Origin of the sequence: Caproicibacterium amylolyticum, assembly GCF_014467055.1 — a bacterium.
Lineage (GTDB): Bacteria > Bacillota > Clostridia > Oscillospirales > Acutalibacteraceae > Caproicibacterium > Caproicibacterium amylolyticum.
In genome coordinates, this window is the sequence record NZ_CP060696.1 from 57,672 (window position 1) to 115,342 (window position 57,671).

Sequence of the window (57,671 nt, forward strand, 5' to 3'; positions counted from 1 at the left end):
GTAGTCGCTGTCAATGATACCGACGCTGTTGCTCAGCGTAATGCCATGCTTTACGCCCAGACCGCTGCGCCCGCACAGCAGGCCAACGGTTCCCTGCGGCAGCGCCGCGGCTACACCGGACGGCACCTGCCGCAGTTCTCCCGGCGCAATGGTTAGCGGCGCTTCCAAGCAGGCGTACAAATCCAGTCCGGCGCTGCCGGCGGTGGCGCGGGTGGGCAGAACTGCGTTTTTCCGCAGTTTTTGAACAGGCAGATTCATAGAACACCTCTGTAGTAAAGGCCGCGTGTCAGTTCTCCGGCAAAGGGCTTGTCCGCAAGCGCCAGCCGTAGCACCTGTGCACGCTGCTCAAAAGTTTCAGTTGTAAAGCGAAGCACGCCAAAATCCTGCCCGCGCAGTTCTTTCAGCCGCCCCAGCAGGGAAAGCGGAACGCTGTTGAGCACTTCGCTGCACCCACCGAAGCACTGCACCGGAAATGCAATCCCCTTGCGGTCAGTAAGCGTGTGTGCGGATTTGCAGCTCTTACAGCCACCGCCGTTTGCAATGGGACAGTTGCGGGTCAGCATCAGCGGCAGCCGCCCATAAATCAGCAGGCCGCGGGGCAGTTTCCCACCCAGTGCGTTTGCCTGCTGCAGGGTCAGTTCAAAGCTTAATTCTGTATCAGTCAGACCAAATTCAGTATACCAACGCAGTGCAGCAGAGTTTGTCACATTCAAAGAAAAGCCGCCGTGCAGGGTAAGATCCAGTTCGCGCGCAAGACCGGCGCTGTTTAATGTGCCAGCCCAGATATCCCGAAAGTCCGCGTCCGCGGCGGTCTGCAGCTTTTCTCGGATGAATGCTTCTGTGCCGAACATTCCGCGCGGAAGTTCCAAAATAATGTGCATGCCCCGCTCCCGCAGAGATTTTAGTTCTGACAGCGGCAGGTTAAAAGGAACGATGACAGCGGCAAGCCGCGCGGCTTCTTCCGGTATATTCCCGTCCGGAAAACGCGCGCGAAGGGAAAGTCCCGCTGTGTGGTGTGGCAATGCCTCAAAATGAACCGGTGTAAACGGAACCGGCTTTCGCTCTGTCCGCTGTTGCTGGAGTTTTTCCAGCACATCACGGCGCAGGTGATTCAATACAGAAATCGGAACGGAAAATCCTTCGCCAAGTTTGCACTGTACCTTTTCCGCTAAGAATGGCGTTCCGCCGGTTTTGGATAAATGCTCTGTGCAGACGTCTTCGGTTAACGGTCGGTTCAGCGCCGCCTGCGGCAATAGGTCGCTCTGGACTTCAGCAGTGTGTCCGTCGTTGTCTGCAGCAGTCAGCTGTACCGGCTTGCCCTCCTGAACGGTCAGCAAAAGCTGTACCGGCACGCGGGAAAGCTCCCGCCGGTAAAGTTCACGCAGACGGCTGCATGCCGGCGCGGCGGCAGTTACATCCTCTTTGCTGCGGGTGCCGAACATCTCGCGTCCTAATTTTCCATCCGGGTAACCGGTGGTAAAGCCGGAGCGGGAAAAAACATCATGCAGGTCGCGCAGCAGTTCCGGCGGAATCGGCTTGCCGTCCGCGTTGAGCCGGCAGGCACGGGTTGCGGCGGCAACGTACTCCGGACGCTTCATGCGTCCCTCAATTTTATAGGAGTATACACCGGCGTTTCTCAGTTCCCCGATTCGTTCAATCATAGAGAGGTCTTTCAGGGATAAATCGTGGCCGGTGCCGCCCTCTGCGGCAAAAGGCAGGCGGCATGGCTGCGCGCACTGTCCGCGGTTTCCGCTGCGGCTGCCCAGCATGGCGCTGAACCAGCACTGACCGGAAACACTCATGCAAAGCGCACCGTGTACAAAGGATTCCAGCTCCACATCCGGAGAATCTTCGTGCACAGCGGCAATTTCCTTTAAACTCATTTCGCGTGAAAGCACTACGCGGGAAAAACCAGCTTTTTTGCACGCGCGTACCCCTGCAGGGGCATGGATGCTCATCTGCGTGCTGGCGTGCAGCGGCAGCTGCGGGCAGGCGCGGCGCAGCAGATACAGCAGCCCTGTATCCTGCACCAAAACGGCATCCACCGGAAGAGAACAGGCAAACTGAATCAGTTCCAGTGCGGCGGGCAGCTCTTCGTCACGCAGCAGCGTGTTGACCGCCAAGTGTACCCGTACGCCGCGCGTGTGGCAGAACCGCACCGCTTCTGCGAGTTCCGCATTGGAAAAGTTCTGGGCGCTGGCTCTGGCGGAAAAAGAGCCGGCACCCAGATAAACTGCGTCCGCACCGGCGCGGACGGCGGCTGTCAGGCTTTCGGGGCCGCCGGCGGGTGCCAGTACCTCCCCGTTATTCATCCTTTGCTTCCTCGTTTTCTTTCTCTTCTTCCTCAAAATAATGCAGGAATTCACCGGATTCCTCCCCGGCTTCCCGCGTAGGACGCGAAAAACTGCCGGTGCAGGCAGTCCGCTGAACAGGAGCGTCGATTGTGGAATCTGCAGGGCCATCGGATTCCGTTTCACCCAGACGCGCGCGCAGGGAGGCGACCTCCTGCTGCAGGCGGGCGGTTTCTTTTCGCGCCTCCTCTGCTTCTAGACGGGCTTTTGTGCTGTCCTCCAAGTAACCTTTGATCTGTTCCCGGAGCGTTTCGGTACTTTTATTAGCTTTATGATAATCATCGCAGAACGAGAGAGCCGCCACGATGGCAATGACGGAACCGGAGGCGGTTTCATTTTGGCGGGAAAGCGCCTGCATACAGTCCTGTACTTCTGCTGCGATGCTGCGGACATAGGCTTCGCTGTCATCCGTACCAACCACACACTCGGTGCCAAATACGGTCAGCCGGACACTGTTTTTGCTCATGTGCAAAAAAGCTCCTTTCTTTTTCTTTGAAAGTCTGCTTTTTATTATACCCTATTTTTACAGCGGAAGGAAGCGTTTTCGGCAAATTTCACACAGCTTGATTTCTGCATGGAAAGATTTTTAAAGAAAAATTGATTTTGTACATTATGCATAAATAATTGGCCTAAAATATGCTTAGAAAGAAACAACCGAAAAAACTGAATAAAGCCCAAAAAATCGCATGATTTGGCGGCTTTCCGCTGCTTTCCGCAGAATCGTGCAAATTTGCCGGCGGTCATTGAAAAGCTGTGCAATTTGGCATATAATATAAAACAGTTATTTCACAAAGAACTGCGGCAAAAATGAACACCCGCCTGAAACGGAGGAATTGAATCATGGAGTATCGGCACTCAGTACAGCAGATTAAAAAGCAGATTCTTGCCAAGCTGGAGCACAACTACGGCGTAGGTCTTGAAAATGCAACCAATGACCAGCTCTACAAATCCGTCGCCCTGATTGCGCGCGAAATGATGGAGCAGGGGCGCAGTGAATTTATAGCAGAAGCAGAAAAAAAAGGCACCAAGCAGGTTTACTACCTCTGCATGGAATTCTTGCTGGGGCGCAGCCTGAAAAATACCCTGTTTAACTTAGGTGTAGAGGAATCTTTCCGAGAAGCACTGCAGCAGATGGATGTCAAGCTGGATGCTTTGTATGAGTGTGAGCCGGATGCGGGTCTTGGCAACGGCGGCCTGGGACGTTTGGCGGCCTGCTTCATGGATGCTCTTGCGACCGGCGGCTATCCGGCAACGGGTTACAGCTTATGCTATGAGTACGGCATCTTCCGCCAGAAACTTGTGGACGGCTGGCAGACGGAACTGCCGGATTTTTGGCTGCCCGGCGGCCGAATCTGGCTGCGTGAGATTCCGGAAAAGGCAGTGGAAGTCCATTTTCGCGGTCATGTGGAGGAAAGCTGGCACGAAAGCTACCATCAGGCGATTCACAAGGACTACACAACCATTTTGGCTGTTCCCTGTGATATGTTTATTGCCGGCATGGACGGCAGCGGCGTTTCCCGCCTGCGCCTTTGGAAAAGTAAAGGGCAGGAGTTCGACATGGGCCTGTTTAACTCCGGCAACTATATGCGTGCCATGGAGCAGAACGCAATGGCGGAATCCATTACCAAAGTGCTGTACCCGGAAGATAACCACTCCGAGGGCAAAAGCCTGCGCCTGACCCAGCAGTATTTTCTGGTTTCCGCTTCCATTCAGGATATTATCCGCACCCACCTGTTCAAATATTCTACACTTGACAACCTGCCGGAGCGCGTGGCAATCCACTTGAACGATACCCATCCGGTGCTGGCAATTCCTGAGCTGATGCGCATTATGCTGGATGAGTGCGGCTATGACTGGGACCGCGCGTGGGATTTGACCACCCGCACCATTGCCTACACCAACCATACAGTTATGAAAGAGGCACTGGAGTGCTGGAACGAGGACCTCTTCCGTATGCAGCTGCCGCGTATCTATCAAATTATCGAGGAAATCAACCGCCGCTTTTGCCAGCAGATGCATGACCTTGGCGTGGACGGCTACAAAGTCGGCCGCATGGCGCCGCTCAACGACGGCTATGTCAAGATGGCGAATTTGGCGGTTGTGGGCAGCCACTGTGTCAACGGCGTTTCGGGTCTGCACAGTGAAATTTTGAAAGAAACCGTGTTTCATGATTTTTACACAGAAATGCCGGATAAATTTACAAACGTAACCAACGGCATTGCACACCGCCGCTGGCTGAACCAGTCCAACCCGCAGCTTGCAGCGCTGCTGACGCAGAAAATCGGCAGCGGCTACATTTATGACGCTTCTCAGCTGAAAAAGTTTGAGGCTTTTAAGGCTGACAAAGCTGTTCTGCAGCAGCTTGCAAAAATCAAACGAAGCAATAAGGAACGTTTGGCAGAGTACATAAAGCGTGAAAACAATCTGGTGCTTGACCCGGATTCCATTTTTGACGTGCAGGTCAAGCGCATGCATGAATACAAGCGTCAGCACCTGAACGCGCTGAATATTCTTGCCACGTATCTGTGGCTGAAAGACAATCCGAATGCGGAGTTTACCCCGCACACTTATATCTTCGGCGCCAAAGCAGCCCCGGGCTATTACTTCGCAAAGCAGATGATTCGCTTTATCTATGATTTGGGCGAGGTAATCAACAACGACCCCGCCGTCAAAGACAAGATGAAAGTTGTTTATGTGGAGGATTACCGTGTCACGCTGGCGGAACTGCTGATTCCGGCAGCGGATATCAGTGAGCAGATTTCTCTGGCGGGCACCGAGGCTTCCGGTACCAGCAACATGAAGTTTATGATCAACGGTGCGGTGACACTGGGCACGTTGGATGGTGCAAATGTGGAAATTCACGATTCCGTTGGGGATGACAATATGCTCCTGTTCGGCATGACCACACCGGAGGTTGAAAACCTCCGCTCCGCGGGCTACCACCCGGACCAGATTTATTACAACAATCCTGCTGTGCACCGTGCAATCGACTTTATGCGCGGCGGAGTCAACGGTGTTGACTTTGGAGATATCGTCAATTCACTTACCGGAAATGACCCTTATATGGTTTTGGCGGACTTTGACAGCTACCAGCGCGCGCAGGCAAAGGCAATGCAGCTGTATGGGGACGAAAAAACCTGGCAGCAGATGTGCCTTGTCAACATTGCAAATTCCGGACGCTTTGCGGCAGACCGCGCAATTCGCGAGTATGCGGAGAACATTTGGCACTGTACCCCCTGTGAAGGGAAAAACAGCAAACTGATGCACTGAAGGGAAGCAACGCAAAAAGTCTGCAAGATTCGAAAAAGGAGCAAGCATGTGCATGTTTAATTCACGCAACCCTGTTTTTCGGTACCCTACAGGAGCAGTGGCGAACTGTCTGCCTGTCCATTTTAAAATCGATATGCCGCGGGATCTGCGCTGCAGCGCAGCGCGCTTGTTAGTGGAAAATGACAGCACTGGGGAAACACAGGTGCTGGATATGTTTTGGTGCGGCATGAACGGCGATAATCATGAGTGGTGGGAGTGCCACTTTGCCGCAAAGACTCCAGGCCTATATTTCTACCACTTTGAGGTTGCTACCTGGCGTGGAGTGCTGAATCTGCACAAAGGTTTTGGCGGCGAGGGAACCGTGATGGGAAACGACTGCGGCGCTTGGCAGCTGACTGTTTACGACCGTTCCTTTCACACGCCGGAGTGGCTGGCAGGCGGCATTATGTATCAGATTCTGCCAGACCGGTTTTTTTCTTCCGGAAAGCCGAAAGCCGATGTTCCGCAGGACAGAAAGCTGCACACAGACTGGAGTGACCAGCCCGAATGGAAGCCAAACGGCAAGGGCGAGGTTACAAACTCCGACTATTTTGGCGGCGACCTTGCCGGTATTACAGAGAAGCTGAATTATTTGAAAAGTCTGGGTGTAACGTGTTTGTACTTGAATCCGGTTTTTGAGGCTCACTCCAACCATAGGTACAACACTGCAAACTATGAGAAAATAGACCCACTGCTTGGCAAGGAAGAAGATTTCAAAACGCTGTGCGCAGAAGCAAAAAAGCGCGGAATGCATATTCTGCTGGATGGCGTTTTCAGCCATACAGGCAGCGACAGCGTCTACTTTAACCGCGAGGGGCGCTACAGCACACAGGGAGCGTACAACAGCCAGCAGTCCCCCTATTATGCATGGTACAATTTCCGGAACTGGCCGGATGACTATGAGTGCTGGTGGAACTTCAATACCCTGCCGAATGTGACGGAAACAAACCCACAGTATAACGCGTACATTAATGGCAAAGGCGGCATTGTACGGCGCTGGATTGCGGACGGTGCTTCCGGCTGGCGGCTGGACGTTGCCGATGAGCTGCCGGATGCCTTTCTGGATAATCTGCGCACAGCGGTGAAGATGGAGAACCCGGAAGCACTGGTGCTCGGTGAAGTCTGGGAGGATGCAAGTACCAAAAACGCTTACGGAAAGCGCCGTAAATACCTGCTGGGAGAGGAACTGGACAGCGTCATGAATTACCCGTTCCGCGATGCGGTACTTGGATTTGTGAAGGGCGCAGATCCGGCGCAGATGATGGAAATCATTCTGGATATTTTGGAAAACTACCCGCCGCAGGTGATTCGCCTGCTGATGAACCATATCGGTACCCATGATACGGAGCGTGCGCTGACCGTGCTGGCTGGTGCGCCAACAGAGCATCACGACCGCAGGTGGCAGTCTGAAACGCATCTTACAGAAAAGCAGCGCCAGCTGGGACTGCAGCGTTTAAAGCTTGCCGCAATGATGCAGTATACGTTACCTGGAATTCCCTGCATTTACTATGGGGATGAAGCTGGCATGGAGGGCTACAAAGACCCATTCAACCGCGGAACGTATCCGTGGGGGCATGAAAACACTGACCTGCTGGCGTGGTACCGAAAGCTTGGCAAGCTGCGCGGAATGCTTTCTTGTTTAAAGGAAGGCTCGTTTGTTCCGCTAAATGCGGATGACCATACGATGGTTTATATCCGGGAGGATTCTGTTGATGCAATTTTGGTTGCAATGAATGCGGGGGGAAATTCGCGTACTCTGTACTTGCCGGATGAGTGGCGCACGGCAGAACCTGTTTTCGGAGAGGCGCCCGACCGCAACTGCGGTTTGACACTGCCGCCGTGCAGCGGAACAATGCTTGTGCGGCAGAAGCATCCCTCCCCCTCTGGCCCGTTTGCGTTGGGGAAACCGGAAACACCGGAAGAAGCAGTAGAATCCATAAAAGATAAAATTATGGAGAATATGGAGCAAGAGCCAAAAATCAAGAACGAACTATTGGATTTTTTAAAAAATATCTAATAAAAGCTTGACTTTTGGCGGATGAATCTTTATAATAAAGAAGCTGTCCTCCTTAAGGACAGCAGATATGCGCTCGTAGCTCAGCTGGATAGAGTGTCTGACTACGAATCAGAAGGTCCTGGGTTCGAATCCCCGCGGGCGCACCAAAGCGAAAGCCGCATAGATAAGCCATTTTTGTAGCTTATCTATGCGGCTTATTTTTATTGCAAAACAGCTAAGTGTCAACTTTGTGTCAATAATATCATGAAACAAACGGGCGAAGTGTGCTGAGTTACGGCACGCTTCGCTTTTTTATGCTTGTTTCTCAGCTGCCAAATTCCCCGTCAAAACTTCTTCCAATGCGTCACACGCAGCCGCCTGACGACTTTTAATGGCGTGGCTGTATGTATTGACCAATGTACTGGCCTGAGCGTGACCAGTCAGGCTTTGCAGGGTACGAATGTCAACACCGTTGGAAATGTTGAGTGTCGCAAAAGTGTGCCGCAGGCTGTGGGGCGTGATGTGCGGAAAGTTGTGCTTCCTTAAAAATTTTTCCAGCCAGTAGTTAATGGTGTCAGGATTGATTGGTGAACCGTTTTCTTGAATAAACAGCCGCTGAAGTTTTCCCTGCCACTCCTTACCGAAGGCAATCTGCTGACTTGTCCACCAGGCATGATATTCTTTCAGTGTCTGTACCACAAAGAGTGGAATTTTAATCGCCCGAACGCTGGACGGATTCTTTGTCGGTCCCTCCAGTTCCCCCATGTGTGGGCGGTACTGTGACGAGCGGTAGATGTGGACTAATTGACTTGATTCATCCAAGTCTGACCAGGAAAGCCCACACAATTCTTCCCTACGCATTCCTGTAAACAAGAGCAGGAGCAGCGCAGACTTAATTCGTATATCCGGCTCTTCCAAAATAAGTGACAGAAACTGTTTTGCCTGTTCGTCATCCAAATAAGCTGCTTCTTTATGAATCACACGCGGTTTTTCCGCTAATCGAGCAACGTTGCGTACCACCAGCTGCTCCTGTTCTGCTTTAGAGAGTATTGCAGAAATCAAACGATGATAGTGCATGATACAGTTTGCTGACAGTGGGTTTTCGTTTTTATGAAGTGTAAACACGGCTTCTACCGGCTTTTTAAGTGCCTTACTGATTTTCTGGGCAGTTTGAAAGCTGACGTGCTTTCCATGTACAGCTGTAGAAACCGTAAAGGAAGAAATGCCGGAAGCAGCGGCCAGTTTGTCATAGGTCAAGTGTTCCGCTTTCAGCAGCAGGGGAAGCTTTTCGGAAATTGCATAGTTTCCCCTTTGGTTAATTCCCTTTTCAGCAAGGTTCTGATAAAAAGCTTCCAAATGATGCGGCTGCAGCTTCGATAGTCGGATATGTCCCAGTGCGGGCTGTATACGCTTCATCAGTTCTTGATAGCCATCCTTCGTTTTTCCGGCGCACTGATGATTCTTTACCCATTGTTCAGCATATTCGCCGAAAGTTGTGTTGCCGTCATACAACGCCATTCCTGTTTTAAGTTTTTCTTCAAACAGTGCTGCCTGTCGATTTGCCTCTTTTTCTGCTTTAGCGGATGTCATACCATCTGGAACGTGCCAGATAGTCGACCGCATAATTTGCTTTTCTCCCACTTTTCCTACCAGTACGCGAATTCGATAACTGATACTGCCATCTTTTGTTGTCCGTTTTTGAATACTCGCCAATTTGAAGCACCCCTTCCTGCAAGAGAGTGAGTAAAGCGGTTATTGTTTTGCTTTCTTATTCAATGCATTAACATGATTAATGATGCTGTTGAGGCTGTCTGCTGCCAGTGCAGAAGAGAGTATATGCATTTTTGAGTGAGAACTCTCTTTATTGGATTTTGCACTCTGCCCACAAGTTGCTTTCTTAACATATTTCAGCATATCACAAAAATAGTCCGCATTTTTGCCTTCAAAAAGCATGTTGAATATATCCAAAAAAGAGCGATTATCTGTTTTATTCTCAATTCCTTGTTCCTGGAAGCTTTTAATTTGCGTAATTGCAGCATCTGACAGCCCCAGTTCTAACACAGTTCCTTCATTTTCCGGGTAACGTGCATCCGTATGTCCAAGAAGATAGTCGGTTGATGTGCGAAAATAATCGGCCAGCATACAAACAGTTTCGTAGTTAGGACAGTTTACACCATTTTCCCACTTGTTGTACTTTGAAGGTTCCACGCCTAATTGGGCGGCAAATTCCTTTTGATTTAAACCGGATTCCTTACGAAGAAGCAAAAGCCTTTCCGAAAAATTCATTATACATCCTCCCAGCTGTTTTTCATAATTATAGTGTTAAATATTCTATTAGTCAATTCCATTTACAAATAAACATAATTGAGAATTTCTCATTTCTCATTTTTGCTAATATTATTGACAATAAAAATAATGTTGCTATAATGTTAAATATATTGATGAGCATTTTAATATTTTAAAATGATTATTGCGAATTTAATGGAGGATTGTATGATGATTATTTCAAGCACAAATTCAAATTTGTATTGTTCGCTAGCATCTATCCACAGCACTGCTCTTCGCTGCAAAAATGAAGGTATTCCGTTGCCTGAAAAGCTACTTCGCTCAGCGTGCGAGTCAGGTACACTTCCTGCAATTAAAACTGGAAAGAAATATTTAATCCTGTGGGATAACGTTCTTGCTTTTGTTCGCAATGGAACAAACCAATCAGCAGCAGAGGAAGCTTCTGCAAATACCAAAGGGGGAGGGATTCGCCGTGTGGTGGAATAAAAGCAATGCCTTCAACTCCTTAAAATTAAAGAAGCATTCGCAACGCGCTTTTTCAATGATTTGTTGGCAGACTTTTTTTCGGCTTTTATGTGGCTTTTGTGCACTTCAAACAAATGGAGATGAAAAAGAATGAGCTGTACTGAAGAATTAAAGGAACATAACATAGATTCAGAAATAGCCAGTCTGCAATCATCCCAAAACTGGGAAGAAGCAGCTCGGCTTTTACAAGAAGGTGACAACATGTCGCTAACTGCTTACAAAAGTACGTTGGCAATATTGTCTGGAACGTTGGGAATTCAGCTTCCGTTAGCGATTACGTCTTCTGTTTCCACAGAAGAATCATTTCCTGTTGAAGCTTTGCCACCTGTTCTATACGATTTCGTTTGTACACAGGCAAAGGAAAAACAAATCAGTCCAAGTATGCTTGCACCACCCTGTTTAGCAGCCATCTCATTAGGTGCAATGAAGAAATTTTGCGTTCATGTTTCCAAAAATTATTTTGAACCGGTTAATCTTTGGACGCTAATTGTTGCTCGTCCATCTGAGCGAAAGTCAGCTGCATTTGAAATAGTATTTGCGCCGATCTTTGCATGGCAGAATTCAGAAAACCAGCGTTTGGAACCATATATCGCAAAGTCGGAAGCACATTTAAATGCACTCGAACACAAGCGCAGTCAAATTGAACGCCAAATGGAGCTGGATGGAAAAGCCCCTAACCTTGAACTTGAACTGGCTGATGTTGAAATGGAATTAAAGACCGCAGAAAAAGACGCCGTCCATCCTGTTAAGTTATGGCTCACCAATGTGAATTCTCAATCTTTTGAAAAAGCCTTGTCGGAAAACAAAGAGAAAATTGCTATTTTGGATTCAGAAGCGACCATTTTTGATATGCTGACCAATATGTGCAGCAGTAAAGCGGGCAGCGCTGCCAGTGATTTATCAACCTTTCTTCACACTTACTCAGGAGAGGGTATGCGGACAGAACGCATTACCCGTCGCAACATTGTATTGCAGAATCCCTATTCTGTTTTTTGTGTTTTCATACAGAACACAGTGCTTGATAAACTTTTGGAGAATTCAAATTTCACAGAACGTGGGTTTACTGCCCGTTTCTTAATCAATCGCCCAAAGTCAATGATAGGCACACGACTTGCGCCGAGCGATGTACCAGCTGCTCCGCAGGAAGTTACAGAGGCATGGAATGCGCTGGTGAAATCCATTCTGGATATTCCATTAGGAGAAACACCAAATGCTTTGGAATTGTCAGCAGCAGCGCAGACTGCTGCACGCGAGTATTACTATCAGATAGAACAAATTCTAAATAATGTAGTGGGAAGCAAGGAATATGTTTTGGGAAAACTATATGGAACAACCATGCGGATCGCAGGTGTTTTACATATTGCACGTTTGGGAAGCATGGCAGGAGCAGAGTGCATTTCACTGCACACGATGGAAAGCGCAATTGCCATTGCAAAATACTATAAAATCCAAGCAGATACACTTTATGGAGAAAGCGAAGATAATCAAGTAGCTAAAAATGCACAGTACATTCTTTCCATGCTGAAAAATCACAGTCTTGCCGGAACCATCATGACACAAAATGAAATTCGACACAGCTGCGCAAAATTAAAAGACCGCGCATGTAAAAAGGATTTTGAAACAGCAATTCAATTGTTAGAAAAACACAATTTTCTGTTTGCGTACAATGAAATCAATGACTACCGATGTGGGAGAAAGCCGAAGATGTGGCGCATATCCCCCTTTGCAGCAATAAAAGATGAAAAATTCTTTTTAGAGGAATAAAGAAGTCCACACAAAAAATGTTGTCATATGCAGGGTTATTGCGGCTTCTTGGTTTAAGGAATAAAAGCGATAGAATTCGCGAAATACATGCGCATATTTATGCGAAAACTGTATGTAAATCTCTTGGTACAAAAACACGGCGGTTTTCATAATCGTGCAGTCACCGTAATTTTAAAAAACGGCAGGCTTTGCCTGCACCGTCACAGTTTGTGACGGCAGTTTCTCCTTATCCTGTTTCCCCGCTAAATACGTTTCAAAATCAGAAAATCGACTGTTTTAGGAGATGATTTTTGAATGAATCCGGATTTTAATAAAATTACAATACGTGGAGTTAGCCCAACTGTTTTAAGCAAACTGGACACGTTGGCCGCCGAAAGACATACCTCGCGTAACCAGCTTTTGTGCAGTCTCCTTGAAAATTGTCTTGCGGATATGCAGTTTTCAGAAAGCGAAAATCACTATGCCGACTTGGTTCATTGTTGCTGTGATACTATTGAACGAAATACACAGGTACTACAAAAATTCTGTTTTCTCGTTGACCGCGAATATGCTGCACTGTGTGAAACGGAAAACATGGATGATGAAACCAGACCGTTTGTGTGAGGTGAATTTATAAATGGAAGACAGAATTACACCCGGCATTGTCTTATGTTCAAAATTTGCTTTGCCAAATCAGAAAGCGTATGGACGTTATGTGGATTATGTTGACCGAAAAAATGCGGTCAAGAAAAGTGAATTTGCACAATATACGGACTATATGGACAACCCACTCAAACAACAAAGTTACTCCCACTGCAACGCTTTATTTACGGCGCAGTCTGACCACTTAACTGCTGCAGAAAAATCACTTTTCAAAAAGCGACTGCACGCTGCCCAACAGAACGGCAGTCCACTTTGGCAGAATGTCATCAGTTTTAAAAATGATTGGCTTGCAAAAAACGGACTTTATAGCACACAAAATCATACGGTTAATGAGGTTGCTGTCCGCAGCGCAGTTCGGCAGGCAATGCGTGTTATGCTCAAAAATGAACAGATGCCCGCTGCTGTATGGGCAGCTGCAATTCATTACAATACCGGCAATCTGCATATACACATTGCAGTTGCCGAGCCCTTTCCCACACGTCCGCTTCAAGAATGGCATGGTAAAATGGTACGTCGTGGCAAGCTGAAAGAATCCACGCTGGACAAAATGAAAAGTGCAGTTGTCAACCGCTTGGTGGACCGTTCTCCCGAGCAGCAGCGGCTAAATGATGTTATGCGCAAAAGCTTGCTCGCTTCTGTTCCGTCTGATTTGTGGACAGTAAACAAGGAACTGCGACAGTCCTTTTTAAGTCTTTACGGAAGATTACCGCCTGACCGGCGACTTTGGAAATACAATATGAACACTTTGCAAAAACTGCGACCTGTAATTGACAGTCTATCGCGAGAGTGCTTTACGCGATACCATTATGTAGAATATCAGAATTTTCAGCACTTGCTGAAACAGGAAGAGCAATTTTTAAAAAGCGCATATGGAGAAAGCCGAAACTTTGCCGCAAACAAAACGCGAGACCTATACACACGCATGGGCAATGTTATTCTTTCTGCTGCACGCAGATATGATTTGCAATGTCATACAGATTACACAAAACGGTATTCAAAACAGACTGTCAGTGGTTCTATAAGCGCCGCCTTTCATGCAGTATGTCGCCGGGCAGCACGAAACGCGTGCCTTGACCGTGCGCTTTCCTCATTGCGCAAAGCAGTCAGTTTTACCCGTGAAACAGAACAAGCGCAGCAGGCGTACAAGCAGCTGCAAACAGCTATCCAACGTGCGGAATTGGAACAGGAACAGCCGTTTGCATATAAAAATAACCTGTACTTTGGGGTGTGAAAGTACAGGCAATTCTAACGTGTTGTAAATATTTAGTGTATTGATAAATTCTATAATTGTCTTTTAACGGTTGTGTTTAAGTCCGTGGTTTCTGGTGCACTTATCGGTTCAGTGTTTTGTCCCAATAATAATTTCCACACAACAAAACATACTATTCTCCAGTAATTCAGGTTACACTATACATCATGACTAGTTTGTTAAACGTTATTGATGTGTTGCTGCAAAAACGTCCGCCTTATATGTATAATACTTGTCTAGCTGTGCTTGCTTTGAGGTATACAGGTCAAAATTCTGTAATTCGTTAAAGTGAATTATTTCTTCTGTGGATTTTAAAATACGTGGTTGCTTTTTGTTAGATAATCGATAGATACCAAATGCAGATTCGCTGACAGGATAATACTGCATAGAGTCCACAGTTTTTGATGCATCTGACGGTACATGCTTGAGCAGTAATAAATATTCAACATCTTTTTGCAATGGAATCATTGCATTTTGCGCCGCGTCATAATAAAATGCTTGCTCATTATTTTCAATTACATTCATCTGCTGCACAACCAAAATTGTTTTTCCTACTAACGAAGCACTCCCTTTATTGACTTTTTCCACGTTTACAGGGGTATAAAGTGCGTCATTGGTTGCTTTCCGCTCGCCTGACCATTTCCCCTGCACAATAATATCAGAACCCGACACAAGATCTGCACCGGTGCGAAAACCCTTTCCCTCTAAAAATGACGTTGTTTCCTCTGCGTTCGCATTGTAAGTATATGTTTGTGCGCGATTCAACAGATTTTTGGGATAGGACACCCGAACAATTGCTGCGAAGATAAAACAGGCAATCACAAAAAAAAGTGGGAGTAAATACCATTTCTTTTTCATATCATGCCACACCTTCCACGATCTGCAGTTTCCCTGCATTCATCTTAAAGAACTGACTGCACAGAGTAGTTAAATCTTCACGATTATGGCTAGCAATTAAAATAGTTGCACCGCGTTCGGCTTCTTCCTGAACTACCTTTCGTATCAATGAAACGCCATCTTCATCCAATGCGTTGGTGGGTTCATCCAGCAAAATTAAATTTGGCTTTTCCATAATAGCCTGCGCAATGGCCAGCCGCTGTTTCATACCCAGAGAGTACTTGTGATAGACCCGCCGGTCATCCGGGTCAAGTCCCACGCGTGTAATGGCATCCCGAATCTCCGGCTCACCAATTTCCCCTTTGATGGAAGCCAGTAATTTAAGATTTTCCAGTCCCGTAAAATAAGGCCAGAAACCAACGTTTTCAATAATCAGTCCCAAACTGTCCGGGAAAGAATTGGAATTATTTAGATCCTTTCCAAACGCAGTCACACAGCCCTCTGTAGGGCAGATTAGTCCTGCAATCGCGCGCATAAGCATAGATTTGCCGCACCCATTATGACCATATAATCCATAGCAAACACCGCTTTCCAACTGCAAAGTCACATTTGAAAGAACAGTTTGCCCTTTAATTGTTTTAGTATAATTTTTTACTTCTACTGTAACACTCATCCTTGTTCCTCCTTCATCAATGAAATCATGTCCTGCTTGCAAAACCACTGGCGATACAGCCAATAACAAACAATACACCACAGGATAATTGCGCAAATACAGCCTCCCGCACTTGCATCAGAAACCGGCACAATTCCAAACGCCTCCTGACCGGAAATTGTAAACGGAAGTGTGTGCCACAGGAGCATCTGGTTGGCACCCGGCAGCAATATGTACAGGGGCACCAGCGATGAAGCATCCTTGTAAAGTGCGCAGCCGATAAAAACGGGCACGAAATAAAAGAGTAAAGTGATGATGAATGCAGCCGCACTTCCTAATTTGAGAGAAAAAACATTTTGCAGGAAAGCGAAAAAGAATACCGTGCCTGTATTGATCACATACAGCACCAACAGTAAAATTGCCATATGCATACCATTTTGTGGTTTTAATCCGTTAAACATACCCAGCAGCAGTGTAACAACGAAAAGCAGGCCAAAAGTGCTGCAGGTTCTTTTTAATAAATGGAGCGACTGCCGAAACAGCCACCTAGATTTTTTCTGTGAACGAGTAAAAACATATACATAACTGATACGGCAGTCCTCTAAAAAAAGATTGGAAAGCATATATATTGACACAACATTGGGAACAATCCATCGTAAATTTGAAATTGACAGAATATCTCGCACATCACAAATTCCACCATAGCAAGCCAAAAAATAAAATTCCAAACTACCATGCATTTGTACAGTACTGCTTAAGTTTGGAATCAGAATCAGCAAAAAAACAGCACCAGTAACAACGTAGCGGTAACTTTGATAAAGCAGTCTTTTAGCATTCATTTCTGCTCCCCTTTCTCCTTGGGGAGACAGTCACGCTTGGGACAAACTAATGTACCAATCACAGTAACCACCACAATGAAAATAACAATACGTATTAAGTAGATTCCATATGTATTCATATGTCCCGGAACAACAGAAATTGCTCCCATAATACCTAATTCACCCCAATTAAGAGTGCCCTGCAAGACGATATAGTCATACAAAATGAGACCATAACTGATAATACAGCCCAAAATACGATTAGAAAACACCTGCGCAAAGAATAGGTAAACACAGGTGAGACATGCATAGGCTACACACTGCGACACAAATGCAAGCAGAAAAAAGGTTCCGTTTTCCGCATAATGAGTCAACTGCCCAAAAATAGCCGCTCGTATTAGTAGCAAAAGATATAGTAGTACAACATAAAGGACTGCACTTGCCATTCCAAGTCCAATCCGAAGCAGCCACAGCTTCCTTTTTGAGAGCAATCTACAAAAAACTGTTTCTTGTTCAAAAAAGTGAATTTGCGGCTGTAGCAAAATAAAATACATGGGAATACAGAAGCAGATGGTACTGAACCAGAAAAAATAGGATGCATAGTTAGCAAGATAAAACTTTGGATGTTGTTCCCACGCAAACTGTGCTAGCATATTGGGGCTGAAAATTCCTAAGACCGTAAATGCAAGCAGGGCAATCAATACCGCGATGGTCGATCGATTGCGAATATAGACTTTTCCTAGTGCGCGCAGCATCATACCTCATCCCGCCTAACATGAATTTTTACAAGCAGAGCTGCTAAATCGAAGAGCAAGAGCACAACCGCTGCGCATACGAGATATTCAAACTTTGTACCTGCTGCCCGGAAAGGCGGTATCATCCAAGCAACAGGCATATATTGTTCGTTCACAAAGCCGCCCAGTAAGCCAGCAACGATATAGCAAATCCCGGGAATAGTTAATACCAAAAAATGATTTAACTTGGTATGAATGGAAAGGGCATAAGAAAGTAATGCAAACAGGCCCCCAAAAAACGCCGTTATAAAATCATACAGAAAGAAATAAAGATAAGGATGATTATAGAACAACGATTTCCAATACGATAGATTTAAAAAAGCAGTGTAAGGATTCAATGGATAGGTGGGAGTTATTTTCATAGAATCTAACGGAATCGCAGTCATTAACACCAGTTTTTCAATTACAAGGGGAATCCAAATAATCAGTGCCCCTGCGATAAAAACGGTTAGCCATTGTGCAGTATAGTAATTACTGCGACCAACCCTCGCAATGACAATGCGGTCGCTCCCATATTGTTTTTCCTCAAAATTGCAGTCAGAATATGCTAAAGAAACTGCAAAAGGAAAAAGCAAAACGAAAAAGATTCCATAATTATCGAAATTATGAACTACACTGATTTGTGCCTGTCCAAAGTAAATATACGCGGCTGACAACGTCGCCTGATCCGCTTTGTACAGCTGTGCCAATTCCACTAAGGTTGGAAACAGCACATAAGCTAGCACAGCGCATAGTACAATATAAAATCGTCGATTTTTAAACAAGACTTCAAGGTTTGTCTTCTGTAAATTCTTTAACATTTTACATCTCCATACATTTAAATCTGCAAGTTATTTTTTATGGGTAATAAAATGCAATCATAAAAACTTTCCAAAGGATTATAGAACAAAAAATCCGGTCACGGATTACTGTGAACCGGATTTTTTAAAGAACTGAGATTTAATGGAAATCAACAGTGCCCGCACAATTTATGTTGGATGTATTGAACTTCGGATTCTTCCCCACAAGTACAAGCTGAACACCCTTTGTTGCATTCGAATCAGTTAACATCAGGGGAACCGTTCCGTTTGAAGCATATACCGTTCTTTCGGCACTTACATTACGATACTGACCACCATAAAATGCTCTTACCAAAAGTGTACAACGATCTGAATATCCTGCGGTTTGCCACACACTGACATTGACTTGTTTATTTGCAGCATATGTAGTTGATTTTGTTCCTGTTTGACAATCAACTTGTCCTTGCCAACTCGGCAGAGATGCAGTCCATTTTGTATATGCAAATGTAGGAACAGCAGCGCATGAAACAGCAAATATGCCAGCACCTAATAATGCGATTATTTTATTTACACTTTTTTTCATGATAAATCCTCCATTTTTTGAGATGTATAAATTTGATTTACACTTATAATTTTGTACATACAATTTGCGCTTTGAGATAACAAGCTCATTTTCGCTACTGCACAGGACTCACCCCTTTCATAAAACATTTATAGTAAATTGAAAATTATTGGAAATTTTTATATGATAGTAATTGTAAATAATTAATTTTATTCCTTAATATGTATTAACAATTATATTATTTTTTTGATAAAATGTCAATATTAAATCAATAAGTGCTGGTAATTTATTTTTTATCAATTATATGTATTTATTCTGGTGACGCGGATTTCCTGTATATCTTGTTCGTAATTTTCTTTTGCAGCCAGTGCATCTGCAAGTTTTTCATTCCGTGCTATCAATGCAATCCAGATTCTCCGCAAAACATACAGATGTACCGAATTGCACTTTGATAGCCAAGCGGCGCATACTGCACGAAACTGGAAATGAAAATTACCAGCGTATCCATACAGCGCGCTTTCATTGCCATTGCGGCTCGCATTCCATCCATGCCCATAAGCTGCACATCCAGCAAGATAATATCATATATCGTTTCGCCTGCAAGCAGTTCTTCACCGTTTGCAAAAACGTCAAGTGTATAAGGCATCTGCCATTCTGCCATAAAAACTTCTGTTTTATCCCGCAGCTGCTGCCGTATGAGTAGTTCATCGTCGCATATCGCTATCCGCATAATTACATCCTTGTCCACTCTATTCACCTCTTGTAAAATTTTAACACATATTGTATATAAACTTCAACTAAAAGCGAAATCAGGAAAATTGAATTTGCCTTCATTTCGTGTCAACTTTGTGTCAACGAATTCCCGAAAAGATAAAAACATATGAGTCAAAACAGAATATGACATGGAAAGCAAGATTGAAAAAAGTCAGTGTTTATACTGGTTTGCGGCATACCACATAATTTTACAACAATAAAATCGAACAACTACGAATCAGAAGGTCCTGGGTTCGAATCCCCGCGGGCGCACCAAAGCGAAAGCCGTACAGTTAAACCATGGTTATGGTTTAACTGTACGGCCCTTTTTCTGTTCAACAGAACTGATAGAATTTTACTTTATTTGTTAATACTTTTATGATACCATATAATAATGGGACAATTTGTATAAAGCAAAAGAGGAAAATTAAAATGCTGATAAACATAGAAAACGTTAGCTACATATACCGCAAAAACAAACTGAAAGCCCTGAAAAATATCGACTTGAAGTTTTCAGGGCATCAAACCCATGCGGTATTAGGACACAATGGTGCAGGAAAGACAACTCTGTTTTTGCTGATGTCAGGATATTTAAAACTGCAAAGTGGGCGTATAACCTATAACAGTAAGTTTATCGACAATAAAAAAGAGATTGCCTATGTTCCCGAATCAGGTGGATTTTTTGGCTCGTTAACGGTATGGGAAAATTTGCGCTTTCGGTATTTGATTTCAGAGCAACCGGAACAGGACATGCACGAAAGAATCAATTTATTAATCGAAACATTTGGGCTGGACGAAAAAATCAATATGCAGGGCAAATCCTTGTCGACAGGCCTAAAGAAAAGATTAGCTTTAGCTTGTGCTTTTGTTCACAAACCCAAAATATTGCTTTTAGATGAACCGACAAATGGGATAGACCCAACCACTTACGATATGCTGGTGAAAATATTAAATAGTCAAAAAAAGAAGGGACATCATATTCTGCTCAATAGTCATGACTTGGTTTTTGTTTCAGAAGTGGCGGATGATATTTGCATTCTTAATCAGGGTAAAGTAGTTTGCCGCAAAGAACTAAATAATCTTGATGAAGAGCAGCTAAAGCAATTGTACTTTGAAAACACGGAGAGTTTTGAGGACAAACACTATGAGGATATTTAAAGTGCTGTTTTTGAATCAACTGATCATAGCCAAACAGCTTTTTAAAAATTTATTGGTTGCGCTTCTCTTTTTTCTTGTAACGATAGTTTTGTTTTGCCGTACGGGCAGCATTAGCTTTATCAATTTATTCATTCTGTGCATCGAAGCGTCCGGAATAAGTTGTCTGCCGCTTGAATTGTTGGTTGAGAAAAAAGAGAATATGTTAAATTATTTGTTTACACAAGGAATCAATAAATATAGTTACATTTTTTCCAAACTCATCATTCCTGTGGTGCTGTCTTTCGGTATTTCAATCATTCCTATGGCAGCAATTTTTCATTTTCAGCCTGTAATGGTTAGTTTAGTCGCAGTTGAAACGACAATTATCCTATCCGCTATTTTATGGTCTTTACTCATATTGATTTTTCATTTACTGCTGAATGGAGAAATCCTGCCGAGGCTTTTGAGCGGTATTTCGCCCCTATTCATTATTTTGGGTACTTACTTAATAGGATGGGTTCAGGATAAGTTCATGTGGATAACAAATGGAATCCTTTTAAGCGAAAGTATCATTTTGCTTTTTACTTGTTACGCCATTATGCAAAGAAAAGAGTGGGAAATACATTTTTTTCATGAGGAGTGATTTTGATGCGAATTTATAAAGCTTTATTACAGAATGAGCTGATTATATTAAAACGATTTGCTTTTTGGCTTCCAATATTCCAATTACTTCCGGTTGGATTCGTGATTGCTCCATATACGAATAGATATGATCCTTCTGGAATACACTATCCTGAGTCAATTGCATCTGTAATTGCGTTTTGTGGCTGTATGATAGGTGTTGCGATGTTTGCTTGTGTAAATGCTTCACAATCAGCTGCATTTGAAAAAACAGAAGGAATGAATTACTTTTTATTTTCACAAAACATCAATAAATTGATTTACATATTAGCAAAGGCTACAGTTCCAATCATACTGTCTTTTATTGGAGAAATTCTTCCGGTATCTATTTTTTATTTATCCGGTCTTTATGCGCCAGATTCAAGGTTGGAAATTGGCCTGTTAATGCTATCTATTTTAGGAGTGTGCTTAATCTGGACACTTATTTCCATTTTGTGTTCCATCTACATTAAAGAAGTGGCAAATATGGGCGTTACCTCCTTTGGCCTTACGGCGGCTGTTTTAGTTGGATTGGGTGCACTGATTCTGAATTGTACGAATATAATCATCCCTATCATGATGCTTTTATCGACGGTTTTGATTCTTTTTTTATTGGCATACTATGCTTTAAAAAGGAAAGAAGAAGTGATTTCATTCGAAAGGATGGATTAGCCCTGCTTTAACGAAGATGATTCATATAATGAAAGTACCGAGAAGGAAACAGTGGTTACACAGCAGGGAAAAATTATAAATAGTTATTATACGTATTATGCGGAAAATTTTCCCGCCTTTGCTTAAAACGCAAACTTTACGAATGACTTCTTGCTGCCTGTTTATTTCTTCACAAATCAGTTGCGAATTTACTCGAAAAGTCCTATAATAGAAACGATCATTGGTTGGGGCGTCTGCTGAATGCAGACCCCTTTTTCTGGAACAAAACCAAGGACTTGAAATCGAAAGGAGTACCGCTATGAACTATTCCGCAAAAGTGGAAAGCATGTGTACAGTCGCAAAAGGCCCCAAGCACGGCCCCGCACCTATTCCTGAAGAGGGCAAATGGGTAAAGGCTTATGACATTAAAGACATCTCCGGCCTGACACACGGTGTCGGCTGGTGCGCTCCGCAGCAGGGCGCCTGCAAACTGACGCTGAACATTAAGGACGGCGTGGTTAAGGAAGCACTGGTCGAAACAATCGGCTGCTCCGGCATGACCCACTCCGCTGCTATGGCAGCAGAAATCCTGCCCGGCAAGACCATTTTGGAATGCCTGAACACGGACCTCGTATGTGACGCTATCAATGTTGCTATGCGTGAGCTGTTCAAGCAGATCGTTTACGGCCGCAGCCAGACTGCATTCTCTGAGGACGGCCTGCCCATCGGTGCTGGTTTGGATGACTTGGGCAAGGGCCTGCGCAGCATGGTAGGTACCATGTACAGCACAGAGGCCAAAGGCGTTCGTTACATGGAGATGACTGAGGGTTATGTTCTGCACATGGCTCTGGACAAGAACGATGAAGTCATCGGCTATGAATTTGTAAATGTCGGCAAAATGATGGACGCTATCCGCAAGGGTACCAACCCGGACAAAGCCTACAAGGCAAACGTTGGTCACTATGGCCGTTACAGCAAAGAAGACGGCGCTGTCAAGTATATTGACCCCCGCAAAGAATAAGAAACAAAAAAGGAGGATTCAAAACAATGGCAAACGATGTCATCTTTGAAGGTAAAGAGAGAAGAATGCCGAAGATTGAGGCATTCCTGAAAGAAAACGGCCTCGGCACCCTGGAAGAAGCACGCGACCTGTGCCTTTCCAAAGGAATCGATGTTGATAAAATCGTTAAGGGCGTACAGCCCATCGCTTTTGACAACGCTACATGGGCTTACACCCTCGGCGTTGCGCTGGGCCTGAAAAAAGGCGTTAAGTCCGCTGCGGAAGCAAGTGAACTGATTGGTGTTGGCCTGCAGGCATTCTGCATCCCCGGCTCCGTTGCAGAGCACCGTAATGTTGGCGTTGGCCACGGCAACTTGGGCGCACGCCTGCTGCACGACGAAACAAAGTGCTTTGCTTTTCTCGCCGGCCACGAAAGCTTTGCTGCTGCTGAGGGTGCTATCGGCATCGCCCGCACAGCAAACCGTGCCCGCAAAGAGCCGCTCCGTGTTATCCTGAACGGCCTGGGCAAGGATGCTGCTTTCATCATTTCCCGTATCAATGGCTTTACATATGTAAAGACCGACTACGACTTCTTCAACGACAAGGTAAACGTTGTGGAAGAAGTAAAGTATTCTGATGGCGAGCGCGCACAGATTAAGTGCTACGGCGCAAACGACGTGCAGGAAGGCGTTGGCATCATGCGTATGGAAGGCGTTGACGTTTCCATTACCGGCAACTCCACCAACCCGACCCGTTTCCAGCATCTGGTTGCTGGCACTTACAAAAAGTGGTGCAACGAGAACGGCAAGCACTACTTCTCCGTTGCTTCCGGCGGCGGCACCGGCCGTACACTGCATCCGGATAACATGGGTGCAGGCCCTGCTTCCTACGGCTTGACCGACTCCATGGGCCGTATGCACAGTGACGCACAGTTTGCCGGCTCCTCCTCCGTGCCTGCGCACGTTGAGATGATGGGTCTGATTGGCATGGGCAACAACCCGATGGTTGGCGCAACTGTTGCATGTGCTGTTGCTGTTTACGAAGCCTGCAAGGGCTGAGTCACGCGCAGCGCGTACGCTGTTTCGGTTTCAGTTAAATAAATAGAGAGGATGCAGAGAATGTTTTTCTGCATCCTCTTTTTTGTGAAATATTATTATATGCTTTAACACTGATTTTGCAGGCGATATGCTGCTTCCTCAATGTTTAACGGCAGCAAAAAAGGGTCCTCGGAGAAGCTGCAGCCTCTCTGAGGACCCTTTCGCACTGAAACGGATTTTTCAAAAATCTTTGTTGCCTGCATTCCTGTAACACTGCGGCTTTATCAAGCACACTGCAGTCAGCCTACCGTTGCAATCAGCAGACGGCCTTCGCCATTGACATAGATACCGGCACGGGTGCCCTTTTTGGCGGTTACTGTAATCTTGAAGTAATAATCGCTGCCGGATTTTTTCACCAGACTGTATTTGAATACATTGGAGGTGCCCAGTGTAAATACAGGTGCTTTGCCGTTTTTACTGGTGATTTTAAAGGTATAGGAGCCTTTGACGGTGATATTGCTCGTGGTATCACTGCTGTAGGTCTTTACTGCGCCCAAGCGCTTCTGAAATTCGGCAACAACAGAGGCATCCGCAATGGATGTATCCAGCTGAGAAATTGCCTTTTTGGCGTAATCGCGAGTTTCTGCGGTCTTCTTCTGCTCTGCTCGGGTCACGGCTGTATCTACCAGAGAATATGCCGCCTGCAGAATGGTTTTGCCGTCATATTTATCTGCATGTGCACGGTACAGTTTCATCTTTTCGCTGACCATTTCAGACACATTTGCGTTGACCGCTGTTTCACTAGCATGGTTTATGGACTGATAAATCAAATCCGGAATTGTGCCCAGTGTAGCGGTTGTAAATTTGTTGCCAACAAAGTCATTTGCGTTGGATTTGTTGTCGATCAGCGGCGAGTTGATTTTGTTGGTCAGCAGCACCATGACCAGATCATTCTTCGGGTCGATCATAGTCAAGGTACCAGTCCAGCCCTGATGCCCGATTGTATCGTCGGAAGATTCCACACCGAAATACCACGGGCGGCCGTAGCTGCCTTCACGCCACCAGCCAAGGCCCCAGGTCGGCAGAGCGTCTTTCCGCTTGGTGAACTCGGCAATGGTATTTTTGTCAAAGAATTTGTTTCCGCCGTAACCGCCGCCGTTGAGCATTACCTGACAGAGTTTTGCAAGGTCGCCTGCATCTGCAAACAGACCGGCATGGCCAGAAACACCATTCATGCAATAGTATGCTTTTTCATCATGCACCTGACCCTGCAGGGTGTTAGTGCGGACATTTTTAAAGCTGACAGCGCCGTCGCGGGTGTTGCCGTTCAATTCTGTTGCGGCGCAATTCTGTACGCCGAAGCCTTTTTGAAGCGGGTTGTACATAATGTGGGTAAGCCCCATTGGTTTATAGATTGTATTCTCAACATACTGGTCAAGATTCTGACCGGTTACTTTTTCGACGATCAGCCCCAGCAGCATGTAGTCTACATCTGAATATTTTGTCTGGGTACCCGGCTGATAGATCAGCGAAGTGTTCATGATTCGCTGTATGGTCGTCTTTTTATCCTGTGAGTACAGGATGTTGTCCACATTTGGGTCACTCTTCTGGGCTGCCTGATCGAAATGATCGTTAAAATACTGCGGATCAGCCGGGAAACCAGCCTGATGTTCCATGATTTCTTTCAGTGTCAGGTCTGCTTTTCCTTTAATCGCGTCATTTGCACCGTCCTGAAACTCCGGAAAATACTTTGTTACCTTATCGTTGATACTGACTTTGCCTTCGCTGACCAGCTTTTGCATGGCGTAGTTGGTTGCGTACATTTTCGTGTTGGAAGCAAGGTCATAAAGGGTATCGGTTGTTACTTTGGCGGAGTCCGTTTTGCGGGTGCCGTTCTGGTTGTAGGCGTTTACGGTGCCGTAAGCTGTGTTTTTAACGAGCACACCGTTTTTGATGATGGCCAGCTGAGCACTTGTGAAACCATATTTCACGTCATTGCTGATAATCGTGTCGATTAAGTTCAGCTCGTCTGTGTCCATGCCGACGCTCTGGGCTGTTCCGGCAATTACCTCCGGATATGGAATCTTAACCTCGATTTTTCCGGTGGCAGGTGCGTAGTCGTTGATTTGCAGTGTGTTGCTGCCATTTACAGTGTATGCGGAAATATCGACCTTGTAGGTTTTTCCGCTGTTTTTGCAGGCTGCGGAAATATCAATCTGCTTTCCGTTTACAAAGAATCTTGTACTGCTCAGGTCTGTACATTTTATGTAGAGTACACCTTGACCCTTGTAGGCTTTGAAGCTGTAGCGGTTGTTCATCAGCAGGGTGTCATCCACATAGCCTGCCCAGTCCGGGAATGTGCAGTCCGCCTGCAGACCGGACGGCACCGATTCAGCCAGTGTAACCGGCGAGGCTGCGTAGACAGCCGCACTGCCGAAGCATACCGGTGCAGCGGAGAATACCATACTGGCCGACAAAACAACTCCCAAAATCTTTTTTGGAATCACTTTCATTGGGCTCTCCTCCCTTCCTTTAGGCTGTGAAATGTCTGGCGAAAGCACGTTCTTTCCATTTTCATGATTGCAACTCCTCTTTTCATTTGTGGCAAAGGTCTGTCCCCAAATTGCAGAACGCTCTGCCAATCTGTTTTTGCAACTACATCATATACATGTTTTTAAACTTTGTCAATAATATTTCATTAAATTTGTAATAATATTAAAAAAATATTTTATTTTTCTTTAAAAATAAAAGCCGCAGCAAAATAGATATTCTGCTGGGGCAAAATCATTTTATGTTTGGCAGTATGGACGTACCAAAAGGGAAACCCCTGATGAATGGGGAAATCCCTGTTTTTATGTAGGGAAATTTTAAGACAGTGCATATTTTTCAATCGCCAGCGCGGCTCCGTCTGCTGTATTTGCCAGCGTTACCGCTTTTGCAATTTTTTGAACGGCAGGGACTGCGTTTCCCATAGCAACGCCCAACCCGCACTGCTGCAGGATTTCCATGTCATTTTCGCTGTCGCCGAGGGCGAGAACGTTTTCCATGCTGATATTTATTTTCTTCTGGTGAAAATAATGGCACAGCCCCCGCACCCCGTCCAGCTTGGAAGTCCCTGACCGCATGACCTCAATTCCGCAGCCGGTATCCACCAGCGAGAAGTCCGGGCAGGCAGAAAGAACTTTCCAAACGTTCTGCTTTTGTTCCGGGGGAATCAGCGGCAAATTGATTTTTTCAATTTCATCCTGCATCCCGGCAAGAAAATCTGCAAAACGGTTTACCGGGCAGCCGATTTCTTCCAGCACATTTACGTGAAACGGATTTAAGGCATAGGCGGACCGCTGCTGCCACTTTTCTGCTTCCAGATATATTTTTCCGTGGTACCAGATTTCTGCCCAAAGTCCTGCCGGCAGGATTTTCAGCAGCGTATTCGCCTGTACGCGGGAGAGGTAATTTGAATAAACCACCTTCTGCGTTTTCAGATGATACACTACGGCGCCGTTTGAAGTAACTGCGTAATTTACACAGGGCAGTGCCGTTACTGCTTCTGGCAGAACAGAGTAGATACGTCCGCTCGACGGCACCACCAGAATGTTTTCTGCCGCCGCTCTGTAAATGGCCTGCCGTGTCCGTTCTGAAATGCTTTTGTGGTCATCCAGCAGGACGGTCCCGTCCATATCCAATGCGAGTAATTTAATTTTCACGTCAATCATCCTATTTTAATCTGTTGATGACATCTTTCGTCTTAACCAAATATTCTTTGGTAAGCTCCATGTTGCTCTTTGCCAGCCCCAGATACAGTAAATCTGTTATAATAAAAGAAGCATTTCTGGACGCGATGGCGCCAATGCGCAGTTCCCGTTCTGTAATGGGGATATAAAGCGGAATATCGACCAGCTTTGTCAGTGGGGTGTTGCGAAACTGTGTGATTGCAATGATTGGCGTTCCAATCTCTTTGGCAAATTTGACAGCGGTATTCACTTCATGTGTTTTGCCGCTGTAACTGACTGCCAGTACAGCGTCCTGTGCAGTCATGTGCGCCGCGGCGGCAAGCTGATCGTGAAAGTCGTTGTGGTAAACAACCGGACGGTTAATGCGGGAAAGCTTCTCCATAAAATCCATGCAGATAATGCCGGAACCGCTGACGCCGAAAAGATAAATGTTCCGGCTCTGCAGCAGCACTGCTACTGCTTTTTCCAAACTTTCCGCATTTAGCAGGCGGTAAGCTTGATTTTGCAGCATAATATTCAGGCTTTCTGCTTTTTTAATGACGACCGCCATGGAATCCTCCTCGGCAATCATGTCATCAAAGTTTGTAATTTCCTCCGCACTGTCCCGTGCAAGGTCCACTTTCAGCGCAGTGAAGCCTTTGTAGCCCAGTTTATGAGAAAAACGGACAATGGCTGCAGCGGAAACTCCAGCGCGCTGACCAAGTATCTGCGCGGAACTTTGTGTAACTTCATTTGGATTTTCCAGCATATAATCGGCCAGCTTTTTTTCGGTGGAAGTGTAGCCGGCCATTCCTTCACGGATTTTATAAATGCAGCTCATAGCGGCTCCTCACAGTAAGTTATTGCAGCGGCAGCTTTTGTTCTTTCAGGCTATGAATAGCCTGCGAAATGTTGCCCTGTGCTTTTGTCAATATTATATCACAATCTTTTTTAGAAAGCTTTGTCAATGCCATACAAATTGCAATTTTTACATGATTCTCGCTCTGCTCCAAGTATTCTGTGGCTTCCTCGTAGCTGCAGGAGCTGCTTGCCATGATAATCCGCTTCGCACGTTCCACCAGTTTCTCGTTCGTCGGCTGCACATCCACCATCAGGTTTCCGTACACTTTTCCATATTGTATCATTAAGGAAGTGGAAATCATATTGAGAATCATTTTCTGCGCGGTGCCGGCCTTCATGCGTGTAGAGCCAGTTACAACCTCCGGGCCGACAATGACTTCGATTTTTGCCTTTGCGTGTTTGGAAATTTCTGCATTGCTGACACAGCTGACCGCACCTGTATAGGCACCGATTTTTGCGGCGTAGTCCAGTCCGCCGATTACATAAGGTGTTCTGCCGCTGGCGGCCAGCCCAATCACGGTGTCCTGACTGGTTAGTCCGGCAGCCTCCAAATCCTTTCCGGCAAGCTGCAAATCATCCTCTGCGCCCTCCTTTGCTTTTAAAAGGGCACTGTAGCCGCCCGCAATGATGCCTTGAATCAGTGTTGAATCTACACCGTAAGTCGGTGGGCATTCGCTGGCATCCAGTACACCCAGCCTGCCGGAAGTGCCGGCACCAATGTAAATTACACGGCCGCCCTTCATCATCCGCGCATGAATGCAGTCAACCATCTGGGCAATCTGCGGCAGCACTTTCTGCACAGCGGCTGCCACAGACTGATCCTCCCGGTTGATTACCTGCAGCATGCCGAGGGTATCCATTTGGTCTATATTGCGGCTGTTGGGATTTACCTGCTCTGTTTCCAAAGCGTTCAGTTTTATTTCCATTTCTAAATTCTCCTCGTTTCCAGCAAAAAGCTCATATTTTCATGTTTAAAAGTAACACTTGCATATATTATAGCCTAACAAAATTTAATTTCAATAAGTTATAAAGAAAATTGACAATTAATTTCAAATAAATTTACATTTGCATTTCAAGTCATTTCGTTAAGAAAATAAGTTTTTTCGTAATAATTCCTTTATTTTTAAAATAACATAATAAAATAGTGTTAATTAGGTCTATAATAGTGACGCAAAAAACAGAAATTGCGGCATCTCATGACTCAAAAGTCAAAATATTATTTTATTAATTTAAAAAATTGCTTGAAATAATATTGACATCTTCAACAAGTTATGTATAATGAGGGTGTTGGGAAAAACAGACATAAATTCAGTACTTAAAGGGGAGAAAGTGTAATGGATTATGCAAAAACCGCACAAGAAGTTCTAACGGCAGTCGGCGGAAAAGAAAACGTCGATGCAAACATGACCTGCATGACCCGCCTGCGCATTAGTCTGGTGGATCACAGCAAGGCTGATTTAGCCGCCCTGAAAAAAATTGACGGGGTTCTCGGCGTGGTGGATTCAGAAACAATTCAGGTTGTTTTTGGTCCGGGGGTTGTCAACAAAGTCGGCAGCGAGTTTGCCACACTGACCGGACTTGCACTCGGAGCGGATGAAGCAGAACTGGATGTGAAGAAGGTCGCAAACGAAAACAAATCCGCAAACAAAGCAAAACACAATGGCCCGGTACAGCAGTTCCTAAAGCATATTGCAAACGTGTTTGTGCCGATTTTGCCCGGCATTATTGCGGCAGGCCTGATCAACGGCATCATTAACGTGATTGATGTTTCCACCGGAAAGATAATGGCCGGTGTTTGGTGGTATCAGGTCATTCATGTAATTGGCTGGGCACTGTTTGCCTATCTGCCCATCTTTGTCGGCATGAATGCCGCAAAGGAATTCAAGGGTTCTCCAATCCTCGGTGCTCTGGCGGGCTGCTTCTTTGTTGTCAACGCTGCAATGCCGCTGCTGGCAAAGGTCGGCGATGCACAGATTATTCTGCCGCTGACAGGCAAGGTATTCAATCCGGGCAACGGCGGTCTGCTGTCTGCTCTGATTGCCGGTATTTTCTTCGCTTATCTGGAAAGATGGATTCGCAAGATCATGCCGAACATTCTGGATACCTTCTTCACGCCGCTGCTCACTGTCATTATCGGCGGTCTGGTAACAGTTATTGTACTGCAGCCAATCGGCGCAGCACTGACAGCCGGCATCTACACTGTTCTTGATTTCCTCTATACCAACCTGGGTGCTCTGGGCGGCTACATCCTTTCCGCAGGCTTCCTGCCGCTGGTTTCCGTTGGTCTGCATCAGGCTTTGACGCCTATCCATGCAATGCTCAATGATCCGAATGGTGTAACCAAAGGCATCAACTATCTGCTGCCAATCCTGATGATGGCAGGCGGCGGACAGGTTGGCGCTGGCCTTGCACTGTACATGAAGACAAAGAACAAGAAGCTCAAGAGAATGACCCGCGATTCCCTGCCTGTTGGTATTCTGGGCGTTGGCGAACCGCTGATGTACGCTGTTACACTGCCGCTTGGCAAACCGTTCATCACAGCCTGCCTTGGCGCCGGTTTCGGCGGCATCCTGGCTTCTTTGTTCCATCTCGGCACGGTTTCTCAGGGCGTTTCCGGTCTGTTTGGCCTGCTGATTGTTGTTCCCGGCACACAGCTGTTCTATGTCATTTCCATTGCTGCAGCATATGTGGGTGGATTTGTTCTGACCTACTTCTTCGGTGTGGATGAAAATCGAATTAACGAAGTATACGGTACAGACGATTAAATGGAGTTGTTGTTATGAATGATTTTGGAATCTCACTTTACCTTGGGACCGGCCTGCAAAAAAATGCGGAAATTGTGGAGAAAGCACACCGCGCGGAAATTCGTTACGCTTTCACCTCCCTGCATATTCCGGAGGAAGACCCAAACTGTGTGAAGGACATTCGCGCGCTGCTGGAACTCTGTAAGGAATATCAGATTTCGCTGATTGCAGACATCGGTCCGCGCACCCTGCAGAAAATGGGATTTCAAAACATTTCTGACCTGAAGCAGACGGCGATTACACATTTACGCGTAGACTATGGCTTTTCCTGCGCCGAAATGATAGAATTTTCAAAGGACTTTCACATTGTTTTTAACGCCAGTACCCTGCAGGACAGCCAGATTTCCGAGCTGCAAAGTCTGCATGCGGATTTCAGCCGATTCAGTGCCTGTCACAACTTTTACCCCAAACCACTTACGGGGCTTTCTTTGGAACGTGTACGAAAAATGAACGAGCGCATTCACCGTTTGGGTATGCGTACCATGGCTTTTGTTGCCGGGGACAGTACTCTGCGCGGCCCGCTGAAAATGGGACTGCCGACGGCAGAGGCACACCGCACCGGCGATGTGCTGCTGAATATGCTGCAGCTTATCAAACTCTGTGAAACGGACACCTGCCTGATTGGTGACATTGATGCCAGCGAGCAGGCGTACCGGCGGATTCGGGAACTTGCTGATGGTTATGTCAGCCTGCAGGCGGAGCTTGCCCCTGCCTATGCGTACATCGCTGACAGTATCCACCACGACCGGCCCGACTCCAGCGATTACGTGATTCGCTCGCAGGAGTCACGGGCCTATGCTTCCGCAGGCCGTCAGTTTTCGGTGGAGCCCTGCCAGCCCAGACCGCGCGGAAGTATCTCTGTCGGCAATGAAAAATATCTGCGGTACTCCGGTGAGCTGGAAATTGCCCGTCAGGACCTGCAGCCGGAAAGCCGTGTAAATATCATTGGTCAAGTAAAACCGGAATCTATGCCGTATTTAGACTACATTACAGATGGACTTGGTTTTAAACTCGTTCTTTAACTGCCGTAAAGCAGAGATTTATGAGTAAAGGGAGCGTACAAAAATTGAAACAATTCACCTACATGATTAAAGCAGCAGAGGGCCTGCATGCCCGCCCAGCCGGACTTTTAGTAAACTGTGCAAAAGCATGCACTTCCACTGTACAAATCTCCGCCGACGGCAGTGAAGCAGACGCAAAGCGTCTGTTTTCTGTGATGAATCTTGGTATTTCGCAGAACGATACGGTTATTATTACTATTACCGGCCCAGATGAAGAAACTGACTGCGAAAAACTCCGCGCTTTTTGTGAATCCAATTTGTAAGCTGGTGAGAAGATGAAAAAATTTCACGGAATCGGTGCTTCCGCGGGTATTGCCATGGGCCGCCTGGTGTGGTACCGAAAAGCGGAAACAGCAGTCAAAAAACAGCCGGCAGGTGATTCGCAGGAAGAACTGTCCCGCTTTCAGGCCGCACAGACACAGGCAGGGTCTGCGCTGGATGCGCTCTACCTGCAGTCCATGAAGCGAATTGGCGAAAAGGACTCTATGATTTTTCAAATCCACAAAATGATGCTGGAGGATGAGGACTTTACGGATGCGGTTGCTGCAAAAATCCAGCAGGAGCACGTAAGCGCCGAATATGCTGTCTGGCAGACCGGTCAGGAGTTTGCACAGCGTTTTGCGTCGATGGACTCGGAATATATGCGCGGCAGAAAAACGGATGTTTTGGATATTGCGCAGCGTTTGGTTCGCTGCCTTTCCCCCAAGGCACCGGCCGCAACTTTTTGCTTGACGGAACCATCTGTGCTGATTGCCAACGATCTTACCCCCAGTGAAACCGTACAGCTCGATAAATCAAATGTGCTGGCGATTGTTACGCTCAACGGTTCCAAAACTTCGCATTCCGCGATTTTGGCCCGCACCATGGGGATTCCTGCGGTGATGGGGCTGAAGGGAACAGCCGGAGAACTGCCGGATACCGCGTTTGTCGTAGTGGACGGAACTTCCGGTGAGTTGATTTTGGAACCGGACGCTCAAACCCGTGGCCTGTACGAAAAGAAGCAGGCAGCCTATGTACAGCATAAACAGCTGCTGCAGCGGCTGCTGAATTCTAAAATTATAACCGCGGATGACCGTATCATGGAGGTCAACGCCAACATCGGTCATCCGGCAGACGCGGACAGCGCGCTGGAAAACGGTGCAGACGGAATCGGCCTGTTTCGCAGTGAGTTTTTGTTCATGGAACGGGACACACTGCCGGATGAAGAAACACAGTTTGAGGCCTACCGGCAGGTCCTTCAGAAGATGGGAAGCAAACCGGTGATTGTCCGCACATTTGACATTGGTGCAGACAAACAAGTCCCTTACCTCAATCTGCCCAAGGAAGAAAATCCGGCCCTTGGCTGCCGCGCGATCCGCATCTGCCTTGACCGCAGGGAGCTTTTTAAAACCCAACTGCGCGCACTGCTGCGGGCATCGGCTTTTGGCAGTCTGAAAATTATGTTTCCAATGATCATTTCATCGGAAGAATTAAATACTGCCAAGGGGATTTTGGAGGAAGCAAAAGCCGAACTTTCGGCAGAATCCGTTGCTTTTTCACCGGACTTGAAAGTCGGAATCATGGTGGAGACCCCCTCCGCCGCCATTATGAGTGATGAACTTGCAAAACACTGTGACTTTTTCAGCGTTGGGACGAATGATTTAACGCAGTACACGCTTGCCGCCGACCGCATGAACAGCAAACTTGCCGGTGTGTATAACCAGCGCAGCCCGGCAGTCCTGCGGCTGATTCACATGGCCGCGGAAAATGCGCACAAAGCCGGTATTCCTATTGGCATCTGCGGGGAATCGGCCGCTGACCGCACACTGACTGACTTCTATCTAAAAATCGGCATAGATGAGCTTTCGGTGGCCCCGTCTTCTGTACTGGAATTAAAAGAAGCACTGCAGCAGTCCATTGACGTCTGCAAGGGAAAGGATTCAACAAAAAATGTCACTGTTTCATAAAACAAAAGCAGCGGGAACTATTTTGGCACCGCAGACGGGAACGATGATTCCGCTCAGTGAGGTGCCAGACGAGGTCTTTGCAAATAAAATTTTGGGTGATGGTGCCGCTGTGGTTCCAACGGATCATCGGGTAACAGCACCTGTTTCCGGCCAAGTTGTACAGATAGCCAAAACTCTGCACGCAGTTTGCCTGCAGAGTGAAGATGGACTGGAAATTTTAATTCATATGGGGCTGGAAACCGTTCAGCTGAAAGGCGAAGGGTTTACCTGCCATGTAAAGCTAGGCCAGCACGTAGAGGCCGGCGACTTGCTGATGGAAATGGATATTCAGCAGATGAAGCAGGCTGGCTATCATGTTGTAACACCCTGTGTTATTACCAACATGGAACAGGTAAAAAGCCTGCACGCGCATACCGGAGAATCTCTGGCCGGCAAAACAACTCTTTTGGAATACACCTTATAATTGACAGGGGCTAACCGAAAACAAAAGCCGACTGAGTGACTGAAAAATCACTTGGTCGGCTTTTTGCGTTTGTATTATGAACAGGAACAAGCAAAAATCGTTTACAGTTCTAATTGAAAAAGATATAATGAATTTAAATAACAAAAAGAATAGAAATCCGGCAATAGACAGACTGTAAGCTATGGCAGATAAATCAATGATGGAGGAAGAACGAATGGGTCCTTATCATGAGGTCTTGCTGTTGGAGCATCCAGCTAAGGGAACGCCGTACTTTTCGGCTGATGCATATTACGCGTGCACCGGCGGCTATCAGCTTTGCGGGACAGACACATTATTTCCGGAAGCAAACGGCAAAACAGCTCAAAGCAGGAAAGAAATTGACCGGTGCAGCTATACGCAGTTTGATGCGGCAGGCGTACAAAAACTAGAAAAGCTGTTGGAAGTTTGGCGGCAGATGTTTGCACTTGCGCCGGAGCAAGTTTCACTTGCAGTGGAAAACATGGAACTTGTGCTGCAGGCTACCGTTTCCCGTGTCACTCTGCTACAGAAGTTGGACGCTTTGAAAGAGTTATGTACGGCATATTTGGCGGCACCCCAAACGCATTATTTTGTGCATTTAGGGATATAGCAACTGGCGGAATTTTATAAAGAAAATATGAAGCAGAGAGAATATGCAGGTAAAAACTGTGTGTGCTGCCTGCTTTTTGTAATTCGCTGTGCCAAATTCACATAAAATCTCTTTCTTTTTACCGGCCTCTATGCTATAATCTAAAAGTATGCAATCATTTTGGAAATCGGTAGCTGGAATTTACCGTTATGAGGTGACACTATGCCAAACAATATCCTGACCAAATTCTTCGGGAACTACAGCAAGCGCGAGCTGAAGCGCGTTCAGCCTATCTGCGATGCTGTGCTTGCGCTCGAGGACAAGTATAAAGAACTTTCCGACGAGGAGCTGAAAGCACAAACCCCAGCCCTCAAAGAAAGACTGGCGTCCGGCGAGAGCCTGGACGACATTCTGCCCGATGCGTTTGCTGTCTGCCGTGAAGCAAGTGCCCGTGTGCTGGAAATGCGCCACTTCCCCGTGCAGATTATCGGCGGCATTGTGCTGCATCAGGGCCGTATTGCTGAGATGAAGACCGGCGAAGGTAAAACACTGGTTGCTACCCTGCCGGCTTACCTGAACGGCCTTGCCGGAAAAGGTGTGCACATTGTTACGGTCAATGACTACCTGGCTCGCCGCGACAGTGAGTGGATGGGCAAAGTCTACAGTTTCCTAGGGTTGTCGGTTGGTTTGATTACCCACGAAAAGGACAACAACGCACGTAAAGAAGCCTATGCTTCCGACATTACCTACGGTACCAACAACGAATTTGGTTTTGACTATTTGCGCGACAACATGGTTATCTATAAAGAGGACAAGGTACAGCGCGGCCACAGCTTCTCCATCGTCGATGAGGTTGACTCCATTTTGATTGATGAGGCGCGTACGCCGCTGATTATTTCCGGCCCGGGCGACAAGTCCACCGAAATGTACACCATTGCCGACCACTTTGCGCAGACATTAAAAGTTGTCAAGGTTGCGGAGCTGAACGAAAAAGAGGACAATGATGCGCTGTACTCTGATGCGGATTATATTGTAGACGAAAAGGCAAAGACTGCCACCCTTACCCCGCCCGGTGTGAAAAAAGCGGAGGCGTTCTTCCATCTGGACAACCTGACGGATGCCGAAAATATCGGTGTTCAGCATTATGTAAACCAGGCAATCAAAGCCCGCGGTGTTATGACCCGCGACGTAGATTACGTTGTAAAAGACGGCGAAGTCATTATCGTTGATGAATTCACCGGCCGTTTGATGTATGGCCGCCGTTACAACGAAGGTCTTCATCAGGCCATCGAAGCTAAGGAAGGCGTTAAGGTTGCCCGCGAAAGCAAAACGCTGGCCACCATTACATTCCAGAACTATTTCCGCCTGTATGACAAGCTTTCCGGTATGACCGGTACCGCTATGACGGAAGAGGATGAGTTCCGCGAAATCTACAAGCTGGATGTTGTGGAAATCCCCACAAACAAGCCAATGGTGCGTGAGGATCAGCATGATGTTGTTTACAAGACCGAAAAGGCAAAGTTCAACGCGGTCATTGACGACGTTGTGGAGCACCACGAAAAAGGTCAGCCGGTTCTGGTTGGTACCATTTCCATTGAAAAGAGTGAGGAACTTTCCAAGATGCTGAAGCTGCGCGGCATTCAGCATGTTGTTCTGAACGCAAAGTATCACGAAAAAGAAGCGGAAATCGTTGCGCAGGCCGGTAAAAAAGATGCCGTTACCATTGCCACCAACATGGCTGGCCGTGGTACCGATATTATGCTGGGCGGCAACAGCGAGTATACCGCAAAGAGCGAAATGCGCCGCATGGGCTTCAGCGAGGAATTGATTGCGGAGGCTACCGCTTACGGTGAGACCGACAATGTCGATATTCTGAATGCCCGCAAGACATTCAAGGAACTGGAAGATAAGTACAAAGAGGAAATTCGCCCGCAGGCAGAGGCAGTGCGTGAGGCAGGCGGTCTGTATATTATCGGCACCGAGCGCCACGAGTCCCGCCGTATTGATAACCAACTGCGCGGCCGTGCCGGCCGTCAGGGCGACCCCGGTATGTCCCGCTTCTATATTTCTCTGGAAGATGACCTGATGCGTCTGTTTGGCGGCGAACGCGTTGCGGCCATGATGGAAACACTGAATGTGGACGAGGATACCCCGATTGAAAACAAGATGCTGAGCAAAACAATCGAGAACGCACAGCGCAAGATTGAGGGTCGCAACTTTGGTATCCGTAAAGACGTGCTGAAATATGACGACGTCAACTCCCGCCAGCGTGAAATTATCTACAAGCAGCGTGACCAGGTGCTCAACGGCGAAAATGTGCATACACAGGTTATGGACATGATTAAGCAGGCGATTGAGAACCAGGTGAAAATTTACCTGCCAATGGATGAAAGCTTCATGGACGATCCGCGCCACAACTGGAACATGGACGGTTTACGTGACCGTTACATGGGCTGGCTGCTTACCGAGGATGACCTTGTGTACACCGACGAGGAACGCAAGAGCCTGAAGCCGGAAGAAGTTGCACAGGCGCTGTATGAAAAGGCAGAGGAAATCTGCAATCAGCGTGAGCAGCAGTTCGGTGAGGAAATCTGCCGTGAGCTGGAGCGCGTCATTCTGCTGAAAAACGTTGACACAGAGTGGATGGATCATATTGATGCAATGGAAGAGCTGCAGCGCGGCATCCGCCTGCGTGCATACGGCCAGAAAGATCCGGTAGTCGAATACCGTCTGGAAAGCTTCGATATGTTTGACGCAATGATTGACACCATTCGTGAAAACACAGCCCGCATGATGCTGACTGTCCGCCTGCACACACAGGAAGAACCGCAGCGTGAGCAGGTGTTGGAGCCGACCACTGCTTCCGGTGCACCGGAGGGTGAAGCGGAAGCTCAGCCGGAGGAACATCCCGGCCAGCACAAAATCGGACGCAATGAGCCCTGCCCCTGCGGCAGCGGCCTAAAGTGGAAGAAGTGCACTTGTGATAAGTTCCATCCCAAAGACGGCAGCCAGCCGTATGTGAATGACTAAATAGCAAGCAAAGCCGCAGGCGGAGAACCTGCGGCTTTTTGGTACAGGTATGACTGTGGCTGCTGTGTCTTTACAGTTGTTTTCCCATCAATTTTTCCGGGTGGAACGTTTCCACTACTAATATTTTACTGGGTGTATAGATTAATCATTTTATTACAGAAAGGATTTTACCATGCAGAAACCGAAGCAGCTTAGGCGGGGCGACAAAGTGGCTGTTGTCAGCCTTTCCAGCGGAATGTTGGGCGAGCAGGAGGAAGGCCATGTACAGCAGCTGGGCGAAAAACGTCTGCACGAATTTGGCTTGACGCCAGTGTATATGCCGAATGCGCTCAAAGGAATTGCGTACCTGAAAGAGCACCCGGAAGCCAGAGCCACCGATCTGAAAGATGCCTTTCTGGACGAGCGGATTAACGGCATTATTTGCGCAATCGGCGGCGATGATACTTACCGTTTGCTGCCTTATCTTATGGAAGATGCTGAATTTCGTGAAGCGGTGCAAAAGTACCCGAAGCTGTTCACCGGCTTTTCCGATACAACAATCGACCATTTGATGCTGTACCGCTTGGGGCTGCAGACCTTTTACGGTCCTAACTTTATTTGTGACCTTGGGGAACTGGCTTCGGAGATGCTGCCTTATACCAAAGAAGCGTTTGGAAGCTACTTCAAAAATGACGAAACGGCGCAGATTTTATCCAGTTCGGTGTGGTACGAGGAACGCACGGACTTCTCAACAGCGGTGCTCGATACAGAACGTGTTTCTCACCCGGAAACACATGGCTATGAAGTGCTGCAGGGCAGCGGCGTGCGTTCCGGTACGCTGCTGGGCGGTTGTATGGAGAGCCTTTACGATGTGCTAAATGGAAGCCGCTATGCAGATGAACAGGCAGTCTGTGAAAAATATGGAATTTTTCCGAAGCCGGAGGAATGGTGCGGAAAAATCGTGTTTTTGGAAACGTGCGAAGAGCAGCCAACACCGGAGCTGTTCCGAAAAGAACTGACAGCTTTGCGGGAACACGGCGTCTTTGACGCGGCTGCGGGTGTGCTGGCGGGCAAGCCGCAGGATGAAACATATTACCGGGAGTATCAGGTAATTTATCGAGAAGTTTTACCCAAAGACCTGCCAGTACTGTTCAATGTGAATTTTGGGCATGCTTACCCGCGGTGTGTGCTGCAGTACGGAACGCGTGTGCGGGTTGATTTTGACAAGGGTACAATCTTTCGGTTGGAGCCAATGTTTCAACAGAATTAAGGAGCGTTGTGGAAAATGATAGGTGTGGTGGATGTCGGCGGCGGCCTGCGCGGAATTTACGGCGCGGGTGTGTTTGACTTTTGTTTGGATAATGGGGTTCGGTTCGATTACTGCATTGGTGTTTCAGCCGGCAGTGCAAATGTTGCTGCGTACCTTGGCGGACAAAAAGGCCGTAACTATAAATTTTACGAAGAGTATTCTTTTCGAAAAAAATACATGAGTTTGCACAATTTCTTGAGGACAGGCTCTTACTTGGATTTAGACTATGTATACGGAACGTTATCAAATGCGGGTGGTGAAAATCCACTGAATTATGCCAAAATGCGGGATGCAGCGGCGCAGATGAAAGTAGTTGCAACCAACGCGCTGACCGGAAAGGCGATTTACTTCGATAAAAAAGACATCGTGCAGGACGATTATCATGTATTTTCAGCGTCTTCCTGCATTCCGGTTGTCTGCCACCCTTACATAGTGGACGGTATTCCCTGCTACGACGGCGGCATTGCGGACCCGATTCCGGTGCAGAAAGCGCTGGATGACGGCTGTGACAGGGTTGTGGTGATTCTGACAAAGCCGGAAGCAATGCTGCGGGTACCGAAAAAAGACGCTCTGCCGGCACGGCTGCTGCGCAAAAAGTACCCCAATGCCGCGCAGGCGCTGAAAATGCGTTACAAAACCTATAATGATGAAGTTGCGCTTGCGCAGAAATATGCACATGACGGAAAAGTTTTGATTGTTGCCCCTGACGACTGCTGCGGGCTGGACACGCTGACAAAAGACCGCAGCTGCATTGACCTGATGTACCGTAAAGGATTACAAGATGGCAAAAAAATTCTGGGATTTTTGGCATTTGATAGATAAATGAAATTACGGTTCGTATAATTTAAAATGATTTATACAGTTTTCAACCCTTTCAACAGAGTTTTCAACATATGCGTGGAAAAAACCTGTTGAAAACCAATAAACAAAATTTTTTTGTGGGGGTTCAGTATAAATGATCACTTATGAAAATGAATTGCATCCAGAAACGTACAATGAATTACGGGAACTGGTTGGCTGGTGCCGCATTGCGGAAAGACGTGCCGAAATTGGGTTGAATCACTCGTATTATCTGATTGCTGCAAAGGACGGCGAAAAAACCGTTGGTATGGCGCGCGTGATCAGCGATGGTGGGTATGTAGCCTATATTGCGGATGTTGTGGTTCACCCGGATTATCAGCGGCAGGGTATTGGCCGGGAAATGCTGCTGCGGCTCATGCGGTTTTTAAAGCAGGATTTGCGGGCTGGTGAGCGGATGATGGTTTGTCTTGGCGCGGCAGCGGGCAAGGAGCCATTTTACAAACTTTTTGGTTTTGAGGAGCGTCCCAACGCGCACAGCGGCGCGGGAATGTCCCAGTGGATTGAAAGTGATATGTAAAAAAACAAGCCTCCGGCGAAAAACCGGAGGCTTGTCCTATTTTTTATGAAATTGTAATCAGGCTTTGCCGTCGCAGCCCATAACTTCTGTAATCTTGTGAGCAACCATGTCCTTAACAGCCTGACGTGCAGGAGCAAGGTACTGGCGCGGGTCAAAGTGATCCGGATGCTCAGCGAAGTACTTGCGGATGGAAGCGGTCATAGCAAGGCGGATGTCGGAGTCTACGTTGATCTTGCAGACAGCCATCTTTGCAGCCTTGCGCAGTTCGCTTTCGGGGATGCCGATTGCGTTCGGCATGTTGCCGCCGTACTGGTTGATGATGTTTACAAATTCCTGCGGAACGCTGGAAGCGCCGTGCAGAACGATCGGGAAGCCGGGCAGACGTTTGGAAACTTCCTCAAGGATGTCCAGACGCAGCTTCGGGTCCTGACCGGGCTTGAACTTGTAAGCGCCGTGGCTGGTGCCGATAGCGATTGCAAGGCTGTCAACGCCGGTCTGGTTTACAAAGTCCTGAACCTGCTCCGGGTCAGTGTACATAGCCTTGTCGGCTTCGACGGAAACTTCGTCTTCCACGCCGCCCAGAGTACCCAGTTCCGCTTCAACAGTTACATTGTATTTATGTGCGTATTCCACGACTTTTGCGGCCTCGGCAACGTTCTCCTCGAAGGGTTTGGAGGAACCGTCGAACATAACAGAGGTGAAGCCGTCGTCGATGCAGGCTTTGCACATCTCGTAAGACGGGCCGTGGTCCAGATGCAGGGTAATCGGGATATCCGGGTTCTGGGCAACAGCAGCCTCAACCAGCTTTACCAGATAGGTGGGGTTGGCGTAGGCGCGGGCGCCTTTGGAAACCTGCAGAATGACGGGAGCTTTCAGCTCGCCGGCTGCTTCCGTGATGCCCTGGATGATCTCCATGTTGTTCACGTTGAAAGCGCCGATGGCGTAGCCGCCCTCGTAAGCTTTTTTGAACATTTCCTTGGTGTTTACTAATGCCATGGGTCTCACACTCCTAATCTTAATTTGGCAGTCTTATTATACAACAAATATGCCCAAAAAGGAATACAAACTTGTTGGAATCGTGAAATTGTTAAAAATTTGTCGCTTTCATGATACGCATTGGCAGTGTATTGACGGGAATTGTGCCGAAATATTTTATCCGGGAATTTCTTCCTCACTAGCGCCGGAGCGCACCCAGTCAAAAATATACTGCTGGGCAAGTCCGGCGGCAGAGCCGAAGGAGACCGGGTCAACACCGGGAAACCACTGCCCCATGGCGCGTTTCATCCAGACGTCCACCGGAAAGGCATCCATGCGGTGCAGGCCGTATAATAACGTGCAGTCTGCCACCTTTGGCCCCACACCGGTAATCTGCATCAATACGGCACGTGCTTCCGCAAGCGGCGCGGTGCGCAGCGCTTCCAGATTCACGTTGCCGTCCGCCACTTTGCGGGCGGCGTCCAGTATGTAGCGTGCACGGAAACCGCAGCGAAGCGGTGCAAGGTCCGTTTCGGAAAGTGCCGCCAGTGTTTCCGGCTGCGGGAATGGGTGCACAGCGGGACCGTTTTGAAAAGCCGCGGGACTGCATGCTTCCGTTTCCCCGCACAGGCGATCGATAATTCCCTGTATGCGCGGAATGTTGTTGTTTTGTGAGATAATGAAGGAGCAGAGTGTTTCCCAAGGTTCCTGCCGCAGAATGTGAATGCCGCAGCCGTGCTGTGCGGCTTTATTTAGGTTTGGGTGCAGCGCGGAAAGCTGCTTGCGCAGAGTTTCATAATCCGTGTTCAGGTCGAAGTAGATACACCAGAACGGGTCTTGCCGCAGCCGCGGCAGGTCCTGCTGAGTCAAGGTTAAATGTCTGTTGCCGACGGTACCGGAAAAAACATCCGGTGCAATTTCCCGCCAGCGGAAGCACTGCCCGCAGAGCAGTGTTTTGCGTAGGTTCAAAGAAGGTGCCGTCCTTTCAATAATGAAGTAGAAACGAGTATGCTGGAAATATTTCACGGAAAAAAGTGATGTATTTAAAATATCTGTAAAAAATGATATAATACTGCTAAATTTGAACGAATTTAGCGGGAATATGCGTTTAGTATAACATGAAAATACAGAAAGTTAAAGAGCAAAACCAAAATTAAGTTTACATAATTCATATTTCACACAGCATGAATAAATATTAAAAGGGCATTTTCTTGCGGGTTTTCCACACTCTCAACAGAGTTTTCCACACTGTCAACCAGCTTTTCCACACGAATTATGTAAACTTGTGTAAGTACATTTTGTATAAATGCCTTTTTTACGGGGAAAATTCTATGTATATTCTTTTAAAGAATTATAAAAGAAATTCCGGATTTCCACTAATCCACGGGGAAAACTTTTTTGGGGGAAAACCGAAGAAAAACCGCGGCCTCTTTTTGCTTCTTCTCTTTCAACATTTTTTCCGAAAGAACGTGCAGGAGTGACAGCCTTGTGGTATAATCAATTATTATGGGAAAAGTATCTGGAGGAGCCAACATGAAACCAAACCGGAATGAACAAGATGACCGTGTGCGCGGCGATGACATTATCGCTGGCCGCAATGCTGCAGCAGAAGCTTTCAAAAGCGGACGCACACTGGAAGCGCTCTATATTGCACGAGGACAGCACGGCGGCAGCATTGGCGCGCTGATTGCCCGTGCAAAGGAAGCTGGCGTACCGGTTAAGGAAGCGGACCCGCGCAAGCTCGACGCCATGTGCGGCGGTGCGGCCCATCAAGGGGTTGTAGCCGTGGCTTCCGTAAAAGAATATGCAAATTTGGATGATGTTTTTGCACTTGCAAAAGAGCGCGGCGAAGCCCCCTTCCTGATTGTTGCGGACGGCCTTGAGGATCCGCATAATTTGGGAGCGGTGCTGCGTGTAGCGGAGTGCGCGGGTGCGCACGGAGTGATTATACCCAAACGCCGCAGTGTTGGATTGACTTATGCAGTCGGCAAAGCCAGTGCGGGCGCGGTGGAGTATGTGCCGGTTGTGCGGGTGAACAGCCTGCCTGCTGTGCTGGATGAGCTGAAGGACCGCGGGGTGTGGCTGTATGCCGCCGATATGGACGGCGAACCGTGGTGCGGCGTGGATTACGCGGGGCCGTGTGCTATTGTAATCGGCAGCGAGGGCTTTGGCGTAAGCCGCTTAGTAAAAGAAAAATGTGATTTTGTCATTTCCCTGCCCATGAAGGGGAAAATCAATTCCCTGAACGCTTCCGTCGCCTGCGGTATCGTTTGCTATGAAGTGGCGCGTCAGCGTGCGGGAATCCACTCGAAGTAGAAAGTGGGGTCAGCAATATGGACGATAAGAAAGTGAATATGCCGGATGCCGCAGTGCAGCCGGAGGAGCCGTTGGCCGATGCAATGTCCTATGCCACCAGTGCTCAAAAGGAACGAGAAGCCGAGGAAGCAGAACTGCGCCGTGCACAGCAGGAACTGAAGCTGCAAAAGCAGGAGCAGGAGCGCGCCCGGCAGGCTGCCACAGCTCAGCAGGCTGGCTCGGTTTTGCAGACCGAATCGGCAGGACGGAACCGGTTCGAGGACGACGAACCGGAAAGTCGCCGCGAAAAGAAAAAGAAAAAAACCAGCCTGAAAAAGCAGGATAAAATAAAACGACGCCGCAAAAAAAATACTGCGGAAGAGGACGACCCGTATTATGGCCTGGAGTTGAAGCCCCTGGAGGAGTACCAGAAGCAGTACGAGGAAACACTTTCGTTTAAACCGGTCAAGCCGAAGGAACAGCCAAGTGAAATGACCGGAACCTTCACCTACCTGTTTGATGGCAGCACAGAGGATGGACAGGATCCGGAAATACAGACAAAACTCAAAAAACTGCATGAGGAGCGCCGCCGCCGTGTGAGTCAGGTAGTAAAAGAAAGCGGCACCTCCGATGTTGGAAAAGAGGACATCTTCTCCATTACCACAGCCATCAGTTTGGATGAAATTCGTAAGGCCGCTGCGGCAAAGGGCGTAAAAACGCAGCACTACCGACCAACCGAGGAAATTCCCGCAGTGCAACAGGAAAAGGCACCTGTGCAGGAACCGCAGCCGGTTCGGCAAACACCGCAGCGGGAAGCAATGCCGCAACCGGTGCAGGAGCCGCCCAAACGGCAAGAACCACTGCGGGCCGTGCAGGAGCCGCAGCAGGAAGTTCCCCCAATGAAGCCCGGAGAACCGGCGGAATACCGTCCTACCGGTACGCCGGTACATATTATTGCACTGCAGGATCTGACTACGCCGGTGTTTAATGAATCCCGCGACTATCCGCGCGGTGGGTATCGACCGGAGTCGGAGCAGCCGGAAGTGGGGCAGTCCGCGGGGAAAATCACACGTCTGCCGACTGCGCCGCCGGCGGAGAATACTGCGCAAGCCGAAAAACCTGCTGTACCGCAGGAAGAACCCGAACAGTCAAAGCGTGAAAAAGCGCCGGTCGTTCCTTTTGCGCAGGTGCATCCAGCAGCGGTGGAAACGCCGGAAGCGGAAGACCTGCCGTCGGAAGAACCCATATCAGCAGAGCAGCCGGTACAGGTACCGGATTTGTTTGCAAACGAGGACGAAGTGCAGCCGGAGCCGATGCAGCGTCCCGCCGCAGAAGTTCCGCTGCCGGGGACCGCGCCGGTGCCGCTGCAGGATGACCAGCCAACCTACCGGAAGTTTGAGGCCGCTGCAAAAGCAATGGTGCAGGACGTTGACCCGAATGCACCGGAGGAAGAGCCGGAGCAGCCAAAACGGAGAATTCTGCATCATGCGGCTCGTGCGCAGGCAGAGCAGTTGGAAGAAGAACAGTCCAAGGTAAAGCAGATGCTCTTTGGTGCCGGCGAAGATGAAACAGACGCGGACGCAGAACAGCTGGAGCCGGAGAATCAGAACAGTGACGAACTGGAAGACTATAATTCTCCGGAAGACGCGGCTTCTATATTTCATCAGCTTGGCGGCGATATGCGCGAGCTAATGCTGCGCCTGACCGTGACCGGCATCTGTGCAGTGTTGGAGCTGGTGTTTGGAATGCTGGGCGAGTACGGCTTGTTTGGCATGCCTCCGCTGAATATTACGGCATATTTAATTTGTAATCTTGTGTTTCTGGCGTTTTCCGTTGGATTCTGCGGGGTTACGATGCTCAACGGTCTGAAAGCGCTGGTAAAGCTGCGGGCAAATGCCGACACGGGGGTTGCTGTTGCCGGAATCGTTGGCGTGGTGCAGGGGGTCATTTCTCTGTTTGTGCAGGACCCTTTCCAGCACGGGCAGCTGCATCTTTATTCTGTAATTGTCTGCGGTGCGCTGTTCCTGAATACGCTGGGAAAGTTGCTGCTGGTGCGCCGGGTGAATAAAAATTTCCACTATGTAACTTCACCGGATAAAAAATATTCGGTTGATAAATTTGATGACCACAACACCGCTCTGCAGATGGCAGAGGGCGTTACACTGGACGCGCCGGAAATCGCCTATCAGCGGGAAACGGATTTTTTGAAAAACTTCCTGCGCCTGTCCTACAGCGACGACCCCAGCGACCGCAGCAGTCAGTTTCTGGCACCGGTGCTGTTTTGCGCCAGCCTCGTGTTGTTCTTAGTCATGCTGTTGTTTATTCAGCCGCATGACGTGAGCAGTGCGCTGACCGCTTTTGCCGCGGCAACCTGCGTGAGTGTGCCGATGATGAATATGCTTTCTGTCAATTTGCCGCTGTCACGCATCAGCAAGGTCGCGGCCCAGTGCGGCGGCATGGTGATTGGTTTCCCCGCCGTGCAGTATTACGCGGATACCAACGCGGCAATGGTTGACGCAAAGGATCTGTTCCCCAAAGGCAGCGTGATTCTCAATGGAATCAAGACCTTTGGCAACGCACAGATGGATGACGCGATTGTGGATGCCGCGGCGCTGATGCATGATGCGGGCGGCCCGCTTTCAAGCCTTTTCGGGCAGATTATCCAGAGCCGGAGCGAAGCGATGCCGAAAGTGGAAAATGTCCAGTATGAGGACGGCATGGGCATTTCGGGCTGGGTCGGCGGACGCCGCGTGTTTATCGGCAACCGCCGCCTGATGGAGCACCACAACGTTACGCCACCCAGTGAAAGCTTGGAAGCGAAGTACATTCAGGGCGGCAAGCAGCTGGCATATCTCTCGGTCAGCGGCGAGCTGGTGGCCATGTTTATTGTGACCTACCGTGCTGACCGTCACCGCACGATGGAGCTGCAGCGCATGGAGGACAATGGCATTTCGCTGATTGTCCGCAGTAATGACCCGAATGTAACGGCACCGTTTGTTGCAACGCTGTTTGGGCTGGATGTGCACACCGTGCGCGTGCTGCCGGAACGGCTTGGGCAGGTGTACAAAGCACTGGTAAAGAAATCGGAAAGGGAATCGCATGCACTGATTGCTACAAACGGCAAGCCCAGTACCATGATGCGGCTAATTACCGCCTGCGTGCGGCAGCGTGCAAACATTTCCCTTGCGGTCGTGCTGCAGAATGTCGGTGCGGTGCTTGGCTTTGTGCTGGTGGCGTTCCTGTGCTGCCAGAAAGGCATGCAGCAGGTTAGCACGCTGAGTTTAGTGGTGTACGAAGCATTTTGGACACTGGTGGTCTGGCTGGTGCCAAAGCTGCGGAAACCGTAAAGACTCTTATGAAAAGCATTTGAAAGCGGGCTGCCTGCGCTGCGAAGTAAGTTCCCGCTTATTCTACGAAAATTATTGATAGAGCAAAACGCCGGATAATCTGCTGAGGTTATCCGGCGTTTTTTACACAGAATATTTAGAAAAATTTTCTTGTACTGTAGCGTTTTGCCGTTCTGCTTCGTGTTATTGGCAAAGGGGATGAAATGATGAAAAAAGAGCCGATGCGCACACAAATGTTTATGGAGTGCGCAGTCAAGCGGTTTGGGACACCCGTGTATCAGCTGGCACTGGTGCACACCCAAAACCGTGCGGATGCCGAGGATGTTTTTCAGGAAGCATTTCTGCGGCTATATCTGGATGCCACACTGTTTGCGGATGACGAACATCTGAAAGCATGGTTGCTGCAGGTAACCATAAATGCCTGCCATGACCTGCACCGCAGCGCATGGAGCCGCCGGAGGGCGGCACTTTCGGAGGATATCCCCTTTGAAACAGAGGAAGACTCCGGCCTTTGGGCAGCCGTCGCGAAACTGCCGCAGAAGTACCGGGACGTTATCCATCTGTACTACCAGGAGGGCTACTCCGCTGAGGAGATTGGCAATATTCTGGGGCGAAAGACCGCAACCGTGCGCACACAAATGTGCCGCGCACGCGAACTGCTGAAATCTGAATTGGGAGGAAACTACAATGAAGAACGAGTACAGGAAAATGTGCAGCCAGATCACGCCTGATGATGCATTAGAGGATTTAACATTAAGACAGTTCCAAATTGGGCCTGTAAAAGCACACAAAAAGCACAGGGTGTGGAAACCGCTAACGATTACCGCCGCTGTTCTTGCATTTGCTTTTGTTTTCCCACTTACCCAGCCCGGCATCGGATATATTATTTCGAATGATGACACAAAGGATATGGTGACAACCGGTACCCACAACACCTTTGGTTTAGCAGCCTATGCGGCAGACGGCAAACTGACCGTAGCCTCTAACGGCAGTCAAGTAGCCTTCGGCGGTACTTGTGGTTCAAAAGGAACCGCAGTCGGTTTCACACTTCAGGATGTATTTCATGTGGCTGGAACCAATATTGCACAGCTGGAGGTCAGCATTGACCGCGGCGAGCTGACACGCTATGAAATGGTCACAAAAAAAATTTTTGATGCACATATGGGTGGGATGGATCGTTTCCTGAAGTCCGAGGTACAGGCAAAAGGGATAGATGAGGATTTTACAGTTATAACATCTGAAAATAAAGATTCTTTAACCTTAAATTTTGGAGAAGTGAAGCGGATGGGCAAGCATTTTACAATGCCTTATGAGCAGCAGTATTATTTTGGATTCTTTATTCCAGCCGAAGATGCAGCAAAGATTGCACCTGCAGCATCTTCTAGCGATGCATTACTCGACTATTCGTATGATTTGAAAAAACTGTGGGCAATCGATGAAAAAACCGGTGTTAGAAAGGACAAGGAGTTCTTTAACGGAGCCACAATTACTATGAAAGTAACCTATTTGAATGGCCAAAAAGAAACAAAAACACTGCATTTGAAGGCCGGAAATAAGGCTTTCAGATGGACAAAAAATTGGGAACAAAAGGCAACACCGTTTTTCACTTATGCAGTGCCAAAGGGGCAGGAAACAAGCAAAGATGATTCTGATTATGTTCTTTACGCCGACATTACCTGACAAACAAAAGCAAATACAAAAACGCACTTTTCAGCGTCCGGTCTCGCCTTTGCAGCGGGCTGGACGCTATTTTTATGATATATTGTCTAAAAAAGAAGAATAATATATGTTGGAATTATATGAATTTCCTAAAATCCCTTGTCTGGAGTAGTAATTTACGCTATAATAGCAATATATTTTAAGAAATAATTTATTAAAAATTACTACCCATGAAGGGGGTACCAAAATTGAAACCGTATTCTGCAAAAGCTATCCTTAATATCGCACTGGCAGGCCACTCCGGTGCCGGAAAAACCAGCATTGCCGAGGCGATGCTCAAGCTTTCCGGCGCGACTGATCGTTTGGGAAAAGTCGGCGACGGCAACACCGTCTGTGACTATGACCCGGAGGAGACCCGCCGCAGGGCAAGTGTTTCCGCCGCGGTGGCACCGCTGGAATGGAAAAATCATAAAATCAATCTGCTGGATGTGCCCGGCCTGTTTGATTTTGCCGGCGCAGCGGCAGAGGCGGTTCGCGCGGCAGACAGTGTGCTGATTGCGGTCAGCGGTCGGGACGGCGTAGCAGTCGGCACCGAAAAAGCGGTTGCGGCGGCGGATGCACGCGGCTTGGCAAAGGCTTTCTTTGTGAACGGCCTGTGCGACGAAAGTGCACGGTTTTACCGTGTGTTTGAGGACCTCAAAGCCAGCTTCGGTCCTGCGGTTTGCCCTGTGGTGGTGCCGTATATTGAGGACGGTAAAGCGAATATCTACATAAATCTGCTGGAATACAAAGCCTATGATTACTCCAACGGTGCTCCGGTCGAGGTCGATATGCCCGACATGGGCGACCACCGCCTGCAGGGCCTGCGCACCGCTATCTGCGAGGCTGTCGCAGAAACCAGCGATGAACTGTTTGACAAGTATTTTTCCGGTCAGGATTTTACGCCGGAAGAAGTCATTGTGGGTGTTTCCAAGGGTGTTAAATCCGGTACGATTATGCCGGTGTTCTGCGGCGATGCGTTGCTGATGCGCGGCATGGAGCAGTTTTTGGATGGCATTACCTGGCTTCTTCCCTGTGCGGCGGACAAAGCTGCCGAAATCGGCGCGGATGTGAACGGCGACCCGGTGGAGCTTGCTGTTAAAGAGGATGCCGCCACAGCGGCCATTTGTTTTAAAACGTTGGCTGACCCGTTTGTGGGCAAGGTCAGCTTCCTAAAATGTGTTTCCGGTAAAATTGAGCAAGACGGCACCCTGCTGAATATGCGCACGGGCGCTTCCGAGCATATCGGCAAGGTTGTACTGGTACGCGGCAAAAAACAGGAGGATATGCGCGTGATTCCGGCGGGCGATATTGGCGCGGTGCTGAAGCTTTCCAGCGTTTCCACCGGCGACACCCTCTGTGCGCCTACCCGCAAGGTCACCCTGGACGGTGTGAATTATCCAGTGTCCTCCCTGCGTATGGCAATCATTCCGAAAAATAAAGGTGAAGAAGATAAAATTGCACAGGCTGTTTTCCGCTTAATGGAGGAAGACCCCACCATTGGTTACGAAAATAATGCCGAAACACACGAAATGGTCATTTCCGGGCAGGGCGAACAGCATCTGGACGTAGTGCTTTCCCGCCTGCAGAACCGTTATGGTGTAGAGGCAACTTTGCAGACACCGCGCGTTCCCTACCGCGAAACTATCCGCAAGACCGTAAAGGTGCAGGGCCGCCACAAAAAGCAGACCGGCGGCCACGGTCAGTTCGGTGACGTTTGGATTGAGTTCAGCCCCTGCGACAGCGAAGAACTTGTATTTGATGAAAAGGTTGTTGGCGGCAGTGTACCGAAGGGCTACTTCCCCGCTGTTGAAAAAGGACTGCGCGAAAGTGTCGAAAAAGGCCCGCTGGCGGGTTACCCGGTGGTTGGCCTGCACGCAACGCTGTATGATGGCTCCTACCATCCGGTGGACAGTTCGGAAATGGCATTCAAAACGGCGGCAAGCATTGCTTACAAAACCGGTATGCCGCAGGCAGACCCGGTGCTGCTGGAACCAATCGGCACCCTGAAAGCAGAGGTGCCGGACGGCAACATGGGTGACCTCATGGGTGAAGTCAACAAGCGCCGCGGCCGCGTACTGGGAATGGAACCGACACAGGCGGGGTATCAGGTGATTACCGCAGAGGTGCCCATGGCGGAAATGAGCAATTTTGCAACGTTCCTGCGGCAGTCCACGCAGGGCCGCGGCTCCTATACCTTTGACTTTGTGCGGTATGAGCAGTGTCCGCCGCAGGTAGCGGAGAAGATTATCGCGGGGTAAACAAGGTCGCTTTGACGCACTTTCTCAGAAAGTGCGTGGGTGTGGGCTGAAGCCCGCGGTCTTATCCCTTGACCGTAAAGCCCTTGGCAGTAAAAAAGTGTATACAGTAAGCGTTCCCTGCGGTGGCGAAGCCGCGCCGCAAAAAAATCCGTGAATCACGATAACGCGACTCACGGATTTTTTATTATGCCAGATATTCTTCCAGACAAACACCTTGGTCGTGCATCTGCTTTGCGGCGGCAACGCCGACGTAGCGGAAATGCCATGGCTCGTAGATAATGCCGGTAATCTGTTCTTTTCCTTTGGGATAGCGCAGAATAAAGCCGTATTTGTAGGCGTTCTGTATCAGCCACTGTCCCTCCGGCGTTTTTTCAAACGTTTCGTCACACAGCTGGTTGGTCGTGCTGCCAAAGTCAACCGCAAGTCCGAGATTGTGCTCGCTGGTGCCGGGCTTGGCCACAACTGTGGCAGCCTCAACCGCCGCATTGGCAGCACCTTTCCGTTCCGCTTTGCGAATCTCGGTTTTATACAAGGTTGTCTGGTAACTGATGCTTCGGTATCCGGAGCAGATAAGCAAATGATAGCCGCTGTTGTTGCAGTCATCAATCATCTTTTCCAAGGTGCTGGCGGCGCGGGAATCAAAACGTGCGTTTTTAACAGCGGTGGTTTTCACCGTGAAACTAATTGGCAGCGGATGACTTGCATTTACCAGGCGCAGTTCCCATGCGCTTTTGTCAATCACGGCGGAGGCCTGTGCGGTGGATACTGCTTTTTTCACTGTGGAAGCGACTGGCGCGCCTGTGGGAACAGCTTTTGGAAAAGCTGCCAGCAGTGCGTGTGTGCCAAAAGAAGCGGCGCCGATGACAGCAACCGCAGTCAGAATAATCGCCGCATGGCGCCGTTTCTTCGTTTTCTTATAGTAAATTGATACTCGTGGTTTCCTTGGTTTGTAAGCTGCCATAATCATGCTCCTTTAAAATTTCAAGATTTATTATAGCATAATGTTCCCGCTGCGGGTACTGAATCTTGGCGGATTAACATATATTTACAGTAAAGCAGAATGGGAGGTGAAACTGTGACAATCTCTTTTCACGGCATGAAAAGAAAGATTTTTCTTGCGGTGGCTGCTGCAGTGCTGGTAACAGCGGTGCTTTTCCTGCTGACAGCGGTCGGCGCAAAGGGCGGCATTCCGGGGGGAAAAAACAGTGACCGTGTGGCGTTCCTGACCCAGTGCGGCTGGAAGGTGGAGCAGGAGCCGATGAGTACCAGAGATGTTGCGGTGCCCGCGCAGTTTTCAAAGGTATACCAGAATTACAATGAGCTCAACAAAAAAGCGGGCTTTGATTTGACAAAGGTCGCTGGCAAGACCTGTCATCAGTATGTGTATCGGGTAACAAATTATACCAGCAAACAGGAAGTTCATGCTACCCTGCTGATTTTTGAAGGGAAAATCGTCGGCGGGGATATTTCTACAGCGGCACTGGACGGTTTTATGCAGCCACTGCGGCAGATAAGCACAGGCAGCACTGCTTAAAGTTGTGTTTCGGCAGGATTTCGGGTATAATGCAGGTGGAAATGAGGTGATGCGCCATGGCACTGATGCGGCTGGATAAGCTGCTGGCGCTGCAGACAGGCGTAACCCGGCGGGAGGCTGCTGCTTTGGTGCGGCAGGGTGCCGCCTGCCTGAACGGACAACCCCTGCAGGACCCGGCCCAGCGGGTGGAGCCTGCCTGCGTAACGCTGCACGGCAAAAGCCTTGGCTACGAAGAATTTGTTTACCTAATGCTGAATAAACCGGCTGGAGTCCTGACGGCAGCAAGAGACAAGAAGCAGCCGACAGTGATGGATCTGATTCCGCCGGAACTGTTCCGGCGTGGTATCCAGCCGGTCGGCCGGCTGGATAAGGATACCACCGGTCTGCTGCTGCTGACGGATGACGGTGCTTTGGCACACCATCTGCTTTCCCCGAAGCACCATGTTTGGAAAACCTACCGCGCACAGTTGAGCGCTCCCCCGCGTCCCGGTTCGGAAGAACGCTTTGCCGCCGGGGTGAAACTCTCGGACTTTACCTGCCTGCCGGCAGAACTTCATTTGCTGGAGGACGGCAGTACCCCCACCTATGAAGTGTGTGTGCATGAGGGCAAATTCCATCAGGTAAAGCGAATGTTCCTTGCACAGGGCTGCGAGGTGCTTGCCCTGTGCCGCACAGTGTTCGGCCCCCTTTCACTCCCGGCAGATTTGCCGGAGGGTGCCTGCCGCTTGCTGACTGCGGAGGAACGGAATGTACTGTGCAATGCGAAAAATTGACACTTTGCCTAAAAACTTAGCTTTTATTTTGACAAACAGCTTTGACAAAATGGACGAATTTAGACTTGTCTTTTTGGCTTTTAGGAGAATTTCATAAACCTGCGGGGGCAAGTTTGGATAAAAAACGGCTGTACAGGCCGCGGTTCTTCTGCTATGATAATAGCAATCGATTCCGAGACAGAGAATGAAATAACAGGAGGCACATGTTATGGCAAGCGTATCCTTGAAACATGTTTACAAAATCTATGACGGCGGCGTACAGGCTGTAAGCGACTTCAACCTTGAAATCGCTGATAAAGAATTCATCATTCTGGTTGGTCCTTCCGGCTGCGGCAAATCTACTACTCTGCGCATGATTGCAGGTCTGGAGGAAATCTCCAAAGGCGAACTGTACATTGGCGATACCTTGGCAAATGATGTTGCACCGAAAGACCGCGATATCGCAATGGTGTTCCAGAACTATGCACTGTATCCGCACATGACAGTTTTTGACAACATGGCGTTTGGTCTGAAACTGCGCAAAACTCCGAAGGACGAAATTAAGGCGCGCGTTGAAGAAGCAGCCCGCATCCTTGATATCTCCCATCTGCTTGACCGTAAGCCGAAGGCTTTGTCAGGCGGCCAGCGCCAGCGTGTTGCTCTGGGCCGTGCTATCGTGCGTGACCCGAAGGTCTTCCTGCTGGATGAACCGCTGTCCAACTTGGACGCTAAACTGCGTGCACAGATGCGTACCGAGATCAGCAAGCTGCATAAGCGCTTGGGCACAACTTTCATCTATGTTACACATGACCAGACAGAGGCTATGACCATGGGCGACCGCATCGTGGTTATGAAGGACGGCATTATCCAGCAGGTAGATACCCCACAGAACCTGTACGATTTCCCGGTTAATGAGTTTGTTGCAGGCTTCATGGGCAGCCCGCAGATGAACTTCATCGACGCAAAGGTCAACAAGGGTGCAAAGGGCTACACAGTCGACTTTGGCAAGTACAGCCTGCTCATCCCGGCGGACAAGGCCAAGGCAGAAACACTGGACGCTTATGTCGGCAAAGACGTTGTGTTCGGTATCCGTCCGGAAGATGTGCATGATGAACCAGAGTTCTTGAATGATCATCCGGAGTATATTGCAGACGCACAGGTTGATGTTACAGAACTGATGGGTGCTGAAACTTACCTGTACCTGACCTGCGAGGGCAACAACCTGACTGCCCGCGTTGAGCCGACCTCCACTGCAAAGACAAACGACAACATTAAGATTGCCTTTGATATGGAGAAATGCCATCTGTTTGACAAGGATTCTGAGATTACAGTTCTGAACTAAAAATAGGAACCTTTACAAGGAGGGAGCTGCACTGCGTGTAGTTCTCTCCTTTTTGTTTTACCTGACGAAGAATTCAAGAAAAATTTATGAATTTTTTTGTGAAACAGTTGAAAAGCATCGCAAAAGTATGTAAAATATATAAAAGCTTTCTTGATTTTAAGGGATGCTTTTTGTCAAATCATACATTGCAATTTTCATGCTTATTGTTCTATCCGGCAAAACTGCCGTGGGAACGCATTTCAAATACTTTGTAAAAGCGAGGGATTCTTATGTCCAACAGATTATTTCAGGGCGTTGTTCATCAGATGCGCGATGCCATTGACCGAACCATCGGCGTAATTGATGAAACATCTGTTATCATTGCCTGCAGCGAGCTTGGCCGCGTTGGCGAAGTGAACGAAAGCGTTACCGCTGAGCTGATGATATCTCAAGATACATTTGTAGTGAACGGCTACACCTACAAAGCTTTTGGCAGCATGCCGCGCCCGGAGTATGCAGTTTTTGTACTGGGTACGGACCCTGAAGCAGCACGTTATGCAGCACTGCTTTCTGTGTCACTGTCCAGCATCAAACAGTACTATGACGAAAAATATGACCGCAGCAACTTTGTGAAAAACGTCATTATGGACAACATCCTGCCCGGTGACATTTACCTGAAAGCACGCGAGCTGCACTTCAACAATGATGTGAACCGCGTCTGTATGCTGATTAAGGTGACAAACAAGACAGATGTTGCCGCTTATGACGTTGTGCAGAACCTGTTCCCTGACAAGAACAAGGACTTTGTCATCAACATCAATGAAACCGACATTGCGCTGGTGAAAGAGATTAAGCCCGGCATTGACAGCAAAGACCTTGAAAAGCTGGCCGGTTCCATTGTGGACACCCTTTCCAGTGAATTTTACACGCACTGTGTGATTGGTATCGGCACCGCAGTGGAGGGTGTTAAGGACTTGGCGCGTTCCTTTAAGGAAGCACAGGTTGCATTGGAAGTCGGCAAGGTATTCGACACAGAGCGCAGCATTGTGCGTTATGACAACCTTGGCATTGCACGCTTGATTTATCAGCTGCCCACCACGCTGTGCGAGATGTTCCTGAAAGAGGTCTTTAAAAAGGGCAGCATTGAAAGCCTTGACCACGAAACCCTGTTTACCATTCAGCGTTTCTTTGAAAACAACCTGAATGTTTCCGAAACAAGCCGCAAGCTGTTTGTACACCGTAATACGCTGGTTTACCGCTTGGAGAAAATCAAAAAGATTACCGGCTTGGACCTGCGCGAGTTTGAGGATGCCATTGTCTTTAAGGTGGCACTGATGGTTAAGAAATATCTCAATGCAAATCCCGTAAAATTCTAATAAAGAGCGGCCGTACCGGAAAAACAGTACGGCCGTTTTTTCTATAAAGGTAAAACTGTGCAGAGCAATAGTTTGATTTTTCGTTTGTTCATATTCTGCTCACAGTTTACAAAATGATTACAATATAATTCAATTAGAGAATTATATTTGCAGAATGTGTGGTATTATGTTAACGCATACTGCAGAACTCTGCAAGTATGGGAAAATGAATTGGAATGGAGCGATCTGCTTGATCGAGTTGAGTCATATTAGTAAGACCTACCCGAATGGCACCCACGCCCTGTATGACGTGAACCTGCACGTGGATAAGGGCGAGTTCGTGTTTATAGTGGGTTCCTCCGGTGCGGGCAAAAGCACCCTGCTGAAGTTAATTACCTGTGAGGAAAAAGCGGACGGCGGCAAGCTGACGGTGAACGGCCAAGATTTAATCAGCATTAAGCGGCATGAAGTACCGTACCTGCGCCGCACGATGGGTATGGTGTTTCAGGACTTCCGGCTGATTGCCAAAATGACCGTTTTTGAAAATGTTGCGTTTGCCATGCACATCGTCGGCGCAAGCCGCCGCGAAATTCGCAAACGCGTACCATACATACTGGGATTGGTCAATCTGCAGAGCAAGGCAGACTGTTACCCGGCGGAACTTTCCGGCGGCGAGCAGCAGCGTGTTGGTTTGGCGCGTGCGCTGGTGAACAATCCGAACATGATCATCGCGGATGAACCGACGGGCAACATTGACCCGGCACTGTCCTTTGAAATTGTTGACCTGCTCAGTGAAATCAACCTGCGCGGTACAACAATTCTGATGGTTACGCATGAGCACAGCCTTGTGAAGCATTTTCAGAAGCGCATTGTTGAAATTCACGGGGGCCGCATTGTGGCCGACACCAATGAACTGGGGGCCGCAACGCTATGAAGAATTTTGGGTATTTGCTTAAAGAAGGCATTAAAAACATCTGGACAAACCGCACTATGTCGCTGGCTTCCGTAGCGGTGCTGATGAGTTGCCTGCTGATGACAGGCGCGGCGGTGCTGTTCAGTTGGAACATTAAAACCGCAATGAGCATGGTGGAGGGCAACAACTCCATTAAAGTTTACATTAAACAAGACGTGCCTTCCCTGAAAGCACTGCAGATCGGCGACCAGATTCGTAAGCTGGACAATG

The 57,671-nt window shown here is 48.1% G+C and carries 51 protein-coding genes and 1 tRNA gene (2 of these 52 cut by a window edge); 33 read left to right on the plus strand and 19 right to left on the minus strand.

Annotation, left to right across the window (positions count from 1 at the left end; genetic code table 11):
- The 3 genes in view from dut to H6X83_RS00270 are tightly spaced (each overlapping or abutting the next) and all read right to left on the minus strand, a layout consistent with a single transcriptional unit that may run on beyond the window.
- Nucleotides 1-258, minus strand: partial view of a dUTP diphosphatase gene (gene dut / locus H6X83_RS00260; RefSeq protein ID WP_212507205.1) — the 5' portion only. The gene continues 177 nt to the left of window position 1, outside the view; only the first 258 of its 435 coding nucleotides appear in the window; the start codon lies at nt 256-258; the stop codon falls past the left edge of the window.
- Nucleotides 255-2,312, minus strand: a complete 2,058-nt coding sequence (locus H6X83_RS00265) for a U32 family peptidase (RefSeq protein ID WP_212507206.1) — start codon at nt 2,310-2,312, stop codon at nt 255-257. The genes dut and H6X83_RS00265 overlap by 4 nt, the downstream gene beginning before the upstream one ends.
- Nucleotides 2,305-2,817, minus strand: coding sequence for a cell division protein ZapA (locus H6X83_RS00270; RefSeq protein WP_212507207.1), 513 nt, complete (start codon nt 2,815-2,817; stop codon nt 2,305-2,307). The genes H6X83_RS00265 and H6X83_RS00270 overlap by 8 nt, the downstream gene beginning before the upstream one ends.
- Nucleotides 2,818-3,191: 374 nt before the next feature.
- Here H6X83_RS00270 and H6X83_RS00275 point away from each other — a divergent pair, with 374 nt between their 5' ends.
- From H6X83_RS00275 to H6X83_RS00285, 3 genes are all read left to right on the plus strand, one after another.
- A complete protein-coding gene (locus H6X83_RS00275) occupies nt 3,192-5,621 on the plus strand; it encodes a glycogen/starch/alpha-glucan phosphorylase (protein ID WP_212507208.1) in 2,430 nt (809 codons plus the stop codon).
- Nucleotides 5,622-5,673: 52 nt separating this feature from the next.
- The gene (locus H6X83_RS00280; protein WP_246419348.1) at nt 5,674-7,677 is read left to right on the plus strand and encodes a glycoside hydrolase family 13 protein; all 2,004 of its coding nucleotides are present in this window, start codon (nt 5,674-5,676) and stop codon (nt 7,675-7,677) included.
- Between the two features lie 69 nt (nt 7,678-7,746).
- A tRNA-Arg gene (locus H6X83_RS00285) sits at nt 7,747-7,823 on the plus strand.
- Nucleotides 7,824-7,968: 145 nt separating this feature from the next.
- Here H6X83_RS00285 and H6X83_RS00290 read toward each other — a convergent pair.
- Both H6X83_RS00290 and H6X83_RS00295 read right to left on the minus strand, forming a co-directional pair.
- Complete coding sequence (locus tag H6X83_RS00290) at nt 7,969-9,279, minus strand: tyrosine-type recombinase/integrase (RefSeq protein ID WP_212507210.1); 1,311 nt, start codon at nt 9,277-9,279, stop codon at nt 7,969-7,971.
- A gap of 129 nt (nt 9,280-9,408) precedes the next feature.
- On the minus strand, nt 9,409-9,942 hold the full coding sequence (locus H6X83_RS00295) for a helix-turn-helix domain-containing protein (protein WP_212507211.1): 534 nt from the start codon (nt 9,940-9,942) through the stop codon (nt 9,409-9,411).
- 207 nt (nt 9,943-10,149) lie between these two features.
- Here H6X83_RS00295 and H6X83_RS00300 point away from each other — a divergent pair, with 207 nt between their 5' ends.
- The 4 genes from H6X83_RS00300 to mobP2 all read left to right on the plus strand — a co-directional run bounded on the left by H6X83_RS00300 (nt 10,150) and on the right by mobP2 (nt 14,104).
- Nucleotides 10,150-10,428: a hypothetical protein gene (locus tag H6X83_RS00300; protein WP_212507212.1), complete on the plus strand. Its 279-nt coding sequence runs from the start codon at nt 10,150-10,152 to the stop codon at nt 10,426-10,428.
- Nucleotides 10,429-10,557: 129 nt separating this feature from the next.
- Nucleotides 10,558-12,231: a YfjI family protein gene (locus H6X83_RS00305; protein WP_212507213.1), complete on the plus strand. Its 1,674-nt coding sequence runs from the start codon at nt 10,558-10,560 to the stop codon at nt 12,229-12,231.
- 294 nt (nt 12,232-12,525) lie between these two features.
- A complete protein-coding gene (locus H6X83_RS00310; RefSeq protein ID WP_212507214.1) occupies nt 12,526-12,834 on the plus strand; it encodes a hypothetical protein in 309 nt (102 codons plus the stop codon).
- 13 nt (nt 12,835-12,847) lie between these two features.
- Nucleotides 12,848-14,104, plus strand: a complete 1,257-nt coding sequence (gene mobP2, locus H6X83_RS00315) for a MobP2 family relaxase (protein WP_212507215.1) — start codon at nt 12,848-12,850, stop codon at nt 14,102-14,104.
- A gap of 204 nt (nt 14,105-14,308) precedes the next feature.
- Here mobP2 and H6X83_RS00320 read toward each other — a convergent pair whose 3' ends face one another.
- The 7 genes from H6X83_RS00320 to H6X83_RS00350 form a co-directional block, all read right to left on the minus strand.
- Nucleotides 14,309-14,980, minus strand: a complete 672-nt coding sequence (locus tag H6X83_RS00320; RefSeq protein ID WP_212507216.1) for a hypothetical protein — start codon at nt 14,978-14,980, stop codon at nt 14,309-14,311.
- A 1-nt stretch (nt 14,981) separates the two neighbouring features.
- Nucleotides 14,982-15,632 carry an ATP-binding cassette domain-containing protein gene (locus H6X83_RS00325; protein ID WP_212507217.1) on the minus strand — a complete coding sequence of 217 codons (651 nt, stop codon included), beginning with the start codon at nt 15,630-15,632 and terminating at the stop codon, nt 14,982-14,984.
- Nucleotides 15,629-16,450 carry a hypothetical protein gene (locus tag H6X83_RS00330; protein WP_212507218.1) on the minus strand — a complete coding sequence of 274 codons (822 nt, stop codon included), beginning with the start codon at nt 16,448-16,450 and terminating at the stop codon, nt 15,629-15,631. Before H6X83_RS00330 ends, H6X83_RS00325 begins: the two co-directional genes overlap by 4 nt.
- A complete protein-coding gene (locus H6X83_RS00335) occupies nt 16,447-17,187 on the minus strand; it encodes a hypothetical protein (protein ID WP_212507219.1) in 741 nt (246 codons plus the stop codon). Before H6X83_RS00335 ends, H6X83_RS00330 begins: the two co-directional genes overlap by 4 nt.
- The gene (locus H6X83_RS00340; protein WP_212507220.1) at nt 17,184-18,023 is read right to left on the minus strand and encodes a hypothetical protein; all 840 of its coding nucleotides are present in this window, start codon (nt 18,021-18,023) and stop codon (nt 17,184-17,186) included. The genes H6X83_RS00335 and H6X83_RS00340 overlap by 4 nt, the downstream gene beginning before the upstream one ends.
- A gap of 139 nt (nt 18,024-18,162) precedes the next feature.
- Nucleotides 18,163-18,585 (minus strand): hypothetical protein, encoded by a 423-nt coding sequence (locus H6X83_RS00345; RefSeq protein ID WP_212507221.1) that lies wholly within the window; start codon nt 18,583-18,585, stop codon nt 18,163-18,165.
- 376 nt (nt 18,586-18,961) lie between these two features.
- Nucleotides 18,962-19,312, minus strand: a complete 351-nt coding sequence (locus tag H6X83_RS00350; RefSeq protein ID WP_212507222.1) for a LytR/AlgR family response regulator transcription factor — start codon at nt 19,310-19,312, stop codon at nt 18,962-18,964.
- Nucleotides 19,313-19,749: 437 nt separating this feature from the next.
- On the opposite strand from H6X83_RS00350, the gene H6X83_RS00355 reads away from it, so the two are divergent.
- The 5 genes from H6X83_RS00355 (at nt 19,750) to H6X83_RS00375 (ending at nt 23,823) form a co-directional block, all read left to right on the plus strand.
- Entirely contained in the window at nt 19,750-20,475 is a 726-nt protein-coding gene (locus tag H6X83_RS00355) for an ABC transporter ATP-binding protein (protein WP_212507223.1), read from the plus strand.
- Nucleotides 20,462-21,097 (plus strand): hypothetical protein, encoded by a 636-nt coding sequence (locus H6X83_RS00360; protein ID WP_212507224.1) that lies wholly within the window; start codon nt 20,462-20,464, stop codon nt 21,095-21,097. Before H6X83_RS00355 ends, H6X83_RS00360 begins: the two co-directional genes overlap by 14 nt.
- Before the next feature lie 5 nt (nt 21,098-21,102).
- Nucleotides 21,103-21,786 (plus strand): hypothetical protein, encoded by a 684-nt coding sequence (locus H6X83_RS00365; protein ID WP_212507225.1) that lies wholly within the window; start codon nt 21,103-21,105, stop codon nt 21,784-21,786.
- A 298-nt stretch (nt 21,787-22,084) separates the two neighbouring features.
- The gene (locus H6X83_RS00370) at nt 22,085-22,786 is read left to right on the plus strand and encodes an iron-sulfur cluster assembly scaffold protein (RefSeq protein ID WP_212507226.1); all 702 of its coding nucleotides are present in this window, start codon (nt 22,085-22,087) and stop codon (nt 22,784-22,786) included.
- A 26-nt stretch (nt 22,787-22,812) separates the two neighbouring features.
- A complete protein-coding gene (locus H6X83_RS00375; RefSeq protein ID WP_212507227.1) occupies nt 22,813-23,823 on the plus strand; it encodes a GGGtGRT protein in 1,011 nt (336 codons plus the stop codon).
- A gap of 278 nt (nt 23,824-24,101) precedes the next feature.
- Here H6X83_RS00375 and pbp4b read toward each other — a convergent pair whose 3' ends face one another.
- The 4 genes from pbp4b to murQ form a co-directional block, all read right to left on the minus strand.
- A complete protein-coding gene (pbp4b, locus tag H6X83_RS00380) occupies nt 24,102-26,315 on the minus strand; it encodes a penicillin binding protein PBP4B (protein WP_212507228.1) in 2,214 nt (737 codons plus the stop codon).
- 354 nt (nt 26,316-26,669) lie between these two features.
- Nucleotides 26,670-27,506, minus strand: coding sequence for an HAD family hydrolase (locus H6X83_RS00385; RefSeq protein ID WP_212507229.1), 837 nt, complete (start codon nt 27,504-27,506; stop codon nt 26,670-26,672).
- A 10-nt stretch (nt 27,507-27,516) separates the two neighbouring features.
- A complete protein-coding gene (locus tag H6X83_RS00390; protein WP_212507230.1) occupies nt 27,517-28,353 on the minus strand; it encodes a MurR/RpiR family transcriptional regulator in 837 nt (278 codons plus the stop codon).
- Nucleotides 28,354-28,372: 19 nt separating this feature from the next.
- Complete coding sequence (gene murQ / locus H6X83_RS00395; RefSeq protein ID WP_212507231.1) at nt 28,373-29,299, minus strand: N-acetylmuramic acid 6-phosphate etherase; 927 nt, start codon at nt 29,297-29,299, stop codon at nt 28,373-28,375.
- A gap of 408 nt (nt 29,300-29,707) precedes the next feature.
- Here murQ and H6X83_RS00400 point away from each other — a divergent pair, with 408 nt between their 5' ends.
- From H6X83_RS00400 to H6X83_RS00445, 10 genes are all read left to right on the plus strand, one after another.
- The gene (locus H6X83_RS00400) at nt 29,708-31,138 is read left to right on the plus strand and encodes a PTS transporter subunit EIIC (RefSeq protein WP_212507232.1); all 1,431 of its coding nucleotides are present in this window, start codon (nt 29,708-29,710) and stop codon (nt 31,136-31,138) included.
- A gap of 14 nt (nt 31,139-31,152) precedes the next feature.
- Nucleotides 31,153-32,199 carry a MupG family TIM beta-alpha barrel fold protein gene (locus tag H6X83_RS00405; protein WP_212507233.1) on the plus strand — a complete coding sequence of 349 codons (1,047 nt, stop codon included), beginning with the start codon at nt 31,153-31,155 and terminating at the stop codon, nt 32,197-32,199.
- 44 nt (nt 32,200-32,243) lie between these two features.
- A complete protein-coding gene (locus H6X83_RS00410) occupies nt 32,244-32,501 on the plus strand; it encodes an HPr family phosphocarrier protein (protein WP_246419351.1) in 258 nt (85 codons plus the stop codon).
- Nucleotides 32,502-32,513: 12 nt separating this feature from the next.
- Nucleotides 32,514-34,184, plus strand: coding sequence for a phosphoenolpyruvate--protein phosphotransferase (gene ptsP, locus H6X83_RS00415; RefSeq protein ID WP_212507235.1), 1,671 nt, complete (start codon nt 32,514-32,516; stop codon nt 34,182-34,184).
- Nucleotides 34,168-34,647 (plus strand): PTS sugar transporter subunit IIA, encoded by a 480-nt coding sequence (locus H6X83_RS00420; RefSeq protein WP_212507236.1) that lies wholly within the window; start codon nt 34,168-34,170, stop codon nt 34,645-34,647. Before ptsP ends, H6X83_RS00420 begins: the two co-directional genes overlap by 17 nt.
- 181 nt (nt 34,648-34,828) lie before the next feature.
- Nucleotides 34,829-35,275 carry a hypothetical protein gene (locus tag H6X83_RS00425; RefSeq protein ID WP_212507237.1) on the plus strand — a complete coding sequence of 149 codons (447 nt, stop codon included), beginning with the start codon at nt 34,829-34,831 and terminating at the stop codon, nt 35,273-35,275.
- Nucleotides 35,276-35,476: 201 nt separating this feature from the next.
- The gene (gene secA, locus H6X83_RS00430) at nt 35,477-38,284 is read left to right on the plus strand and encodes a preprotein translocase subunit SecA (protein WP_212507238.1); all 2,808 of its coding nucleotides are present in this window, start codon (nt 35,477-35,479) and stop codon (nt 38,282-38,284) included.
- Nucleotides 38,285-38,456: 172 nt separating this feature from the next.
- Nucleotides 38,457-39,533, plus strand: coding sequence for a S66 family peptidase (locus H6X83_RS00435; protein WP_212507239.1), 1,077 nt, complete (start codon nt 38,457-38,459; stop codon nt 39,531-39,533).
- 15 nt (nt 39,534-39,548) lie between these two features.
- Nucleotides 39,549-40,394: a patatin-like phospholipase family protein gene (locus H6X83_RS00440; protein WP_212507240.1), complete on the plus strand. Its 846-nt coding sequence runs from the start codon at nt 39,549-39,551 to the stop codon at nt 40,392-40,394.
- Nucleotides 40,395-40,527: 133 nt separating this feature from the next.
- Nucleotides 40,528-40,950, plus strand: a complete 423-nt coding sequence (locus H6X83_RS00445; protein WP_212507241.1) for a GNAT family N-acetyltransferase — start codon at nt 40,528-40,530, stop codon at nt 40,948-40,950.
- Nucleotides 40,951-41,007: 57 nt separating this feature from the next.
- Here the strand turns inward: H6X83_RS00445 and fba are convergent, their stop codons facing one another.
- Nucleotides 41,008-41,946, minus strand: a complete 939-nt coding sequence (gene fba / locus H6X83_RS00450; RefSeq protein ID WP_212507242.1) for a class II fructose-1,6-bisphosphate aldolase — start codon at nt 41,944-41,946, stop codon at nt 41,008-41,010.
- Between the two features lie 156 nt (nt 41,947-42,102).
- Entirely contained in the window at nt 42,103-42,894 is a 792-nt protein-coding gene (locus H6X83_RS00455; protein WP_246419353.1) for a DNA-3-methyladenine glycosylase family protein, read from the minus strand.
- Between the two features lie 564 nt (nt 42,895-43,458).
- Here H6X83_RS00455 and rlmB point away from each other — a divergent pair.
- The 5 genes from rlmB to H6X83_RS00480 all read left to right on the plus strand — a co-directional run bounded on the left by rlmB (nt 43,459) and on the right by H6X83_RS00480 (nt 51,526).
- The gene (rlmB, locus tag H6X83_RS00460) at nt 43,459-44,241 is read left to right on the plus strand and encodes a 23S rRNA (guanosine(2251)-2'-O)-methyltransferase RlmB (protein WP_212507243.1); all 783 of its coding nucleotides are present in this window, start codon (nt 43,459-43,461) and stop codon (nt 44,239-44,241) included.
- 17 nt (nt 44,242-44,258) lie between these two features.
- Nucleotides 44,259-47,567 (plus strand): PspC-like choline-binding domain-containing protein, encoded by a 3,309-nt coding sequence (locus H6X83_RS00465; RefSeq protein ID WP_212507244.1) that lies wholly within the window; start codon nt 44,259-44,261, stop codon nt 47,565-47,567.
- Between the two features lie 203 nt (nt 47,568-47,770).
- On the plus strand, nt 47,771-48,298 hold the full coding sequence (locus H6X83_RS00470; protein WP_212507245.1) for an RNA polymerase sigma factor: 528 nt from the start codon (nt 47,771-47,773) through the stop codon (nt 48,296-48,298).
- The gene (locus H6X83_RS00475; RefSeq protein WP_212507246.1) at nt 48,255-49,247 is read left to right on the plus strand and encodes a hypothetical protein; all 993 of its coding nucleotides are present in this window, start codon (nt 48,255-48,257) and stop codon (nt 49,245-49,247) included. The genes H6X83_RS00470 and H6X83_RS00475 overlap by 44 nt, the downstream gene beginning before the upstream one ends.
- A gap of 227 nt (nt 49,248-49,474) precedes the next feature.
- Complete coding sequence (locus tag H6X83_RS00480; protein ID WP_212507247.1) at nt 49,475-51,526, plus strand: elongation factor G; 2,052 nt, start codon at nt 49,475-49,477, stop codon at nt 51,524-51,526.
- 184 nt (nt 51,527-51,710) lie between these two features.
- On the opposite strand, the gene H6X83_RS00485 is transcribed toward H6X83_RS00480, so the two are convergent.
- On the minus strand, nt 51,711-52,487 hold the full coding sequence (locus H6X83_RS00485; RefSeq protein WP_212507248.1) for a M15 family metallopeptidase: 777 nt from the start codon (nt 52,485-52,487) through the stop codon (nt 51,711-51,713).
- Nucleotides 52,488-52,601: 114 nt separating this feature from the next.
- On the opposite strand from H6X83_RS00485, the gene H6X83_RS00490 reads away from it, so the two are divergent.
- From H6X83_RS00490 to ftsX, 6 genes are all read left to right on the plus strand, one after another.
- Nucleotides 52,602-53,060, plus strand: a complete 459-nt coding sequence (locus tag H6X83_RS00490; RefSeq protein WP_212507249.1) for a DUF4830 domain-containing protein — start codon at nt 52,602-52,604, stop codon at nt 53,058-53,060.
- A 56-nt stretch (nt 53,061-53,116) separates the two neighbouring features.
- A complete protein-coding gene (locus tag H6X83_RS00495; RefSeq protein WP_212507250.1) occupies nt 53,117-53,833 on the plus strand; it encodes a pseudouridine synthase in 717 nt (238 codons plus the stop codon).
- 208 nt (nt 53,834-54,041) lie between these two features.
- The gene (locus H6X83_RS00500; protein WP_212507251.1) at nt 54,042-55,154 is read left to right on the plus strand and encodes an ABC transporter ATP-binding protein; all 1,113 of its coding nucleotides are present in this window, start codon (nt 54,042-54,044) and stop codon (nt 55,152-55,154) included.
- Between the two features lie 269 nt (nt 55,155-55,423).
- Nucleotides 55,424-56,509, plus strand: a complete 1,086-nt coding sequence (locus H6X83_RS00505; protein ID WP_212507252.1) for a PucR family transcriptional regulator — start codon at nt 55,424-55,426, stop codon at nt 56,507-56,509.
- A gap of 229 nt (nt 56,510-56,738) precedes the next feature.
- Nucleotides 56,739-57,422: a cell division ATP-binding protein FtsE gene (ftsE, locus tag H6X83_RS00510; protein WP_212507253.1), complete on the plus strand. Its 684-nt coding sequence runs from the start codon at nt 56,739-56,741 to the stop codon at nt 57,420-57,422.
- Nucleotides 57,419-57,671: the 5' portion of a permease-like cell division protein FtsX gene (gene ftsX, locus H6X83_RS00515; RefSeq protein ID WP_212507254.1), read on the plus strand. 656 nt of this gene lie beyond the right edge of the window; only the first 253 of its 909 coding nucleotides appear in the window; the start codon lies at nt 57,419-57,421; its stop codon lies beyond the right edge, outside the window. The genes ftsE and ftsX overlap by 4 nt, the downstream gene beginning before the upstream one ends.

Coding starts and splice junctions, on each gene's coding strand:
- H6X83_RS00265 (WP_212507206.1), bottom strand. CDS start 2,312: ATGAATAACGGGGAGGTACTGGCACCCGCCGGCGGCCCCGAAAGCCTG.
- H6X83_RS00270 (WP_212507207.1), bottom strand. CDS start 2,817: ATGAGCAAAAACAGTGTCCGGCTGACCGTATTTGGCACCGAGTGTGTG.
- H6X83_RS00275 (WP_212507208.1), top strand. CDS start 3,192: ATGGAGTATCGGCACTCAGTACAGCAGATTAAAAAGCAGATTCTTGCC.
- H6X83_RS00280 (WP_246419348.1), top strand. CDS start 5,674: ATGTTTAATTCACGCAACCCTGTTTTTCGGTACCCTACAGGAGCAGTG.
- H6X83_RS00290 (WP_212507210.1), bottom strand. CDS start 9,279: ATGCGGTCGACTATCTGGCACGTTCCAGATGGTATGACATCCGCTAAA.
- H6X83_RS00295 (WP_212507211.1), bottom strand. CDS start 9,942: ATGAATTTTTCGGAAAGGCTTTTGCTTCTTCGTAAGGAATCCGGTTTA.
- H6X83_RS00300 (WP_212507212.1), top strand. CDS start 10,150: ATGATGATTATTTCAAGCACAAATTCAAATTTGTATTGTTCGCTAGCA.
- H6X83_RS00305 (WP_212507213.1), top strand. CDS start 10,558: ATGAGCTGTACTGAAGAATTAAAGGAACATAACATAGATTCAGAAATA.
- H6X83_RS00310 (WP_212507214.1), top strand. CDS start 12,526: ATGAATCCGGATTTTAATAAAATTACAATACGTGGAGTTAGCCCAACT.
- mobP2 (WP_212507215.1), top strand. CDS start 12,848: ATGGAAGACAGAATTACACCCGGCATTGTCTTATGTTCAAAATTTGCT.
- H6X83_RS00320 (WP_212507216.1), bottom strand. CDS start 14,980: ATGAAAAAGAAATGGTATTTACTCCCACTTTTTTTTGTGATTGCCTGT.
- H6X83_RS00325 (WP_212507217.1), bottom strand. CDS start 15,632: ATGAGTGTTACAGTAGAAGTAAAAAATTATACTAAAACAATTAAAGGG.
- H6X83_RS00330 (WP_212507218.1), bottom strand. CDS start 16,450: ATGAATGCTAAAAGACTGCTTTATCAAAGTTACCGCTACGTTGTTACT.
- H6X83_RS00335 (WP_212507219.1), bottom strand. CDS start 17,187: ATGATGCTGCGCGCACTAGGAAAAGTCTATATTCGCAATCGATCGACC.
- H6X83_RS00340 (WP_212507220.1), bottom strand. CDS start 18,023: ATGTTAAAGAATTTACAGAAGACAAACCTTGAAGTCTTGTTTAAAAAT.
- H6X83_RS00345 (WP_212507221.1), bottom strand. CDS start 18,585: ATGAAAAAAAGTGTAAATAAAATAATCGCATTATTAGGTGCTGGCATA.
- H6X83_RS00355 (WP_212507223.1), top strand. CDS start 19,750: ATGCTGATAAACATAGAAAACGTTAGCTACATATACCGCAAAAACAAA.
- H6X83_RS00360 (WP_212507224.1), top strand. CDS start 20,462: ATGAGGATATTTAAAGTGCTGTTTTTGAATCAACTGATCATAGCCAAA.
- H6X83_RS00365 (WP_212507225.1), top strand. CDS start 21,103: ATGCGAATTTATAAAGCTTTATTACAGAATGAGCTGATTATATTAAAA.
- H6X83_RS00370 (WP_212507226.1), top strand. CDS start 22,085: ATGAACTATTCCGCAAAAGTGGAAAGCATGTGTACAGTCGCAAAAGGC.
- H6X83_RS00375 (WP_212507227.1), top strand. CDS start 22,813: ATGGCAAACGATGTCATCTTTGAAGGTAAAGAGAGAAGAATGCCGAAG.
- pbp4b (WP_212507228.1), bottom strand. CDS start 26,315: ATGAAAGTGATTCCAAAAAAGATTTTGGGAGTTGTTTTGTCGGCCAGT.
- H6X83_RS00390 (WP_212507230.1), bottom strand. CDS start 28,353: ATGAGCTGCATTTATAAAATCCGTGAAGGAATGGCCGGCTACACTTCC.
- murQ (WP_212507231.1), bottom strand. CDS start 29,299: ATGGAAATAAAACTGAACGCTTTGGAAACAGAGCAGGTAAATCCCAAC.
- H6X83_RS00400 (WP_212507232.1), top strand. CDS start 29,708: ATGGATTATGCAAAAACCGCACAAGAAGTTCTAACGGCAGTCGGCGGA.
- H6X83_RS00405 (WP_212507233.1), top strand. CDS start 31,153: ATGAATGATTTTGGAATCTCACTTTACCTTGGGACCGGCCTGCAAAAA.
- ptsP (WP_212507235.1), top strand. CDS start 32,514: ATGAAAAAATTTCACGGAATCGGTGCTTCCGCGGGTATTGCCATGGGC.
- H6X83_RS00420 (WP_212507236.1), top strand. CDS start 34,168: ATGTCACTGTTTCATAAAACAAAAGCAGCGGGAACTATTTTGGCACCG.
- H6X83_RS00425 (WP_212507237.1), top strand. CDS start 34,829: ATGGCAGATAAATCAATGATGGAGGAAGAACGAATGGGTCCTTATCAT.
- secA (WP_212507238.1), top strand. CDS start 35,477: ATGCCAAACAATATCCTGACCAAATTCTTCGGGAACTACAGCAAGCGC.
- H6X83_RS00435 (WP_212507239.1), top strand. CDS start 38,457: ATGCAGAAACCGAAGCAGCTTAGGCGGGGCGACAAAGTGGCTGTTGTC.
- H6X83_RS00440 (WP_212507240.1), top strand. CDS start 39,549: ATGATAGGTGTGGTGGATGTCGGCGGCGGCCTGCGCGGAATTTACGGC.
- H6X83_RS00445 (WP_212507241.1), top strand. CDS start 40,528: ATGATCACTTATGAAAATGAATTGCATCCAGAAACGTACAATGAATTA.
- fba (WP_212507242.1), bottom strand. CDS start 41,946: ATGGCATTAGTAAACACCAAGGAAATGTTCAAAAAAGCTTACGAGGGC.
- rlmB (WP_212507243.1), top strand. CDS start 43,459: ATGAAACCAAACCGGAATGAACAAGATGACCGTGTGCGCGGCGATGAC.
- H6X83_RS00465 (WP_212507244.1), top strand. CDS start 44,259: ATGGACGATAAGAAAGTGAATATGCCGGATGCCGCAGTGCAGCCGGAG.
- H6X83_RS00470 (WP_212507245.1), top strand. CDS start 47,771: ATGATGAAAAAAGAGCCGATGCGCACACAAATGTTTATGGAGTGCGCA.
- H6X83_RS00475 (WP_212507246.1), top strand. CDS start 48,255: ATGAAGAACGAGTACAGGAAAATGTGCAGCCAGATCACGCCTGATGAT.
- H6X83_RS00485 (WP_212507248.1), bottom strand. CDS start 52,487: ATGGCAGCTTACAAACCAAGGAAACCACGAGTATCAATTTACTATAAG.
- H6X83_RS00495 (WP_212507250.1), top strand. CDS start 53,117: ATGGCACTGATGCGGCTGGATAAGCTGCTGGCGCTGCAGACAGGCGTA.
- H6X83_RS00500 (WP_212507251.1), top strand. CDS start 54,042: ATGGCAAGCGTATCCTTGAAACATGTTTACAAAATCTATGACGGCGGC.
- H6X83_RS00505 (WP_212507252.1), top strand. CDS start 55,424: ATGTCCAACAGATTATTTCAGGGCGTTGTTCATCAGATGCGCGATGCC.